Annotated in this window: 53 protein-coding genes and 1 riboswitch; of the genes, 26 read left to right on the top strand and 27 right to left on the bottom strand. The window is 64.4% G+C overall.

All coding sequences use genetic code 11. The features are described from left to right. From JX25_RS15425 to minC, 3 genes are all read right to left on the bottom strand, one after another. Window positions 1-116 (bottom strand): cell division topological specificity factor MinE (locus JX25_RS15425; RefSeq protein WP_241557960.1); only part of this gene is annotated, 116 nt, incomplete at its 3' end. After that, window positions 113-961 (bottom strand): septum site-determining protein MinD, encoded by an 849-nt coding sequence (minD, locus tag JX25_RS12535; RefSeq protein WP_128255431.1) that lies wholly within the window; start codon window positions 959-961, stop codon window positions 113-115. The genes JX25_RS15425 and minD, both read right to left, overlap by 4 nt. Further along, window positions 958-1,704, bottom strand: a complete 747-nt coding sequence (gene minC, locus JX25_RS12540; protein ID WP_128255432.1) for a septum site-determining protein MinC — start codon at window positions 1,702-1,704, stop codon at window positions 958-960. The genes minD and minC overlap by 4 nt, the downstream gene beginning before the upstream one ends. 335 nt (window positions 1,705-2,039) lie before the next feature. On the opposite strand from minC, the gene folE2 reads away from it, so the two are divergent. Both folE2 and JX25_RS12550 read left to right on the top strand, forming a co-directional pair. After that, entirely contained in the window at window positions 2,040-3,107 is a 1,068-nt protein-coding gene (folE2, locus tag JX25_RS12545) for a GTP cyclohydrolase FolE2 (RefSeq protein ID WP_128254468.1), read from the top strand. Between the two features lie 142 nt (window positions 3,108-3,249). After that, window positions 3,250-3,708 carry a putative pterin-binding protein gene (locus JX25_RS12550; protein ID WP_128255433.1) on the top strand — a complete coding sequence of 153 codons (459 nt, stop codon included), beginning with the start codon at window positions 3,250-3,252 and terminating at the stop codon, window positions 3,706-3,708. Between the two features lie 43 nt (window positions 3,709-3,751). Here the strand turns inward: JX25_RS12550 and JX25_RS12555 are convergent, their stop codons facing one another. Next, window positions 3,752-4,966: an IS256 family transposase gene (locus JX25_RS12555; protein ID WP_128255434.1), complete on the bottom strand. Its 1,215-nt coding sequence runs from the start codon at window positions 4,964-4,966 to the stop codon at window positions 3,752-3,754. A gap of 220 nt (window positions 4,967-5,186) precedes the next feature. On the opposite strand from JX25_RS12555, the gene JX25_RS12560 reads away from it, so the two are divergent. Together JX25_RS12560 and JX25_RS12565 are read left to right on the top strand one after the other, a co-directional pair. Continuing rightward, window positions 5,187-7,163 carry a putative bifunctional diguanylate cyclase/phosphodiesterase gene (locus JX25_RS12560; protein WP_128255435.1) on the top strand — a complete coding sequence of 659 codons (1,977 nt, stop codon included), beginning with the start codon at window positions 5,187-5,189 and terminating at the stop codon, window positions 7,161-7,163. A 1-nt stretch (window position 7,164) separates the two neighbouring features. Next, window positions 7,165-7,863 (top strand): FkbM family methyltransferase, encoded by a 699-nt coding sequence (locus JX25_RS12565; protein ID WP_128255436.1) that lies wholly within the window; start codon window positions 7,165-7,167, stop codon window positions 7,861-7,863. A 6-nt stretch (window positions 7,864-7,869) separates the two neighbouring features. Here JX25_RS12565 and JX25_RS12570 read toward each other — a convergent pair whose 3' ends face one another. The 3 genes from JX25_RS12570 to JX25_RS12580 form a co-directional block, all read right to left on the bottom strand. Next, the gene (locus JX25_RS12570; RefSeq protein ID WP_128255437.1) at window positions 7,870-8,697 is read right to left on the bottom strand and encodes an SDR family oxidoreductase; all 828 of its coding nucleotides are present in this window, start codon (window positions 8,695-8,697) and stop codon (window positions 7,870-7,872) included. Between the two features lie 196 nt (window positions 8,698-8,893). Next, entirely contained in the window at window positions 8,894-10,153 is a 1,260-nt protein-coding gene (rhaI, locus tag JX25_RS12575) for an L-rhamnose catabolism isomerase (RefSeq protein ID WP_128255438.1), read from the bottom strand. Then, on the bottom strand, window positions 10,153-12,240 hold the full coding sequence (locus JX25_RS12580; protein ID WP_206611588.1) for a bifunctional rhamnulose-1-phosphate aldolase/short-chain dehydrogenase: 2,088 nt from the start codon (window positions 12,238-12,240) through the stop codon (window positions 10,153-10,155). The genes rhaI and JX25_RS12580 overlap by 1 nt, the downstream gene beginning before the upstream one ends. A 157-nt stretch (window positions 12,241-12,397) precedes the next feature. Here JX25_RS12580 and JX25_RS12585 point away from each other — a divergent pair, with 157 nt between their 5' ends. From JX25_RS12585 to JX25_RS12620, 8 genes are read left to right on the top strand one after another with little or no spacing between them, the layout of a single operon-like run. Continuing rightward, window positions 12,398-13,198, top strand: coding sequence for a DeoR/GlpR family DNA-binding transcription regulator (locus JX25_RS12585; protein WP_128255439.1), 801 nt, complete (start codon window positions 12,398-12,400; stop codon window positions 13,196-13,198). Between the two features lie 38 nt (window positions 13,199-13,236). Further along, window positions 13,237-14,217: a rhamnose ABC transporter substrate-binding protein gene (gene rhaS, locus JX25_RS12590; protein ID WP_128255440.1), complete on the top strand. Its 981-nt coding sequence runs from the start codon at window positions 13,237-13,239 to the stop codon at window positions 14,215-14,217. Between the two features lie 49 nt (window positions 14,218-14,266). Beyond that, a complete protein-coding gene (locus tag JX25_RS12595) occupies window positions 14,267-15,775 on the top strand; it encodes a sugar ABC transporter ATP-binding protein (protein ID WP_128255441.1) in 1,509 nt (502 codons plus the stop codon). Further along, a complete protein-coding gene (locus tag JX25_RS12600; RefSeq protein WP_128255442.1) occupies window positions 15,772-16,740 on the top strand; it encodes an ABC transporter permease in 969 nt (322 codons plus the stop codon). The genes JX25_RS12595 and JX25_RS12600 overlap by 4 nt, the downstream gene beginning before the upstream one ends. Further along, window positions 16,737-17,735 (top strand): ABC transporter permease, encoded by a 999-nt coding sequence (locus tag JX25_RS12605; protein WP_128255443.1) that lies wholly within the window; start codon window positions 16,737-16,739, stop codon window positions 17,733-17,735. Before JX25_RS12600 ends, JX25_RS12605 begins: the two co-directional genes overlap by 4 nt. Beyond that, a complete protein-coding gene (locus tag JX25_RS12610; RefSeq protein WP_128255444.1) occupies window positions 17,723-18,034 on the top strand; it encodes an L-rhamnose mutarotase in 312 nt (103 codons plus the stop codon). Before JX25_RS12605 ends, JX25_RS12610 begins: the two co-directional genes overlap by 13 nt. Then, a complete protein-coding gene (locus JX25_RS12615) occupies window positions 18,031-19,371 on the top strand; it encodes an FGGY-family carbohydrate kinase (protein WP_128255445.1) in 1,341 nt (446 codons plus the stop codon). The genes JX25_RS12610 and JX25_RS12615 overlap by 4 nt, the downstream gene beginning before the upstream one ends. Next, a complete protein-coding gene (locus JX25_RS12620; RefSeq protein WP_128255446.1) occupies window positions 19,362-20,513 on the top strand; it encodes an alpha-hydroxy acid oxidase in 1,152 nt (383 codons plus the stop codon). Before JX25_RS12615 ends, JX25_RS12620 begins: the two co-directional genes overlap by 10 nt. Before the next feature lie 21 nt (window positions 20,514-20,534). On the opposite strand, the gene kduI is transcribed toward JX25_RS12620, so the two are convergent. The 5 genes from kduI to bglB are packed head-to-tail and all read right to left on the bottom strand — an operon-like array spanning window position 20,535 to window position 25,286. Continuing rightward, window positions 20,535-21,359 (bottom strand): 5-dehydro-4-deoxy-D-glucuronate isomerase, encoded by an 825-nt coding sequence (kduI, locus tag JX25_RS12625; protein ID WP_128255447.1) that lies wholly within the window; start codon window positions 21,357-21,359, stop codon window positions 20,535-20,537. 9 nt (window positions 21,360-21,368) lie between these two features. Continuing rightward, window positions 21,369-22,667, bottom strand: coding sequence for a TRAP transporter large permease (locus tag JX25_RS12630; protein WP_128255448.1), 1,299 nt, complete (start codon window positions 22,665-22,667; stop codon window positions 21,369-21,371). A 1-nt stretch (window position 22,668) separates the two neighbouring features. Then, on the bottom strand, window positions 22,669-23,181 hold the full coding sequence (locus JX25_RS12635) for a TRAP transporter small permease (RefSeq protein ID WP_128255449.1): 513 nt from the start codon (window positions 23,179-23,181) through the stop codon (window positions 22,669-22,671). Continuing rightward, on the bottom strand, window positions 23,181-24,146 hold the full coding sequence (locus tag JX25_RS12640; RefSeq protein WP_128255450.1) for a TRAP transporter substrate-binding protein: 966 nt from the start codon (window positions 24,144-24,146) through the stop codon (window positions 23,181-23,183). Before JX25_RS12640 ends, JX25_RS12635 begins: the two co-directional genes overlap by 1 nt. Before the next feature lie 21 nt (window positions 24,147-24,167). Further along, the gene (gene bglB / locus JX25_RS12645; protein WP_128255451.1) at window positions 24,168-25,286 is read right to left on the bottom strand and encodes a beta-galactosidase BglB; all 1,119 of its coding nucleotides are present in this window, start codon (window positions 25,284-25,286) and stop codon (window positions 24,168-24,170) included. 144 nt (window positions 25,287-25,430) lie between these two features. Here bglB and JX25_RS12650 point away from each other — a divergent pair, with 144 nt between their 5' ends. After that, window positions 25,431-26,207 (top strand): IclR family transcriptional regulator domain-containing protein, encoded by a 777-nt coding sequence (locus JX25_RS12650; RefSeq protein WP_128255452.1) that lies wholly within the window; start codon window positions 25,431-25,433, stop codon window positions 26,205-26,207. Here the strand turns inward: JX25_RS12650 and JX25_RS12655 are convergent. From JX25_RS12655 to ald, 3 genes are all read right to left on the bottom strand, one after another. Then, window positions 26,204-27,292 carry a lactonase family protein gene (locus tag JX25_RS12655; RefSeq protein WP_128255453.1) on the bottom strand — a complete coding sequence of 363 codons (1,089 nt, stop codon included), beginning with the start codon at window positions 27,290-27,292 and terminating at the stop codon, window positions 26,204-26,206. The two genes, JX25_RS12650 and JX25_RS12655, sit on opposite strands and share 4 nt — an antisense overlap. 12 nt (window positions 27,293-27,304) lie before the next feature. Further along, entirely contained in the window at window positions 27,305-30,751 is a 3,447-nt protein-coding gene (locus JX25_RS12660; protein ID WP_128255454.1) for a pyruvate carboxylase, read from the bottom strand. An 81-nt stretch (window positions 30,752-30,832) separates the two neighbouring features. Then, window positions 30,833-31,948 carry an alanine dehydrogenase gene (ald, locus tag JX25_RS12665; RefSeq protein ID WP_128255455.1) on the bottom strand — a complete coding sequence of 372 codons (1,116 nt, stop codon included), beginning with the start codon at window positions 31,946-31,948 and terminating at the stop codon, window positions 30,833-30,835. Between the two features lie 216 nt (window positions 31,949-32,164). Between ald and chrA the strand changes: the two genes are divergently transcribed. The 3 genes from chrA (at window position 32,165) to ggpS (ending at window position 35,835) form a co-directional block, all read left to right on the top strand. After that, on the top strand, window positions 32,165-33,331 hold the full coding sequence (chrA, locus tag JX25_RS12670; protein WP_241557956.1) for a chromate efflux transporter: 1,167 nt from the start codon (window positions 32,165-32,167) through the stop codon (window positions 33,329-33,331). 222 nt (window positions 33,332-33,553) lie between these two features. Then, on the top strand, window positions 33,554-34,327 hold the full coding sequence (locus JX25_RS12675; RefSeq protein WP_128255457.1) for an HAD-IIB family hydrolase: 774 nt from the start codon (window positions 33,554-33,556) through the stop codon (window positions 34,325-34,327). Beyond that, window positions 34,324-35,835 (top strand): glucosylglycerol-phosphate synthase, encoded by a 1,512-nt coding sequence (gene ggpS / locus JX25_RS12680; protein WP_128255458.1) that lies wholly within the window; start codon window positions 34,324-34,326, stop codon window positions 35,833-35,835. Before JX25_RS12675 ends, ggpS begins: the two co-directional genes overlap by 4 nt. Before the next feature lie 36 nt (window positions 35,836-35,871). Here the strand turns inward: ggpS and JX25_RS12685 are convergent, their stop codons facing one another. Together JX25_RS12685 and JX25_RS14890 are read right to left on the bottom strand one after the other, a co-directional pair. Continuing rightward, a complete protein-coding gene (locus JX25_RS12685) occupies window positions 35,872-36,699 on the bottom strand; it encodes an aldo/keto reductase (protein WP_128255459.1) in 828 nt (275 codons plus the stop codon). A gap of 69 nt (window positions 36,700-36,768) precedes the next feature. After that, the gene (locus JX25_RS14890) at window positions 36,769-36,933 is read right to left on the bottom strand and encodes a hypothetical protein (RefSeq protein ID WP_164876151.1); all 165 of its coding nucleotides are present in this window, start codon (window positions 36,931-36,933) and stop codon (window positions 36,769-36,771) included. Between the two features lie 96 nt (window positions 36,934-37,029). On the opposite strand from JX25_RS14890, the gene JX25_RS14895 reads away from it, so the two are divergent. From JX25_RS14895 to JX25_RS12720, 7 genes are all read left to right on the top strand, one after another. Beyond that, window positions 37,030-37,272 (top strand): hypothetical protein, encoded by a 243-nt coding sequence (locus tag JX25_RS14895; RefSeq protein WP_164876152.1) that lies wholly within the window; start codon window positions 37,030-37,032, stop codon window positions 37,270-37,272. After that, a riboswitch (TPP riboswitch) is annotated at window positions 37,239-37,345 on the top strand. (Overlaps the previous gene by 34 nt.) Window positions 37,346-37,451: 106 nt before the next feature. Further along, on the top strand, window positions 37,452-38,381 hold the full coding sequence (locus JX25_RS12695; RefSeq protein ID WP_128255461.1) for an ABC transporter substrate-binding protein: 930 nt from the start codon (window positions 37,452-37,454) through the stop codon (window positions 38,379-38,381). After that, window positions 38,378-39,040, top strand: a complete 663-nt coding sequence (locus JX25_RS12700) for a TenA family protein (protein WP_128255462.1) — start codon at window positions 38,378-38,380, stop codon at window positions 39,038-39,040. Before JX25_RS12695 ends, JX25_RS12700 begins: the two co-directional genes overlap by 4 nt. After that, window positions 39,037-39,747, top strand: a complete 711-nt coding sequence (locus tag JX25_RS12705) for an ABC transporter permease (RefSeq protein WP_128255463.1) — start codon at window positions 39,037-39,039, stop codon at window positions 39,745-39,747. Before JX25_RS12700 ends, JX25_RS12705 begins: the two co-directional genes overlap by 4 nt. Before the next feature lie 163 nt (window positions 39,748-39,910). After that, entirely contained in the window at window positions 39,911-40,708 is a 798-nt protein-coding gene (locus JX25_RS12710) for a MetQ/NlpA family ABC transporter substrate-binding protein (RefSeq protein ID WP_128255464.1), read from the top strand. A 71-nt stretch (window positions 40,709-40,779) separates the two neighbouring features. Continuing rightward, entirely contained in the window at window positions 40,780-41,817 is a 1,038-nt protein-coding gene (locus JX25_RS12715; protein ID WP_128255465.1) for a methionine ABC transporter ATP-binding protein, read from the top strand. After that, window positions 41,798-42,451, top strand: a complete 654-nt coding sequence (locus tag JX25_RS12720) for a methionine ABC transporter permease (protein WP_128255466.1) — start codon at window positions 41,798-41,800, stop codon at window positions 42,449-42,451. Before JX25_RS12715 ends, JX25_RS12720 begins: the two co-directional genes overlap by 20 nt. 4 nt (window positions 42,452-42,455) lie before the next feature. Here JX25_RS12720 and JX25_RS12725 read toward each other — a convergent pair whose 3' ends face one another. The 3 genes from JX25_RS12725 to JX25_RS12735 all read right to left on the bottom strand — a co-directional run bounded on the left by JX25_RS12725 (window position 42,456) and on the right by JX25_RS12735 (window position 45,036). Further along, window positions 42,456-43,406: a cation diffusion facilitator family transporter gene (locus tag JX25_RS12725; protein WP_128255467.1), complete on the bottom strand. Its 951-nt coding sequence runs from the start codon at window positions 43,404-43,406 to the stop codon at window positions 42,456-42,458. 70 nt (window positions 43,407-43,476) lie between these two features. Then, a complete protein-coding gene (locus tag JX25_RS12730; RefSeq protein WP_128255468.1) occupies window positions 43,477-43,959 on the bottom strand; it encodes a hypothetical protein in 483 nt (160 codons plus the stop codon). Between the two features lie 48 nt (window positions 43,960-44,007). After that, entirely contained in the window at window positions 44,008-45,036 is a 1,029-nt protein-coding gene (locus JX25_RS12735) for an NADP-dependent oxidoreductase (RefSeq protein ID WP_128255469.1), read from the bottom strand. A 165-nt stretch (window positions 45,037-45,201) separates the two neighbouring features. Here JX25_RS12735 and JX25_RS12740 point away from each other — a divergent pair, with 165 nt between their 5' ends. Both JX25_RS12740 and JX25_RS12745 read left to right on the top strand, forming a co-directional pair. Beyond that, complete coding sequence (locus JX25_RS12740; RefSeq protein WP_128255470.1) at window positions 45,202-46,080, top strand: manganese catalase; 879 nt, start codon at window positions 45,202-45,204, stop codon at window positions 46,078-46,080. Between the two features lie 213 nt (window positions 46,081-46,293). Next, window positions 46,294-47,682, top strand: a complete 1,389-nt coding sequence (locus JX25_RS12745; protein WP_128255471.1) for an L-cystine transporter — start codon at window positions 46,294-46,296, stop codon at window positions 47,680-47,682. Between the two features lie 3 nt (window positions 47,683-47,685). Here the strand turns inward: JX25_RS12745 and JX25_RS12750 are convergent, their stop codons facing one another. From JX25_RS12750 to JX25_RS12765, 4 genes are read right to left on the bottom strand one after another with little or no spacing between them, the layout of a single operon-like run. After that, on the bottom strand, window positions 47,686-48,069 hold the full coding sequence (locus JX25_RS12750; RefSeq protein ID WP_128255472.1) for a ribbon-helix-helix domain-containing protein: 384 nt from the start codon (window positions 48,067-48,069) through the stop codon (window positions 47,686-47,688). A gap of 46 nt (window positions 48,070-48,115) precedes the next feature. Next, window positions 48,116-49,681: a GMC family oxidoreductase gene (locus tag JX25_RS12755; RefSeq protein ID WP_128255473.1), complete on the bottom strand. Its 1,566-nt coding sequence runs from the start codon at window positions 49,679-49,681 to the stop codon at window positions 48,116-48,118. Then, window positions 49,678-50,178, bottom strand: a complete 501-nt coding sequence (locus tag JX25_RS12760) for a hypothetical protein (RefSeq protein ID WP_128255474.1) — start codon at window positions 50,176-50,178, stop codon at window positions 49,678-49,680. The genes JX25_RS12755 and JX25_RS12760 overlap by 4 nt, the downstream gene beginning before the upstream one ends. A gap of 51 nt (window positions 50,179-50,229) precedes the next feature. Then, window positions 50,230-50,625 (bottom strand): VOC family protein, encoded by a 396-nt coding sequence (locus JX25_RS12765; protein ID WP_128255475.1) that lies wholly within the window; start codon window positions 50,623-50,625, stop codon window positions 50,230-50,232. A 129-nt stretch (window positions 50,626-50,754) separates the two neighbouring features. On the opposite strand from JX25_RS12765, the gene dld reads away from it, so the two are divergent. Further along, entirely contained in the window at window positions 50,755-52,479 is a 1,725-nt protein-coding gene (gene dld, locus JX25_RS12770) for a D-lactate dehydrogenase (RefSeq protein ID WP_128255476.1), read from the top strand. Here the strand turns inward: dld and JX25_RS12775 are convergent. The 3 genes from JX25_RS12775 to JX25_RS12785 all read right to left on the bottom strand — a co-directional run. Next, window positions 52,467-53,240: an SDR family NAD(P)-dependent oxidoreductase gene (locus JX25_RS12775; protein ID WP_128255477.1), complete on the bottom strand. Its 774-nt coding sequence runs from the start codon at window positions 53,238-53,240 to the stop codon at window positions 52,467-52,469. The genes dld and JX25_RS12775 overlap by 13 nt on opposite strands. A 61-nt stretch (window positions 53,241-53,301) precedes the next feature. Then, window positions 53,302-53,634 carry a CopM family metallochaperone gene (gene copM / locus JX25_RS12780; RefSeq protein WP_128255493.1) on the bottom strand — a complete coding sequence of 111 codons (333 nt, stop codon included), beginning with the start codon at window positions 53,632-53,634 and terminating at the stop codon, window positions 53,302-53,304. Continuing rightward, window positions 53,634-53,879, bottom strand: a 246-nt coding sequence (locus JX25_RS12785) for a heavy-metal-associated domain-containing protein (protein WP_241557957.1), incomplete at its 5' end; no start/stop codon positions are given. The genes copM and JX25_RS12785, both read right to left, overlap by 1 nt.

Below are 53,879 nucleotides of genomic sequence, written 5' to 3' on the forward strand. Positions count from 1 at the left end.
CGATCTCCGGCACCGCCGCTGCTGCGTTCATGGGCAAGAAGGATCTGCAGCCGATCCTTCGCCAGTTGCGCACTTTTGGGCTGGGGCCGTTTGCGGACAAAGCTGAACAGGTTCATGATGCACGCCCGAACAGCCGCTGGAACAGGCCGGGGCGCGGCTCGCCCACGATGCGCATTTCGACCTGCGTGCCGGTCAGGCGGGACACGGCATCCTCATAGGCCTGGGCGGCGGCGGACGGTCCGTCCAGCACGACGGGCGTGCCCACGTTCGATGCCTTCAGGATCGCCTTGCTTTCCGGGATGACGCCCAGCAGCGGCACCGCGAGGATTTCCAGCACATCCTCCACCGTCATCATCTCGCCGTTGTCGACGCGTGCCTGGTCATAACGGGTCAGCAGGACCTGCGCCTTGATCGGTTCGGCACCCTCGGTTTCGGCACGTTTCGTCTGGCTGCTCAGCAGTCCAAGAACGCGGTCGCTGTCGCGCACGGAGGACACTTCGGGATTGGTCACGACCACCGCCTCATCGGCGAAATACATCGCCATCTGGGCACCACGCTCGATCCCGGCCGGGCTGTCGCAGATGATATAGTCGAACTCTGCCTTCAGCTCTTTCAGGATTTCCTCGACGCCCTCTTTTGTCAGGGCATCCTTGTCGCGCGTCTGAGAGGTGGGCAGGATCGACAGCGTGTCCAGCCGCTTGTCCTTGATCAGCGCCTGCTTCAGCTTGGCATCGCCCTGAATGACGTTGATGAAATCGAAAACGACGCGCCGTTCGCAGCCCATGATCATGTCAAGGTTGCGCAGGCCCACGTCGAAGTCGATCACGACCGTCCTGAAGCCCTGCTTGGCCAGACCCGCCGAGATCGCCGCGGAAGAGGTTGTCTTGCCGACGCCCCCCTTCCCCGAAGTGATCACGATGACCCGCCCGAGGGGCGGCTTTTCAGTGGCTTCCGTCGTCATGCGATCACCTCCATTCGAAGTTTCTCGTCCTCTAGGTAAATATGCGTGCAGCGTTGCCGCGCCGCATCCTCTATCGCCTCATTTGTCTGGTAAAGACCGGCAATGGCAACCAGTTCGGCGTTCAGGCTTTGGCAGAAGATATGCGCGCCCTCGTCGCCATGACATCCGGCCATCGCGCGCCCGCGCAGGGTGCCATAGACATGGATGTTTCCTGCCGCGACCAGTTCGGCCCCCGAGGCGACGGAACCGATCACCGTCAGGTCCCCGTGTTCGGCCACCACCATCTGCCCCGACCGGATGGGAGAGCGGATGACCTTGTTCTTCAGCGGGCGCGGCACCTCGGCCGTGGGGGCGGCGGGTCCGGGGTCGGCCGGCAGCGGGGCGTCGCGGCCCGCGCTCAGCGTGATCAGGCCCAGTGCCTGCAGATCGGCTGCACCGATGCCTGCGGCGTTCTGCACCCCGAAAACCCGCAATTCCCGCTTGCGCAGGCTGTCCACCAGATCGCGGATGCGGCCCGCGTCGCGAAAGCCGCCGGTATTGGCGAAATCCAGCACGATCGGCGCACCGGAAAAAAATTGTGGCGATCTGCCCAACTGTTCGTCAAGCTGCTCAAAGAAAAGATCGTCCGCACGCTCGGCATCGATGCGAAGCGTCAGTGCAGTCAGGAAGCGACCGCGTACCTGAAACGCGGCTACCGTTGCCGGCGCGGGGTCATGCCGGGCCCGGGCGTATCGATCTGACACGTCGAAACTCTGCTCCTGCGTTGTGGCGGATCCACTCCGCTCTTACTTGATATGCACTCTCACGAAACGGCGGTCGCACAAAAGAAGCCGCTCGCGTCTTCAGCAGGAACCCGCCAACTTGTAAAGTCCGATGCACCATATCGAAGCCAGAAATTCCGTTCCAGCCATAGTTCGCGGTCCAAGCCGCCGCACACCCGCGTTGCCGGCAGGAAATCCGGCGAAAGGTTTCTTCTGGGCTGTCGATCAGAACCTATTGTTAACTTTGATTCGGTATGTCTCTTGATGTCGTTTGGAGCCAAGGGACAACGACTCGACCACTCACGAAGGGGTTTACGATGAACATCCGTGCTGACCTTCCGCCGACGCGGGCCGAGGCGGAGGCCGCGCTTGCGGTTTTGCGCCACTATACGGCCAACGCGACGGAGGATGACGTTGCCGCGCTGCAGCTTCCCGCGGTTCTTCGCGCTTATCCGGAGCTGAGCCGCGCTTATCCTGCGGGTTTCACGGCCGATGCGGCCTACCGCGCGACGCTTCCCGATCTGCAGAACGGCCCGTCCAGCCTGATCGTGGGGGCGCAGGCCGTCATCCAGCATGTGGGCATTTCCAACTTCCGCCTGCCGATCCGGTACCGGCTGAAGGATGGCGGGGATGTGGTTCTGGAAACCTCGGTCACCGGCACCGTCAGCCTTGAGGCGGAAAAGAAGGGCATCAACATGAGCCGCATCATGCGGTCCTTTTATGCCCATGCCGAGCGTGACTGCTCGCTTGAAGTGATCGAGCACGCGCTGGAGGATTACAAGCGCGACCTTGGCAGCTTCGATGCGCGCATCCAGATGCGGTTTTCCTTCCCCGCGCGCGTGCACTCGCTGCGGTCGGGGCTGACGGGGTGGCAGTATTACGACATCGCGCTGGAACTGGTGGACGTGGCCGGCCAGCGCAAGAAGATGATGCATCTCGACTATGTTTACTCCTCCACCTGCCCGTGTTCGCTGGAACTGTCCGAACATGCCCGCCAAACGCGGGGGCAGCTTGCCACGCCCCATTCGCAGCGGTCCGTCGCGCGCCTGTCGGTGGAAATGACGGGCGACCGGCTGTGGTTCGAGGATCTGATCGCGCTGGCCCGCACCGCCGTGCCGACCGAAACGCAGGTCATGGTCAAGCGCGAGGATGAACAGGCCTTTGCCGAACTGAACGCCGCCAACCCGATCTTCGTGGAAGACGCCGCCCGGTCCTTCTGCGCCGTGCTGCAGGCCGATCCGCGCGTACGCGATTTCCGCATCATCGCCAGCCATCAGGAATCGCTCCACTCCCACGACGCCGTTTCGGTCCTGACCGAGGGGCAGACCTTCGCACAGCAAAGCATCGACCCGAAGATGCTTGCAACGCTGGTCCACAGTGGCTGAACGGGCGCAAAAACAAACGGGGCTGGTGGGAAGACGCGGTAAATCCGCGTTTTTCCTGACGGGGTCAGATGGCGTTCACCACTCGGAAACGGATCAGTGAATAGGATTGTCGAAACACATTTCGAACAGGAACGTTCCAAAGGTGCCAGACAAGCCGAAGGAAGAACCATCCACGCCGTTCTTATTGCGGCCCTTGAAGGAAAGTGACGCAAGCCAGATGCCAGCCCTCAACGTTCTGCGCCTGATCAGTATCCTTTTCTGCCTTACGGCATTCGGCGCCGTGGCCAATGCCGATGATCTTTCCGTGCCGCATGGCCGGGTGATATTGACCGTGTCCGGTAACATTGCGAAAACCAATGTCGGCAATACCGCTCAGTTCGACCGGAAAATGCTTGAGGATTTGGGCATGGTCGATGTCACCACCGCAACGCCCTGGCATAGCGGCAGGAACACCTTTTCCGGTGTGCCGGTTGCAAAACTTCTTCAGCATGTGCAAGCGCAGGGTGAAACGATCAAGGCGGTTGCGCTGAACGATTATGAGGTGGACATCCCACTTTCGGACGCATGGAAGACGGGCGTCATCCTCGCGGGGAGTGTCTGAAACTCTGTGTATCTGACGGGGCGCATACGGTTTTCAGATACAGTCAGGCGTCGAAGCGCCCGGCGAACATTATGGCCAGCGGATTGCGGGCCGCAACCCATTCACGAACCGCCCGACCGCCCTTCTCGAAGTTGCGGATGGCCAGGTAGATCAGCTTGGTCGCGGCCTCCTCGGTGGGGAATGAGCCCTTGGTCTTCAGCGTCTTCCGCAGCACCCGGTTCAGCGACTCCACGGCGTTGGTGGTGTAGATGATCTTCCGGATCGCTGCGCTGAAGGCAAAGAACGGGATCACCTCGGCCCAGGCCCGGCGCCAGGCCGGGGCAATGGAGGGGTATTTCCCGGCCCATTTCTCCTCGAACCCGTCCAACTGTCGGGCGGCCTCCTCCGCCGTCGGGGCCTGGTAGATCGGGCGCAGATCGGCGGCCACGGCCTTGCGGTCCTTCCAGCTGCAGAAGTTCATCGAATGCCGGATCAGGTGAACGATGCAGGTCTGAACTGTGGTATCCGGGAAGGCCGCTGTGATGGCTTGCGGGAAGCCCTTCAGGCCGTCCACGACCGCGATCAGGATGTCCTGAACCCCCCGGTTGCGCAGTTCGTTCATCACCGACAGCCAGAACTTGGCGCCCTCGTTGTCGGCGATCCAGAGTCCGAGGACCTCGCGCTCCCCATCCCTGGTGACACCCAGGGCGATGTAGACCGCCTTGTTCTTGACCATCCGACTGTCGGCATCGCGGATCTTGACCCTGAGCGCGTCGAAAATGACGATCGGATACATCCGGTCCAGCGCCCGGTGCTGCCACTCGCGCACCTCGTCCAGAACTGCATCGGTCACGCGGCTGATCAGGTCGGGCGAGACCCGCAGGCCATACAGATCCTCAAGATGGGACTGGATGTCGCGCACCGACAAACCGGCGGCATAGAGCCCGATGATCTTGTCATCCACCCCGTCGATCCGGGTCTGACCCTTCTTCACCAGCTCAGGCTCAAAGCTGCCATCCCGGTCGCGCGGAACCGACAGCGGCACCTCGCCATCCGAACCCTTGACCCGCTTGGTTGAAATCCCGTTGCGGCGGTTGGATTGTTCCGGCGGGGCCTCGGCACCGGCCTCATAGCCCAGATGCGCGGTCAGTTCGGCCCCGAGCATCCGTTCCATCAGACGGATCGTCAGCTCCTTCATCAGCCCGGCCTCGCCAAGCAGATCGTCAGGCCGCTTGCAGCCCTTCAGCAGCTCGTCCAGCAATTCGTTCGAAATCGTCATCAGCCGTGCTCCTCTCAGGAAGCATGGACCACATCACGAATACACAGAAGCTCGGACACTCTCTCCTCGCGACAAGGCTGAACGGGAACGAGATGACCGTTCGTGAAAAAGGCCCTGTCTTCGTCATTTATCCCTATGACAGCGCCGCAGCTATGGATACGCAAACCTACTATTCGCGATCTGCGTGGCAGGTCTCGCGTCTTATCATCAGGTAGCATCATTGAGGCGTGCCCTTTACACCCTGATCGCATTGTTTATCGCAGCGACGATCTACCTGTTGAACACCGTCGGCGAACGCCAGGCGGTGCTGCGGCACGTTGCCCATCACAATGATGCATGGGCCGTCAGTCAAACCGTGCAGGAACTGTTGCGCCTTGAAAGCGCGATGTCGCATTACCTGCTTGCCGATGCGCCGAAATCGCGCGCCAACATCCGCCTGCGCCTCGACATCGTGCTGAGCCGCCTGATCTCGTTGCAGGAAGGATCGTTGAAGGCGTTCCTGAACGAAATCCCCACGCGCCAGCAAACGCTTGCAAGCCTGACAGAAGCCGCGACCGACCTAGACGCAACACTTGAAACGATGGCCGATCAGCAGCTGCTTGCGGAAATCGAGCGTTTAAGCATGCTTGTCGGCCCGCTGACGAACCTGTCCTCGCAATCGGTGCAACACAGCTGGGCCGTGGCCGAAGAGAGTCTTGAAAGCCTTGAACGGCTTCACAAGATCTTCGGCGTCGTTGTCGCCTTCCTGATCTTGTGCTGGTGCGGGCTTCTGTTGCTTCTGCTGCGCCACAACCGCCTGCTCAACATCGCGCAAGAGCAGGGTAAAATCCTCAATGACAGCCTGAATGCCGCCGGGAACGAGTTGCGCGACAAGAACCGCAGCCTTGAATATGCGGCGCATCACGACTCGCTGACGGCATTGCCGAACCGCACCCTTTTCTGGAACGAACTGGAAATGGCCCTCAGCGCACCGCTTGCCGGCGACACAACGGTCAGCCTGCTGCTTCTTGACCTTGATGAATTCAAGACCATCAACGACACGATGGGCCACGATTTCGGCGACATGCTGCTGCATCAGGTCAGCGAGCGGATGCGCCGGTTCAGCGTGAAGCCGCACATGTTCTGCCGCCTTGGCGGGGACGAATTCGCCTGCCTTCTGCTTGGCAAAACGGGCGAGGAAAGCGCGGCTTATGCGCGCGATCTGGCGGTGGATATCGCTGCCCCCTACCAGCTGTCCGATCGCCGCGCCCAGATCGGATGCTCCATCGGCATCGCGACCACGGAAGCACCGCATGAAACCACGGCCCAGATGCTTTTCAAGCGGGCCGATATTGCGCTTTACCGGGCAAAGGCCGCCGATCAGGATCGCGTCTGCCTGTTCGAATGCTTCATGCAAAGAGAATACGATGACCGCAAGGTGCTGGAGGACGACCTTCGCACCGCCCTTGCACAGCAGTCGATCCAAGTCGAATACCAGATCCAGGTGGATGTTCAGTCCCGCGAACTTCGCGGGCTGGAGGCACTTGCGCGCTGGAACCACCCGACGCGCGGCCAAATTCCCCCTGCCGTTTTCATTCCCCTTGCCGAAGAAATCGGACTGATCCGGGATCTTGGACAGCTGATCCTGCTGGAGGCGTGCACCGAAGCGGCCAAGTGGCACCAGCCATTGAAGATCGCGGTCAACCTTTCGTCGATGCAGTTGCAGTCACCTGCCTTTCTGGGCGTCGTTCAGGACGTTCTGCGCGCAACGGGGCTGGACCCCAAACGGCTTGAGCTGGAGATCACGGAATCCGTTCTGCTGGACAACCGTGAGGACGTTTTCCAGGCGCTTACCGATCTGAGGCTTCTGGGCGTCACGATCGCCATGGATGATTTCGGAACCGGCTATTCCTCGCTGGCGGTCCTGCGGGATATTCCCTTCGATACGATCAAGCTCGACAAGACCTTCGTTCGCGACATTGCCTGGGATCACGAAGCGCAGGCACTGGTGAAACTTGTCACCGATCTGGCTGGCCTTCTCCGCAAGGAAGTGATCCTTGAGGGGATCGAGACAGAAGACCAGCACGACATCATCCGGCACCTTCGCTGCGATGTCGCGCAGGGCTTCCTTTTTGGCCGCCCCACGACCGCAGCCCAGCTTGACCACCTGCGGCGGAGCCGCGAACCAGAACCGGCAACCAACCATTGTGGAGCATGACATGACAACAGACACCCCCCTGATGCTTCACGGCCTTCGCGTTCCGATCACGGAAGCCGACGTGTCGCCCATCATCTGGCGCGCGATGCAAAGCGGGGAGTATGAGGCGAAGGAAGCGCGAAGCGTGCGCAGCCTTCTGCATGCGGGCGACCGGGTTCTGGAACTCGGCTCCGGGCTCGGGATCATCACGTCGATCATGGCGCAAACGCCGGGTGTGCGGATCTGGTCGTTCGATGCGAACCCGCACCTGATCGCCCTGTCCCGCCGGATCGCCGAGGCGAACGGCATCGAGAATGCGACATTCGAACACGGCCTTCTGTCGGCGGGGGCGCCGGAAAACCATGTCTTCTACATCCGCCGCGACTTCTGGATGTCGTCGATGCTGGAAATGCAGGGCCCCTATGAAACGACGATTTCCGTGCAATCCTCCAACCTCGATGATTTCATCGAGGCGCAGTCGGTCAACGTCCTCGTGATGGATATCGAGGGGGCCGAGCGGGATCTTCTTTCGGCGGCGCGCCTTGATGGGGTGGACTGCGTTTTCCTTGAACTGCACGATCATCTTTACGGATTGGCCGGCGTGCGGTCCATCTTCGCGTCGATGGACCGGCTGGGCTTTTCCTATGATCCGCGCGGATCTTCCGGCCCCTGCGTCCTGTTCCGGCGCGATGACGGGCAGATCCGCCCGTACGAAGGGTAGGCCCGCTTATTCCACGCCCACCACATCCGGCGTTTCCCAAGCCAGGTGCTGGCCCCCGTCCGGGCAGATAAGCTGCCCGGTCACCGCCCGCGCCCCCAGCAGGTAATCAAGGGCGGCGGCGATATCCTCGGGGCCCGCGCCGCGGCCCAGCACGGTGGCGGCGCGCTGACGGCGGAAGTCCTCCTCGGACTGCCGCGCCCCGGCCAGCGTCGGCCCGGGACCAATGGCGTTCACGCGAACATGCGGCGCCAGCGCCTGCGCGGCCGTCCGCGTCAGCGTCCACAAAGCGGCCTTGGCCAGCGTATAGGTCATGAATTGCGGGGTCAGCTTGTGCACCCGCTGGTCGATCATGTTCACCACCAGCCCCTGCGCCAACGGCTCCCCATCGCTTGCAGCCTTGGGAACCTGCGCGGCAAACCCCTGGATCAGCACGAACGGCGCGCGCAGGTTGGAGCCGATATGCCGGTCCCAGCTGCGGCGCGTTGCGGTTTCAAGGCTGTCCTCCTCAAAGATGGAGGCGTTGTTGACAAGCACCGTCAGCGGCCCCACCGCCCCGACCGCCCGGCCGATCAGGCCCTGCGTTGCGTCTTCGTCCAGAAGGTCGGCCTGAATGGCCTCGGCCTGGCGGCCCATTGCGCGGATTTCGGCAACCGTTTCAAAAGCCGCGTCCCGCGATCCCGAATAATGCACCGCGACATCGTAACCACGCCGGGCAAGATGCAGGGCCATCGCCCGACCGATCCTTCGGCCTGCGCCGGTGACTAGTGCTGCCATGCTGATCTTCTCATGATTGTCGTGGCGCCTGCGATGCTTCTGCGCCGAACGTGTTGGCATCGTTGCTGCCGGTGTTTCAGTGCAAGGTCCATGTCGCGGGCTTGATCCGTTTTTCCGATAACATGTTATGGAATGAACATTCCCGAAACCTCAAGAGGGCGGGTTGTTCCGCAAGCACATCGGCAGGCAGGTCCGCCCCGAAATGCAACACGGGGCGCGAAGATCGCGCCCCGCGTGAAGGCCGGCCGCGGCAGGATCAGACGATGCCGCCGCCCCCGCCTGTGGAGACCGGACGCTGCGCCGCAACCCGCGCCCGATAGCCCGAGGCGCGGAACGCGGCGACGGGATCAACCGCCGCCCCCGCCTGAAGCCGCGCCATTTGCAGGATCGGCTCCACATCCGTGCGGAACGCCGCCCGCAGCGTGGCCGAGGCCATCAGCGCGTCGTTGTCCTGCTGATACCCCGCAAGCGCAGCTCGATCCACAAGGGTGGCCTGCACGAAGGCCCGCTGGATCTCCATGGCCGAGATCATCAGGCTTTCGATCGGGTCGGTCACGTTATGCGACTGGTCGATCATGTGCGACAAGCCCGCCGGATCGGCGTCCACCAGCTCGTTGAATACAAGGAACAGGCGGTAGGGCTCGATCGTGCCGGCATCCAGATCGTCGTCACCGTACTTGGAATCGTTGAAGTGGAACCCGCCCAGCTTGCCCGCATGGATCAGGCGCGACACGATCATCTCGATGTTCACGTTGGGGGCGTGGTGGCCCAGATCCACAAGGCACATCGCCTTCTCCCCCAGCTCCTGCGCGGTCAGCAGGCTGGTGCCCCAGTCCTGCACCACGGTGCTGTAGAAGGCAGGCTCATAGATCTTGTGTTCCGAGAAGATGCGCCAGTCATCGGGCAGCGCCTTGTACACCTCTTTCATCGAGGCAAGATACCGCTCGAACTGCCGCGCCATGTTCGTCTGGCCGGGGAAGTTCGATCCGTCGCCGATCCAGACCGTCAGCGCCTTCGATCCGATGGCGCGGCCGATCTCGATGCATTCGATGTTGTGCTCGATCGCCTGCCGGCGCGTTGCCGCATCGGTATGCGAAAGGGACCCGAACTTGTAGGAAAGCGTCCCCGTATCCTGAAAGGTGTTGGAGTTCATGGCGTCAAAGGTCACGCCAACCTCCTCGGCCTTGGCCAGCAGGTCGGCGGGATCGGCCTTGTCCCACGGGATGTGCAGGCTGACGGCAGGTGTCGCCGCCGTCAGTGCATGGATCACGCCGCAATCGTCCAGCTTGTCGAAAATGTTCGCAGGCTCCCCCTGCCCCGGAAAGCGGGCAAAGCGGGTGCCGCCTGTGCCGGTGCCCCAGCTGGGCACGGCCACACCGAAGGCGGCGGCCTTGCGTGTCAGCGCGGCGATGTCCACGCCCCGCCGCGCCAGCTTTTCGCCAAGCGCGTCGTAATCGCGGCGCAGGTCGGCTTCGGCCTTGGCATTTTCGGCCTCGATGATCTGTTTCATGTCCATCACCGCGTGAAAGCCTGCACATTGCCCGCATCGACGTTCAGGATGTTCCCCGTCGACTTGGCCGATTTTTCCGATGCGAAGAAATAGGCGGCCTCTGCAATATCCTCCGGCAGGACCGAACGCTTCAGCATGGAGCGGTTCCGGTACATCTCCTCCAGCCCCTCCTTGTCGGTCTTGTAGGTGGAGGCGCGCTGGTCCAGCCAGTCGCCTTCCCAGATCTTGGACCCGCGCAGCACGGCGTCGGGGTTGACCACGTTGACGCGGATACCAGCCTCTGCCCCTTCCAGCGCAAGGCAGCGGGCAAGGTGGATTTCCGAGGCCTTGGCCGTGCAATAGGCCGAGGCGTTGGGCGAGGCCGCAAGACCGTTCTTGGAAGCCACGAACACCACCGCGCCACCGATCCCCTGCGCGCGCATCAGCTTGAACGCCTCTCGCGAGACAAGGAAATAGCCCGTGGACAGGATCGCCATGTTCTTGTTCCACAGATCCAGCGTCGTTTCCTCCACCGGGGCGGAAGATGCGATGCCGGCATTGGACACGAGGATATCGACGCCGCCGAATTCCACCGCCGCATGGGCATAGGCCGCAGCAACCGCCGCCTCGTCCGTCACGTTCATCTTCACCGTGCGGACCACGTCCTTGCCGTGACGCGACATCAGGTTCTGCGATGTCGTTTCCAGCGCGGCCTCGTCGATATCGGCCAGCATCACGCAGGCACCTTCGGCAAGGTAACGTTCGGCCGTGGCCGATCCGATACCGCCCGCGCCGCCCGTGACCAGCGCCACGCGGCCCGCCAGCGATTTCGGCTTCGGCATGCGCTGCAGCTTCGCTTCCTCCAGCAGCCAGTATTCGATGTCGAAGGCCTCCTGCTCGGGCAGGCCCTGATATTCGGACACGGCAGAAGCGCCGCGCATCACGTTGATCGCGTTCACATAGAACTCGGCCGAGATGCGGGCCGTGGCCTTGTCCTTGGCGAAGGTGATCATCCCCACACCCGGCACCAGATAGACCACCGCGTTCGGATCGCGCAGTGCGGGGCTGTCGGCATGTTTGCAGCGGTCGTAATAAGCGGCATACCCTTCGCGATAGGCCGCCACCTGTTCGGGCAGGTCGCGCAGCGTCGCCTCCACATCGCCGTCATATTCCACCACCAGCGGGCGGATCTTGGTACGCAGGAAGTGGTCGGGGCAAGAGGTGCCAAGCGCCGCCAGATCGCGCATGTTGCGCGCGTTCACGAATTGCAGCACGGCCTCGCTGTCGTCGAAATGGCCGACCATGTGCTGCTGGCCCGACACCATGCCGCGGATCGCGGGCATCAGCCTTGCCGCAACGGCGCGGCGGGCATCGGCGGGAAGCGCCTCGCGCACTGCGCCGCCAAAGGCGGGAACGCCCGCCGTCTTGCCCTCGAACCAGGCGATGGCCTTGTTGATGATCTCCAGCGTCAGCTCGTAGCAGGCCTTCGCGTCGTCATGCCATGTGAACAGCCCGTGCGATTCCAGCACCACGCCCTTGGCGTTCGGGTTCTTCAGGCAGAAATCCTCCAGCCACAGGCCCAGCTCGTATCCCGGCTTCTTCCATGGCAGCCAGCCGATCTCTCCGCCGAAGATCTCCTGCGTCAAGTCCTGCGAGTTCTGGGACGCGGCGATGGCGATGATCGCGTCGGGGTGCATGTGGTCCACGTGCTTGCGCGGAACATAGGCGTGCAGAGGCGTGTCGATGGAGGCCGCGCGCGGGTTCAGGTTGAACGTGCAGAAGGGCAGATAGCCCACCATCTCGTCCTCATGCTCCACGCCCCGGTACTTGCCCTTCAGCGCGCGCAGCTTGTCCATGTAAAGCGTGGCGAAGCCGTCCATCTTGATGGAGCCGACATCCCCGCCCGATCCCTTGACCCACAGCACTTCCACCTGCTCGCCTGTCAGCGGATCGGTTTCCATCGCCTTGGCCGAGGTGTTGCCCCCGCCATAGTTGGTGACGCGCTTGTCCGAACCAAGAAGGTTGGACCGGTACAGCAGCTTTTCGGCTTCGGTCATGCCGGCGGCTTTCGCGTCATCCCAAAGCGAGGGCAGGCGCGAGGATGCGATGGTCATGGTGATCTCCTCCCGATCGATATGGGGCGAAGGGTGCTGCGGACCTCGCGCATTGTCAATCATCTTCGCGCATAATCCGTCATCATGTTCAGTATCTGACGAAATATGATTGACAATGACCGCTTTCCTGCCAGTCTGACCGCAGCAGGAGGACGCGATGCACGAAAAGGAACGCCACAGGATCATCTTGTCAGGGGTGCAGGACCGCCCCGTGGTGACCGTGGCCGATCTGTGCGGGCTGACCGGCGCGTCCGAGGCGACCATCCGCCGCGACATCGCCGCCCTGCATGTGCAAAAGAAGTTGCGCCGCGTGCGTGGCGGGGCCGAGGCGATCAATCCGAACCGCTTTCCCGGCCTTGCCGGCCGCCCGTTCAGCGTGAACGAAACGCTACAGATCGAACAGAAACGCGCCATCGCCCGTGCCGCGGTGGACCTGTGCGAGGATGGCGATTCCGTCATCATCAACGGCGGCACGACCACGTTCCAGATGGTGCATCCGCTGGCGAACCGGCGCTGCCAGGTGTTCACCAATTCGTTCCCGATCGCGGAACATCTGCTGAAGCATTCCAAGAACTCCGTTCTGCTGCCGGGCGGGGTGGTTTATCCCGAACAGAACATCATCCTGTCGCCCTTCGACAATGACGTGACGCGCAACTTCTATGCCCGCCGCATGTTCATGGGCGCGCAGGGCGTCGGCCCCCTTGGCATCATGGAGGCGGACCCACTTCTGATCCAGGCCGAACAGAAACTGATCGGACAGGCGGATGAACTGGTGCTGCTGGTGGATTCCACCAAGTTCGAGGCGCGATCCAGCCTTGTGCTGTGCGCGCTGTCCCGGATCGACGTGCTGATCACGGATGAGGGGATTTCCGATCGCGCAGCCTCCATGCTGGAGGCTGCGGATGTGAAGCTGGTCGTGGCGCGCCCGAACGCCACGAGGGAGGACGCTGCGTCCTAGACGCCTTTCGGGCGGATTGAGACAGGGGAGGAGTTCTCATGACGCTGAAAACACTTTTGGCCACCGCGGCCATTCTTGCCGCCACCGGCGCATCGGCGCAGGACATGCGCATCGCCATCGTTGCCAAATCGCTGGGCAACGGCTTCTTCGAGGCCGCGCATCGCGGCGCGCAGGAAGCGGCGGAAGAACTGGGCGGGGTGGAGATCATCTATACCGGCCCAACCACCACGACCGCCGAAGGGCAGATCGAGGTGATCAACTCGCTCATCGCGCAGCGGGTGGATGCCATCGCCATTTCGGCCAATGATCCCGATGCCGTGGTTCCGGCCCTGAAACGCGCCATGCAGCGCGGCATCGCCGTCATCAGCTGGGATTCGGGCGTGGCGGAAGAAGGGCGGATGATGCACCTTTCCCCGTCTTCGGATGATCTGGTGGGCCAGACGATCATCAAGCTGGCGGCAGACCACCTGCCCGAAGGCGGCCAGGTCGCGCTTTTGTCCGCCACCTCCACCTCCACGAACCAGAACCTCTGGATCGAGGCGATGAAGCAGCATCTGCCCGAATATCCGAACATCGAGCTGGTCGCGACGGTTTACGGCGACGATCTTGCCGACAAGTCCTATCGCGAAACGCAGGGGCTGATGCAGTCCTATCCCGATCTAGACGCAATCATCGCGCCCACCTCGGTCGGGATCGTGGCGGCGGCGCAGGCGGTGGCCGATGCGGGCAAGATCGGACAGGTGAACGTGACGGGCCTTGGCCTGCCATCCGAAATGGCGGGGGCGGTCGCATCCGGCGCCTCCAAAAGCTTCGCCATCTGGAACCCGGTCGATCTGGGATATTCGGCCACGATGATCGCCTATCACCTTGCCAAGGAAGACGTGACCGCCGAACCCGGCGCCACCATCCCGATCGGCCGCATGGGCGAGGTGACGCTGGACGACACCAACTCCGCCCCGATGAGCGAGCCGTTCACCTACGACTCCTCGAACATCGACGAGTTCAAGAGCGTGTTCTGAGAAACACGGCGGGGGCCACCGCGCCCCCGCATCCCCACAGGTGATTTCCATGACCACAGACACAGGCGCTGTTCTGGCGCTCGACGGTGTGACGAAAACTTTTCCGGGCGTGAAGGCGCTGGACGGCGTGCGGCTGGAACTTCATGCCGGCGAGGTGACCGCCCTGATCGGTGAAAACGGTGCGGGCAAATCCACCGTGGTGAAGATCCTGACCGGCATCTATCAGCCCGATGGTGGCAGCATCACCATCGACGGCCGGCCCGTGCGTTTTCCCACCGCGCAGGCGGCGGCGGATGCGGGCGTGACCGCGATCCACCAGGAAACCGTGCTGTTTGACGAACTTTCGGTGGCCGAGAACATCTTCCTTGGCCACGCCCCCCGCGCCCGTTTCGGCCTGATCGACCGGCGCGCGATGATGAACCGCGCCCGCGACATCCTGACCGGCATCGGCGCAAGGATCGATCCGGCAACGCGGCTGAAGGATCTGTCCATCGCCTCGCGCCATCTTGTCGCCATTGCGCGCGCCCTGTCGATCGACGCGCGCGTCGTGATCATGGACGAACCCACCGCAGCCCTGTCCCAGACCGAGATCGAGGAGCTTTACACGCTGGTCGATCAGCTGAAGGCGCAGGGAAAGGCGATCCTGTTCATCAGCCACAAATTCGACGAGATCTTCCGCATCGCCGACCGCTTCACCGTGTTCCGCGACGGCCAGTTCGTCGGCGCGGGCCGGATGGCCGAGATAGACGAGGCCGCCCTGGTGCGCATGATGGTGGGCCGCAGCGTGGACCAGATCTTTCCCAAGCGCGCGGCAAAGGTCGGCGATGAAGTGCTGCGCGTGCAGGGTTATTGCCACCCGACCGAGTTCGACGACATCACCTTCACCCTTCGTCGGGGGGAAATCCTTGGTTTCTACGGTCTTGTCGGCGCGGGCCGGACGGAATTCATGCAATCGCTGATCGGCATCACCCGCCCTTCGAAGGGCGTCACGCGCATCGACGGGACGATCCGCACGATCCGGTCCCCCGCGCAGGCGATCGAGGCGGGCATCGTTTATGTGCCCGAAGATCGCGGCAAGCAGGGCGCGATCCTTGACATGCCGATCTTCCAGAACGTCACGCTGCCTTCGCTTGGGCGCACGTCGCGGGCGGGTTTCACCCGCATGGCCAATGAATTCGCGCTGGCACGGGAATACACCCGCCGGCTGGACCTGCGCGCCGCCGCACTGGATGCCAATGTGGGCACGCTTTCGGGCGGCAACCAGCAAAAGGTGGTCATCGCCAAGTGGCTGGCCGTGAAACCGCGCGTCATCATCCTGGACGAACCGACCAAGGGCATCGACATCGGATCGAAGGCGGCCGTGCATGAATTCATGTCCGAACTTGCGGCCGAAGGGCTGTCGGTCATCATGGTCAGCTCTGAGATTCCTGAAATCCTTGGCATGTCGGACCGCGTGATCGTCATGCGCGAAGGCCGCATCGCGGCCGAACTGGCGGGCGCCGACCTGACACCGGAAACCCTTGTCCGCTACGCCGCCGGCATCGGGAGGGCAGCATGATATCGCGCGAGTCCATTCTTTCCGCCGCGATCATCGCGTTGCTTGCGCTGATCGCCACGCGTTTCGCGGGCTTTGTCGCCCCCGGAAACCTTGCCGCCGTGTTCACCGACACTGCGCCGCTGATCATCCTTGCCCTTGGCCAGATGGTCGTGATCCTGACGCGCTGCATCGATCTTTCAGTGGCCGCCAACCTTGCGCTGACGGGCATGGTCTGCGCCATGCTGAACACCGCGATGCCGGGCCTGCCCGTCGCGCTGACGCTGGCGCTGGCCATCGGAATGGGCGCGGGCCTTGGCGCGATCAACGGGCTGCTGGTGTGGAAGCTGGCCATCCCGTCCATCGTCGTCACCCTTGGCACGATGACGATCTTCCGCGGATCTATCTTCCTGCTTTCGGGCGGCGAATGGGTCAACGCGTTCGAGATGAGCGCAAGCTTCACCGGCTTTCCCCGCACCGTGATCCTTGGCCTGCCGGTTCTGGGCTGGATCGCCATCGTCATCATCGCGGGCCTTGCGCTTATGCTGTCGCGCAGCACGCAGGGCCGCGCCTTCTTTGCCGTGGGGGGAAATCCGCATGCCGCCGTTTATGCAGGCATCGATGTGGGGCGGACGCAGTTCCTGGCCTTCACCCTTTCGGGCGCGCTGGCGGGGCTGACGGGATACCTGTGGGTTGCCCGCTATGCCGTTGCCTATACCGATATCGCCGGCGGGTTCGAACTTGACGTTGTGGCGGCCTGCGTGATCGGCGGCATTTCCATCGCGGGCGGCATCGGCAGCGTGGGCGGCGCGGTTCTGGGCGCGCTGTTCCTTGGCGTGATCAAGAACGCGCTGCCGGTCGTCGGCATCTCTCCGTTCTGGCAGATGGCGATTTCGGGCGCCGCAATCATCGTGGCCGTGGCTGCCAATTCCCGTGCGGGCCGCAGCAAGGGCCGCATCATCCTCAAGCAGGCCGAGGTGCGCCAATGACCGCTTCCCCCACGGGCCGCATCGTTCCCGACCGGCTGGCCAGCCCCACATCGCGCGCCCTGAAAAGCTGGGAATCGCTGCTGGCGCTGGTGGCCATCGCCATCTTCATCGCCAACAGCTTCGCCTCGCCCTATTTCCTTGATCCGTGGAACCTCTCGGACGCCACGTTCAACTTCACCGAAAAGGCGATGATCGCCTTGGCGATGGCGCTGCTGATCATCTCGGGGGAGATTGACCTTTCCGTCGCCTCCATCGTCGCGCTGGCTTCCACTGCGATGGGGCTGATGATGCAGGCGGGCTTCGGCACGCCCGCCATCGTGCTGACGGGGCTTGGCACGGGGCTGATCTGCGGTGCGTTCAACGGGCTGCTGGTCACGCGCCTTGGGCTGCCCTCCATCGTCGTGACCATCGGCACGATGAGCTTGTTTCGCGGCATCAGCTATATCGTGCTGGGCGATACCGCCTTCACGGGATACCCCGCCTCGTTCGGCTGGTTCGGGCAGGGTTACGTGGTCTGGGTCATCACCGTGGAACTGGCGATCTTCGCGCTGCTGGCCGTGATCTATGGCATCGTCCTGCACAAGACGAACTTCGGCCGCGGGGTTTATGCCGCGGGCAACAACCCCACCGCCGCGATGTTTTCGGGCGTGCGCGTGGGGCGGGTGAAGTTCATCCTGTTCCTGCTGACGGGGCTGATGTCCGGCCTCGCCTCGGTCTGCCTGACATCGCGCCTCGGCTCCACCCGCCCCTCCATCGGCGCGGGAATGGAGCTTGAGGTGGTGACGGTGGTCGTTCTGGGCGGTGTCAGCATCCTTGGCGGGTCGGGGTCCATCCCCGGCGTGGTGATCGCGGCGCTGGTCATGGGGCTGGTGACCTTCGGGCTGGGCCTTCTGAACGTGCCCGGCATCGTCATGTCCATCGTGATCGGGGTGCTGCTGATCGGCGTGATCGCGCTGCCCCGCATCTGGCAAAAGGCAAGAGCATGGAAAAAGTAGCGTTCCGCATGACCCTGAACCCCGGCCAGCTTGACGAGTACCGCAAGCGGCATGACGAGATATGGCCCGAGCTTTCGGCCCTGCTGAAGGATGCCGGGGTGCAGGATTATTCCATTCACTATGATCCCGAAACGCGGGCGTTGTTCGCCGTCATGTGGCGGCGGCCTGGCGGCACCGATGCCCTGCCCGATCATCCGGTGATGCAGCGGTGGTGGGCCCACATGGCCGACATCATGCAAACCCATCCCGACAACCGACCGGTGGAGGTTCCCCTGCAAATGGTGTTCCACCTGCCATGACCCCGCGCCACATTGCCGTGATCGACGTGGGCAAGACCAATGCCAAGCTGGCGCTGGTCGATGCCGCCACCCTGACCGAGATCGCCGTCACCACCCGCCCGAACACCGTCCTGCCCGGCCCGCCCTATCCCCATTTCGATCTGGAGGGGCACTGGCAGTTCTTCCTGGACGGCCTTGCCGCCTTTCACCGCGATCACGGCATCGACGCCATTTCCATCACCACCCACGGGGCGGCCGCCGTGCTGCTGTCGGCAGATGGCACGCTGGCCACGCCGATGCTGGATTACGAACACGATATCGGCGCGGATGCCGGATATGATGCGATCCGTCCGGATTTCGCCACCACCGGCAGCCCGCGCCTGCCCTGCGGGCTGAACCTTGGATCGCAGCTTCACTGGCTGCTGGCGGATCCGGACATTGCAGCGCGCACGTCCCATGTGCTGACCTATCCGCAATACTGGGCATGGCGGCTGACGGGGGTGATGGCCAGCGATGTCACCTCGCTTGGCTGCCACACCGATCTGTGGAACCCGTGGGAGGGCAGCTTTTCGCCCCTCGTGGACAGGCTGGGGCTGGACGGGAAGATGGCCCCGGCGCGCAGTTCTTCGGACGTGCTGGGAAAGGTGCGCGGCGGGCTTGGCCTGCCGCCGGTGCCGGTGGTGTGCGGCATCCATGATTCCAACGCCTCGCTTCTGCCATATGTGCTGGGTCGATGGGCGCCGTTTTCGGTTGTGTCCACCGGCACATGGGTGGTGGTGATGGGCGGAACGGCCACCGATCTTGATCCGGCGCGCGATGTGCTGGTGAACGTGAACGCACTTGGCCGCGCCGTTCCCTCGGCCCGCTTCATGGGCGGGCGCGAATACGAGGTGATCCGGCAGGGCGGCGATCCGGCCACCACACCCAAGGACCGCGCCGCCGTTCTTGCCGCTGGCGCGATGATCCTGCCCGCGGTGGAGCCGAAATCGGGCCCCTTCGCAGGCCAAGCGATGCGCTGGATCAACGAGCCTTCCGCGCAGGGCGAACGCATGGTTGCACTTGGCCATTACCTTGCACTTGTCACCAAGACTTGCCTTGATCTGATCGGTTCCCGGGGGCCCGCCATCGTGGAGGGTCCCTTCGCCCGCAATCCCGATTATCTGGACATGCTGGCAGCCATTCATGATGCGGGGGTGGAGGTCGCGGCCTCGGCCACCGGCACAAGCGTCGGGGCGGCGCTTCTGTTTGCCGAAGATGCCACGCCCCCTGCCACGCGCCGCGTTGCGCCCGCCGATGCCGAAGCCCTGCGCGCCCTTGCCGCGCGCTGGCACCAGTTGAAGGACACCCCATGCGACTGAGCCATTGCCACAACTTTCACGACTTCCAGGACCTTGCCCGCCGCCGCCTGCCCGCGCCCATCTACAACTATATCGCCGGCGGCGCGGATGACGAGGTGACGCTGCGGCGCAACGCCGCCAGCTTCGAGGCGGTGGATCTGGTGCCGAACGTGCTGCGCGGCGTGGCGGATGTGGATCTTTCGACCACGATCATGGGCCAGGAGATCGACCTGCCCGTTTATCTTTCCCCCACCGCGCTGCAACGGCTGTTCCACCATCAGGGTGAACGGGCCACAGCGGCGGCGGCGGAACGCTTCGGAACGATGTTCGGGGTTTCCTCCCTCGGCACCGTATCGATGGAGGAGTTGGCGAAGAAACATTCCAACCCGCAGGTTTATCAGTTCTATTTCCACAAGGACCGGGCACTGAATTCGGCCATGATGGCGCGGGCCAAGGAATCCGGCATCAAGGTGATGATGCTGACGGTGGACAGCATCACCGGCGGCAACCGCGAACGCGACCTGCGCACCGGATTTTCCATCCCCTTCCGCCTGACCCCGGCCGCGCTGGCGCAGTTCGTGATGAAGCCTGCATGGGGCATCAACTATGTCACGCACGAGAAGTTCTCGTTGCCGCAGCTGGATGCACATATAGACATGAAGGGCGATACGCTGACCATCGGACGGTATTTCACTGAAATGCTGGACCCGTCGATGACGTGGGACGATGTGGCGGCGATGGTGGCCGAATGGAACGGCCCCTTCTGCCTGAAAGGCGTGATGAGCGTGGAGGACGCCCGCCGCGCCGCCGATATCGGCTGCACCGGCATCGTGCTGTCGAACCATGGCGGGCGGCAGCTTGACGGATCGCGCACAGGCTTCGACCAGCTGGACGAAATCGTTCAGGCCGTGGGCGACCGGATGGACGTGATGATGGACGGTGGCGTCACGCGCGGCACGCATGTGCTGAAGGCGCTGGCCCTTGGGGCGAAGGCGGTCGGCCTTGGCCGTTACTACCTGTTCCCGCTGGCGGCGGCAGGCCAGCCCGGCATCGAACGGGCGCTTGGCCAGATGAAGGCGGAACTGGTGCGCGGGATGCGCCTGATGGGGTGCACCCGGATCGACCAGCTGACGCCTGACATGCTGCGCCTCCGGCAGGGGTGATCCCGCCGGAGGGGCGGGGTCTTACCGCATGTCGGCAGGCTGGATGAACTCCATATCGGTATAGTCGATATTGTCGCCGGCCATCGCCCAGATGAACGTGTACTCCCCGATCCCTGCACCCGAATGGATCGACCACGGCGGCGAAAGCACGCCTTCCTCGTTCGCGATGAACAGGTGGCGCGTTTCCGTTGGCTCTCCCATCAGATGCAGCACGCGGGCTTCGGGGGCCATGCCCCAATACAGATACGCCTCCATTCGGCGGTCATGGATGTGGCTGGGAATGGTGTTCCAGACCGATCCTTCCTCCAGCGAGGTATAGCCGAGGATCAGCTGGCAGCTTTCCATCACCTTGGGGTGGATGAACTGCTTGATCGTGCGCTTGTTGGAACTGGCGGCATCGCCCATCTTCACTTCGATGCAGTCGGCCAGCGTCACCAGCTTCGACGGGAAGGCCTTATGCGCCGGGGCCGAGGTGATGTAGAACCGCCCCTTGCCCGAAAATGTCACCGCGCCCGAACCCATGCCCAGATACAGCACGTCGCCGCGGTTCATGGTATAGGTTTCGCCGCCAGCCTTGACGGTGCCGGTATCGCCGATGTTCACGATGCCCATCTCGCGGCGGTCCAGGAAGGAGGGGGTCTTGGTTTCCTCCACCGCGTCCAGCACCAGATCGAAGGCACCGGGCACCGCGCCCCCCATCACGAAGCGGTCGTAATGGGAATAAACAAGGCGGATCTCCCCATCCGCGAACATGCCCTGCGTCAGGAAGTTCGCGCGAAGGGCGGCGGTGTCCATGCCCTTGGCATGTTCGGGGTGGATCGCGTGGCGGGTTTCGACAGTCAGCATGTTTCCTCCTTAGATGCCAAGCCATTGCGGCAGCGACAGGGTCAGCGCGGGCCAATAGGTGATCAGAAGCAGCAACCCGATCAGCAGCAGATAGAACGGGCCAAGCGCGCGGATGGCGCGTTCGACCCGCACCTTCGCCACGGCCGCGCCCACGAACAGGCCGGTGCCCACGGGCGGGGTGATCGTTCCGATGGCAAGGTTGAACACCATGATCACGCCGAAATGCACCGGATCGACACCGACCTTGGCCGCGATGGGCAGCAGGATCGGCGTGAAGATCAGGATGGCCGGCCCGACATCCATGAAGCAGCCGACAACCAGCAGCAGGATGTTGATGATCAGCATCACCATGATCGGGTTTTCGGAAATGCCCAGAATGGCCGCCGTGATCGCCGCCGGGATGCCGGTGAAGGCCATCGCAAAGCTTAGCGCGGCCGAAGCGGCAAGAAGCAGCATGATGGCGCCCGTGATCTGGGCGGTTTCCACAAGAAAGAACCCAAGGTCGCGCGGCGCGGTGGTGCGATGGATCACGAAGGCCAGCAGCAGGGTATAAACCACCGCGATGCCCGACGCCTCCACCGCGGTGAACACGCCCATGACGATGCCCCCGATGACGATCACGATCAGCAGAAGCGATGGGATCGCCTCGGCCACGATCTTCAGCGCATCGCGCAGGGGCACGCCCGCGGCAACGGGATAACCACGCCGCCGCGCCATCACGACGGTCATCACCATCATGCAAAGGCCCCACAGGATGCCCGCGACCGCGCCCGCCATGAACAGCGCCGCGATGGAGGTGCCACCCGCCACCAGCGAATAGATGATGAACGCCGTGGTCGGCGGGATCAGCATTCCCGTCGGCGCCGAGGCGATGTTGACGGCGGCGGCGAAGTCGCGGTCATACCCCTCTTTCGCCTGCATCGGCACCATCACCCCGCCGATGGAGGTGGAAGCCGCGATGGCCGAACCGGAAATGCAGCCGAACAGCATGTTGCCGGCGATGTTCGTTTGCGCCAGCGAACCGGGAATGCGCCCCGCGATCAGCTGGGCAAAGCGCACCAGCCGGATCGCGATCCCGCCCGAGTTCATGATCACGCCCGACAGGATGAAGAACGGCACCGCCAGCAGCGTGAAGCTGTCAAGGCTGGCCATCATCTTCTGGGCCGAGGTGAACAGCGCCATGTCGGGCGGCGTGATCAGCGAAACGGCCGCCAACGCCGCCGCCACGATGGAAATGGCCAGCGGCAGGCCCAGAAAGGCGGTGACGGCGAAAACCAGAAGCAGGATCAGGCTTGCAGTGACGGCCATGTCATTCCACCGCGCTCAGCGCTTTTTCGAAGCTGTCGGGGCGTCCGCGTGTGCCGCGCAGAAGGTCGATCAGGTTCAGAAGGCTGTAAAGGATCATAAGAACGCCCGAAACGGGCAGGCTGGCATAAACCCAGCCCATCGGAATGCGCAGCACGGGGCTGACCTGCCGCGAGGCAATCTCTACCCCGCGCATCCCGCCGATCACCAGCACCGCCAGCGCGAACAGGATGAAGCCCACCGGCACAAGGATTTCCAGCAACTGCCGCGTGCGGCCGGTGGCAAGGTTGCGGGCAAGGTCGATCGTCATGTGCGTGCCGCGCCCGGTGGCATAGGCCGCCCCCAGAAGCGACAGCCAGATCACGCCGAAGCGCAGGGTTTCCTCGGTCAGGGTGGATGGTGCGTTCAGCGCATAGCGGCTGATCACCTGCCAGCACAAAACCACCACCAGCGCCGCCAGCAGGACGGCGCAGACAGAGCCGACGCAAAGGTCCAGAAGGCGGCGCAGGCGGATCATCACATCCCCTCGCCCTTGGCGCGGATGGCTTCCACGGTCGGGGCGATCGCCTCGGGCATGTCGTCATACATCGGCTTCACCGCGTCCTGGAACGGGGCGATGTCGGGATAGGTGAAGGTCACGCCGAATTCGGTTTCGGCCTCTTCGCGCGCGGCATCGACGGAATCGCCCCAGATGCCCTTGTGAAACTCGGTCGATTCGCGCGCTGCCTCGCGGATCGCCTGCTGCTGATCCTCGGTCAGCCGGTCCAGCGTGGCAGAGGAGATCAGCATCACGTCCGGAATGCGGGTGTGCATGTCATAGGAAAATGCCTTCGCGACTTCCGCATGGCGGGCGACGGTCAGGGCGAATTCGTTGTTTTCAGCCCCGTCCAGAACCCCCTGCTGGATAGAGGTGTAAACCTCGGCCTGGCTCATGGCGATGGGGGATGCGCCCAGCACTTCGACCATGCGGATCAGCGTGGGCGATTGCAGAACGCGGATCTTCAGGCCGGCCAGGTCGGCCGGCTTTTCGATGGCCTTGTCCTCGGTATAGAAAGACCGCGCGCCGGAGTTGTAGTAGGTCAGCCCCACCATCCCCTGATCCGCCGTCGCCTGATACACCGGGTCCATCACGGCCGCATCGTCCAGCGCGGCATAGAAGTGATCTTCGTCATCGAAAAGATAGGGCATGGAGAACGCGCCGTAGATGGGCGAGAAGCTTTCCATCAGCCCGCCCGACACCTTGGTCATGTCCAGAAGGCCGCCCTGAACCAGTTCCACCAGCTCGCGCTCTCCGCCCAGCTGGCCGTCGGGGAAGAACTGGACGGTCACGTCGCCATCCGTCTTCTCCTCCACCAGCCGTGCGAATTCCTTCATCGCCTCCACCGTGGGCGTGGCATTCTCGGCATAGCCGAAGCGCAGCGTTTCGGCCCCGGCGGCACCGGCCAGTGCGATCAGCGCGGCCGTCGTCAAAAGCATCTTCATGTCGTTCCTCCCCAGGCAACGTCAGATGTAAGTGCGTAAAAACTCCGACAGGCAGAACATCGCCATCGCCTGCCCGTAGGGCATCGAGGTCAGCTTGATCTGCCGATAGTAATCCAGATCCGATCCCATGGCGGTGCCGAACGACACGTTCTGCAATTCGCCATTGGCGTCGATATTGTCGATCACGGCCTTGACCGCGCGTTCGGCCACGGGCGCATATTCCGGGCCGATATACCGCTTGCGCACGCCCTTCAGCAGGCCATAGGCAAAGCCCGCCGTGGCCGAAGCCTCCAGATAGCTGGACTTGTCATCCAGCAGCGTGTGCCACAGCCCGCTTTCATGCTGGCACTGCGCCAGCGCCTCGGCCTGCCGGCCCAGAAGGGCGATCAGGTGGCGGCGGACGGGATCGTTCGCGGGCAGGTCCAGAAGTTCGATGAACTCGGGGATCACGATGGTGACCCAGCTGTTGCCCCGTGCCCAAAGGGCATTGGCGAAGTTGTGGTTTCCTTCGAACGTCCAGCCGTGGAACCAAAGGCCCGTGCGCGTGTCCATCAGGTACTGCGCATGGGTCAGGAACTGGTATTTCGCCTCCTCCACATATTCGGGCCGGTTCAGCAGCAGGCCGATCTTGGCCAGCGGCACCACCGACATCATCAGCGTGTCATCCCACATCTGCTGATGATTGACCGAGTTGTAGACGATGTGCTGCAGCCCGCCGTCGCGCACGCGGGGCATTTCGTGCATCACCCATTCGGCCCATGTGTCCAGATACGGAAGCCATGCCGGATCGCGGTCCATCTCGTACAGGTGCGCGGCGGTCAGGAAGGGGGCAACGGTGTTGATGTTCTTGGTCGGCGTGCCTTCGGCCAGCCGGTCGCGGAACCAGCCCTTCACGATGTCCATCGCGCGGGCATTGCCGGTCAGCTGCCAGTATTTCAAAAGGCCGTAAAGGCCGATGCCGTGGGTCCATTCCCAGCCGGCCCAGCCCTTGGTGTCGATGACCCGGCCATCCTCAAGCCGCAGCAGAAACTCCCCCGTCTCGTCGGTGATGTTGACAAGGTTGTCCGTCAGCCGGTCGATCAGGGCGCAAACCTCGGCCCGGGGAAGGATGTGGTCCTTCTGCCGCAAAAGCGGATGCATGTCGTCTCCTCCCAAAGACTGGCGTCTGAATCCGGAACGCCGTTCCAGATGAACCGAACCACAACCGGCATGGGTAAGGCAAGCACGAATTGACTTTCCGGTCCAAAACTTTCAGAATAGTGTTCCAGAAAAAGGGATGATGGCGTGCAGTCAGGCAAAGCGGATAATGTCGCGTCGGTTCTGAAGGTGTTTTCCGTGCTGGAAACACTGGCCGAGGATCGTCAGGCCAGCCTTGGAACCATCGCGCAAAAGGCGATGACCTCCAAAAGCACGACGCACCGCCTGCTGCAAACCATGGTCGATCTGGGATATGTCGAACAGGACATGGAAACAGAGCGTTACGGCCTGACGCTGAAGCTGTTTTCCATCGCCGCCCGCGCCATCGATCCGTCGCAGCTTCTGACGCATGCCGACCGTGCGATGGCCACCCTGTCGCGCGCCACCGGCGAATCGATCAACCTTGGCGTTATCGACGGGCAGGAGGAGAAGGTCGTTTATGTCCACCACATCGAATCTGTCTACGGCCTTTCGATGAAAAGCACGGTGGGCCAGCGCAATCCGCTCAGCTCCACCTCGCTGGGCAAGGCGCTGTTGGCCTGGCGCGAGGCAGAGGAGATCGAGGCCCGGATCGCCCGCATGCCCTTCGATCCCGCCGGCCCCAATGCCATCCGCGATGCCGCCCGCCTGCGCGACGAACTTGCCCGCACCCGCGAACAGGGCTTTGCCGAGGAGATAGAGGAAGCCGAAGCCGGCGTGCGCTGCCTTGCCGCCCCGGTATTCGATCATCTGGGCCGGCCGGTCGCGGCGATTTCGATGGCGTTCCCCTTGTTCCGCTTCGACGAGGCGCGCAAGCCCGACTATGTCGCGCGCCTGCAGGCGGCGGCGCGCGAAACCTCGGCCGCGCTTGGCCACCGGCCCTAGGGCACGGGCACGAATTCCACCCATGTTGGGCCCGTGCCAACACGAACGCGGGCGGTTTGCGCCAGATGCCCGGTTTCGGGATCAATCGCATAAAGCGTCATCCGGTCCGATCGTTCGCCCGCGGCCGCCAAGAAGCGCCCGTCCGGCGACATGCCGATCTTGCGCGGCTGCTTTTCGGTGGCGAAGGTTTCGATCAGGCGCATCCCGCCGCCGGTGTCGATCAGGCTTATGCGGCTGGTGGTGCGTTCGGTGACGTAAAGGAACCGGCCATCGGGGGTGATCAGGATATCGGCCGCCCAGATGCGGGGCACCCCGTCACGCTTCACCAGCGGCGGCAGGCCATTCTGCAGGGCCGTCCCTTCGGGCAGGATCGACACGCGGCCCATCTCGGCCAGGCCGTTCGCAGTGACGTCGAAGCGCACCACCTCCCCCGAAAATTCGGTCACGACGTAAAGGCGGTCCCCTGCGGGCGAGAATACGAGGTGGCGCGGGCCGGACCCTGCCCCTGTTTCCGCCTCATCCAGCGGTGTCAGCATCCCGCTGTCTGCGTCGATGGTGAAGCGGATCACCTCGTCCGTGCCAAGCGCGGTGGAAAAGGCGACACGCCCCGCAGCATCGGTCCGGATCGCATGGGCGTTGCGGCCTGCGGGCTGCACCTGCCGCGGGCCGGCAGTGATCAGCCCGTCCTGCCCCACCGGCAGCGTGACCACCGCACCCCCGGCATACGATGCCCCCAGCAGCGTTCGCCCCGCCGGATCAAGGCTGACATAGGCGAAGTTCTCGAACGTGGGGGCAACCGCCTTCTGCGCCAGCGTGCCGGTCAGCGGATCGATGGCCAGCGTCACGACATGATAGGGCGGCTTGCGAACGGCGGCGTAAAGATGCGCGCGGTCGGGGCTGACGGCCATCGGCCCCACACCTGCGCCGACGCGAGCCGTGGAAACTGGGGAAAGCACCCCTTCCGTATTCATGCGGAAGACGTCGATCACGCCGCCCACTGTGGCGGCAACATAAACATAGGTGTCAGCCAAGGCGGCAACCGGCAAAAGCCATGCCAGAACCGCGGCGCGCAGGATGGCGGACATCTCTGAATCCTCTCATTTCAGTTCCACGAGCAGGTCTTTTGCGTCGATCTGTGCGCCTTGCGTGACGTGGATGGTTTTCACGGTTGCGTCGCGTTCGGCGTGCAGGGCGGTTTCCATTTTCATCGCCTCGATCGTCAGAAGCAGATCTCCGGCCTTGACCTTCTGGCCCGGCTGCACGGCGATGGTGGCGACGACGCCGGGCATGGGCGCGCCGATATGGTCGGGATTGCCGGCCGCGGCACGGGGGCGGGCGGTGCGGGCGGCGGCGGCGCGGTTGGGCACGCGGATCACGCGCGGCTGGCCGTTCAGCTCGAAGAACACGCGCACATCGCCTTCATCGGTGGTTTCGCCCACGGTTTGCAGGCGGATTTCCAGCGTCTTGCCTTCGTCCAGCGCGGCCTCGATCTCTTCTCCCGGGGCCATCCCGTAAAGGAAGGTGCGGGTGGGCAGAACGCGCACGGGGCCATATTGGCGGTGGCGGCGCGCATAATCGGCGAACACCTTGGGATACATCAGATAGCCCTGCAGATCCTCGTCCGTGGGAACGAAGGGCTCCTCCTCGGTGCCGATCTCGGCGGCAAGCCTGGCGCGCATGGCGTTCATGTCCACGGGCGGCAGATGCGCGCCGGGACGGGCGGTGGAGGGCTGCGCCCCCTTCAGCACCTTCTTCATGATCCCTTCGGGCCAGCCCCCGTGCGGCTGGCCAAGATTGCCCTTCAGCATGTCCACCACGCTGTCGGGGAAGCTGACCTCCACGGCGGGATCCTCCACCTGCGCGCGGGTCAGCCCCTGGGCCACCATCATCAGCGCCATGTCCCCCACCACCTTGGAGGACGGCGTGACCTTCACGATATCGCCGAACATGGCGTTCACATCGGCATAGGCCTGCGCCACCTCGTGCCAGCGATCCTCCAGCCCTATGCTGCGCGCCTGCGCCTTGAGGTTGGTGAACTGGCCCCCCGGCATCTCGTGCAGCCACACCTCGGAGGCGGGGGCCTGAAGCCCGCTTTCAAAGGCCGCATATTGCCCGCGCACCTGTTCCCAATAGTTCGAGATCGCACGGATCGCGGCGATATCCAGGCCGGTATCGCGCGGCGTGCCGCGCAGGGCCTCCACGATCGACCCCAGCGGCGGCTGGGACGTCCCGCCCGAGAAGGCGTCCATCGCGGCATCGACCGCATCCACCCCCGCCTCGGCCGCGGCAAGGATCGTGGCCCCGCCAAGCCCGCCGGTGTCATGGGTGTGCAAGTGGATCGGCAGGCCCACCTCCTCTTTCAGGGTGCGGATCAGGATGCGGGCGGCGGCCGGCTTCAGAACGCCCGCCATGTCCTTCACCCCCAGAACATGCGCACCCGCATCGCGCAGATCGCGCGCCAGCGCCACGTAATAGCCCAGGTCATACTTTGCCCGGTCGGGGTTCTGGATATCGCCGGTATAGCAGAGCGTGCCTTCGCAGATCTTGCCGCTTTGAACCACGGCATCCATCGCCACGCGCATGTTCTCCACCCAGTTCAGGCTGTCGAACACGCGGAACACATCCACGCCCGAGGCCGCCGCCTGCGCCACGAAGCCCTGCACCACGTTGTCGGGATAATTGGTGTAACCCACCCCGTTCGCGCTGCGCAGCAGCATCTGCGTCATCACGTTGGGCAAGCGTTCGCGGATGTCGCGCAGGCGCTGCCAGGGATCTTCCTGCAGGAAGCGATAGGCGACATCGAACGTCGCCCCGCCCCAGCATTCCACACTGAAGAGCCCGCCCATGTTCGCAGCATAAGCGGGCGCGGCCCGGATCATGTCCACCGACCGCATGCGCGTGGCCAGCAGCGACTGGTGCCCGTCGCGCATGGTCGTGTCGGTCACCAGCAGCCGGTCCTGCGCCAGCATCCAGTCGGCCACGGCCTTGGGCCCCTTCGCCTCCAGCAGGGTGCGGGTGCCGGGCGGGGGCGGCCCCCCGGGCTGCGGCGGGCGCGGCGCCTTCGCCTCGGCCGGTTTGGGGCGGCCGGCGGTTTCGGGATGCCCGTTCACCGTGATGTCGGCGATATAGGTCAGGATCCTGGTCGCACTGTCCTTGCGCCGGCTGAACCGGAACAACTCAGGCGAGGTGTCGATGAACTTCGTTGTGTATTCGTTCGACAGGAAGGTCTGGTGCTTCAGCAGGTTGATGACAAAGTCGATATTGGTGGAAACGCCCCGGATGCGGAATTCGCGCAAGGCGCGATCCATGCGGGCAATGGCGGCCTCGGGCGTCTGGGCCCATGCCGTCACCTTCACCAGAAGCGAATCGTAAAACCGCGTCACCACCGATCCGGAATAGGCCGTGCCCCCATCCAGCCGGATGCCCATGCCCGTGGCACTGCGATAGGCGGTGATGCGGCCGTAATCGGGGATGAAGTTGTTCTGCGGATCTTCCGTGGTCACGCGGCACTGAACGGCATGGCCCGACAGGTGGATGTCGTCCTGCGAGGCGGCGCCCGTCGCCTCGGCCAGCGTCGCGCCTTCCGCGATGCGGATCTGCGCCTGCACGATGTCGATGCCCGTCACCTCTTCCGTGACGGTGTGTTCAACCTGAACGCGGGGGTTCACCTCGATGAAGAAGAACCGCCCCGTGTCCATGTCCATCAGGAACTCCACCGTTCCTGCGCATTCATAGCCGACATGGGCGCAGATGCGGCGGCCCAGATCGCACACCTCGGCCCGCTGCGCATCGGTCAGATAAGGCGCGGGCGCGCGTTCCACGACCTTCTGGTTGCGCCGCTGCACCGTGCAGTCCCGCTCGAACAGGTGATAGATGTTGCCATGGCTGTCGCCAAGGATCTGCACCTCCACGTGGCGGGCGCGCTGGATCATCTTTTCCAGATACCCCTCGCCATTGCCAAAGGCCGCCTCCGCCTCGCGCCGGCCCTCGCGCACCTTTTCCACCAGCTCCGCCTCGGAATGGATGGGCCGCATCCCGCGACCGCCCCCGCCCCAGCTGGCCTTCAGCATCAGCGGATAGCCGATCTGCGCCGCCTCGGCCCGGATCGCGTCCCAATCCTCGCCCAGGACCCCCGTGGCCGGAATCACGGGCACCCCCGCCTCGATCGCCACCCGGCGCGCGCTGGCCTTGTCGCCCAGGGCACGCATGGTGTCCGCCTTCGGCCCGATAAAGGCGATGCCCGCCGCATCGCACGCCTCCACGAAGTCAGGGTTCTCCGACAAAAGGCCATAACCGGGATGAATCGCATCCGCCCCGCACATCTTCGCCACGCGGATGATCTCGGGGATCGATAGATACGCGCCAACAGGGCTCAGCCCCTCGCCGATCCGATACGCCTCGTCCGCCTTAAAACGGTGAAGGCCAAGCTTGTCCTCCTCGGCGTAAACAGCAACCGTCCGCTTCCCAAGCTCGTTCGCCGCACGCAAAACACGGATCGCAATCTCACCACGGTTCGCTACAAGTAGCTTCTTGAACATACGCATAACAACGACCCCCAATCCCTTGCATGAACGTCGCACCACTGCGGGCCTTGCGTCCAGAGGAATAAGGGGCCGTCTGCCGTTTCAGATCGAAAGCGCCTCCTTTGCGGGCGTGACATCCAGCCCAAGCGCCGCGCCAACGGCCGCATAGGTCAGCCGCCCCGCATGGGTGTTCAGCCCTGCCAGCAGGTGCGGATCATCCCCGCAGGCCTTGCGCCAGCCCTTGTCGGCGATGGCCAGCATGAAGGGCAGCGTGGCATTGCCAAGCGCAAGCGTGGAGGTGCGCGCAACCGCCCCCGGCATGTTGGCCACGCAATAATGCATGATGCCGTCCACCTCATAGATCGGGTCCTGATGCGTGGTCGGCCGCGAGGTTTCGAAGCAGCCGCCCTGATCGATCGCCACATCCACAATGGCCGCGCCGGGCTTCATGCTGCCAAGCTGGCTGCGCGACACCAGCTTGGGCGCGGCGGCGCCGGGCACCAGAACCGCGCCGATGACCATGTCGGCAGCGGCCACCAGTTCCGCCGTGTTCGCTTCGGAGGCATAGATCGCCTTGAAGTCCCGCGCGAACCCTTCGTCCAGCTGCCGCAGGCGGGGAAGCGAACGGTCCAGAACCGTCACATCCGCGCCCATTCCCGCCGCCACCCGCGCGGCATGGGTGCCCACGACGCCGCCGCCGATCACCACAACCTTCGCAGGGGCCACGCCGGGCACGCCACCCATCAGCACGCCGCGCCCGCCATTGGCCTTTTGCAGCGTCCATGCCCCGACCTGCGGGGCAAGGCGGCCCGCAACCTCGGACATGGGGGCCAGAAGCGGCAGCCCGCCCGCGCAGTCCGTCACGGTTTCATAGGCGATGGCCGTCACGCCCGAAGCCAGCAGATCGCGCGTCTGGTCGGGATCGGGCGCAAGGTGAAGATAGGTGAACAAGATCTGCCCTTCGCGCAGCCGCGCGCGTTCGGCCGCCTGCGGCTCTTTCACCTTCACGACCAGTTCGGCCTGCGCGAACACTTCCTCCACGCAAACAAGTTTTGCGCCCGCCGCGGCATAGGCATCATCGGCGAAGCCCGCGCCCACCCCTGCGCCGGCCTCCACCAATACCTCGTGTCCGTGGGAAACGGCTTCCTGCACGGCCGCCGGGGTCAGCCCCACGCGGAATTCCTGCGGCTTGATCTCTTTCGGACATCCGATTTTCATATGAGTCTCCTCCTCATTCCTGGCAGTTTCGGGCAGGTCGTGCAGCGATGCATCCTTCTTTAGTGGCCTGCAGGAAGGTTCCGGCGAAGATATCGCGGCGCCGCACCCGTCCGGCGCAAAAGGCTTCGAAGATTGCTTCGATCTTGCCGATTGTCCGGCGTGGGCGCTTCCGCTTAGGCTGCGCCCGAAATCAGGCGGATGAAGGGCGAGACGAACATGAAAGGCAGCGTGGCAGAGGTGTTCGGCGCATTCCTCAGGCTCGGCCTCACCTCGTTCGGGGGGCCTGTCGCGCATCTTGGCTATTTCCGAGAGGAGCTGGTGATCCGCCGCAAATGGCTGACCGAACCCGCCTATGCCGAAATTGTCGCCCTGTGCCAGTTCCTGCCCGGCCCCGCTTCCAGCCAGGTGGGGTTCGCGCTTGGCCTCGTGCGGGCGGGATGGGGCGGCGCGCTGGCGGCGTTCGTGGCCTTCACCTTGCCTTCGGCCGTGCTGCTGGTGGCGCTGGCCTATGCCTCGTTGCAATCGGCGGGGCCGCTGGCAGGCGGGGCGCTGCACGGGCTGAAGATCGTGGCGGTGGCCATCGTCGCGCAGGCCGTCTGGGGCATGGCGAAGGCGCTTTGTCCCGACGGGCCGCGGGCGGGCATCGCGGTGGCGGCGGTGGCGCTGCTGGCCGTGCTGCCGGGGGCGGCCGGAATGATGGGCGCGATCGGGCTGGGGGCGCTGGCGGGGCTGGCCCTGCGGCGCGGGCAGGCGTCCGGCGCCCCGCCCCTGCCGGTGCCCGTGTCGCGCAAGGCAGGTCTTGCGGCGCTGGTGGTGTTCCTGATCCTTCTGGCCGGCCTGCCGCTTCTGGCGCCGGCCGGCCAGCCCCTTGCCGTGATCGACGGCTTTTACCGCGCAGGTTCGCTTGTGTTCGGCGGCGGGCACGTGGTGCTGCCGCTGCTTCAGGCCGAAACCGCCCCTTGGGTGACCGAAGATGCCTTTCTTGCCGGTTACGGCCTTGCGCAGGCGGTGCCCGGCCCGCTGTTCACCTTCGCCGCTTGGCTGGGCGCCGTCATGGACCCTGCGCCGAACGGGATCGCGGGGGCGATCATCGCGCTGCTGGCGCTGTTCCTGCCCGGCTTTCTGATCCTGATCGCCGCGCTGCCCTTCTGGGGCCGGATACGGCAGCGGCGTGCGGCGCAATCGGCCATGCAGGGGGCGAACGCGGCGGTGGTCGGCATTCTTGGCGCGGCGCTTTACGATCCGGTCTTCACCAGCGCCATTGTGGGGCGCGCGGATCTTGCCCTGGCGCTTGTTTGTTTCGTGGCGCTGACGGTGTGGAGATTGCCGCCCTGGCTGGTTGTCGGGATCGCGGCGGCAGGTGGCATCCTGCTGCACGGCTGATCCGCGCCCGAATGGCGCTGCGTGACAAAAAAGGCACATAATGTTTGATTCCGCCCGGTTTCCCGCTACGTTTGGGCCTCATGCCACTGCTGCACGGGCTGCGCTTTCACCGGCAGGCGATCTTCGGATCGTTGCAACGCGCGCCCGACTGCCCTGCAAAAGCGGGGCCGCAAACACCCGATTGCCGGCCTTCGGGCCGCGCGCAAGAAAGGCTTGTTATTGATGACCGAACGACGTCCCTCCGACTGGAGTTTCGTGCTTGCCACCGATCTGGACGGCACATTCCTGGGCGGATCCGATGAAATGCGCCGCACCCTTTACGACTGGATCGAGGAACGGCGAGAGGATGTCGGGCTGATCTTCGTGACAGGGCGCGACCCCGATTTCATCGCGGATCTTTGCAGCACGGGCCGCGCGCCCTGGCCCGATTTCGTGGTGGGGGATGTGGGCACCACCATCGCCGGCATCAAGAACGGCACCGTCACCCCCCTCGAGGATCTTGAGGCGCATATCCGCAATGCATGGGGCGATCGTTCCGCCTTTGTGCGCGAAACACTGAAAGGGGCGCCGGGGCTGGTGGAACAGGACACGCCCTTCCGCCACCGCATCAGCTATCACTGGGATCCCGAAACCTATGACCCGGCCAGCGTGAAACCGCTGGAAGATGCGGGTTTCGATATCCTCATCTCGCACGGGTGCTTCCTTGACGTGCTGCCGGGGGGCGTCAGCAAGGGCCCGTCGCTGCTGCGCCTGCTGGACCAGCTTGGCATCGACCGCGAACGCGTTCTGGTGGCGGGCGATACGCTGAACGATCTGTCGATGTTCCAGACGGGGCTGCACGGTGCGGTGGTTGGCGAAAGCGAACAGGGGCTGCTGGACGCCACGCGCGATCTGCCCCGCGCGCGCCATTGCACCCTGCCCGGCACCGGCGGCATTGCCGAAACGATCCGCGCCGCCCGCCTGCATCCCACCCCGCCAAAAGAGGTCGCACAATGAGCGATAAGTCCGATCTTGTCGTCGTGTATCACCGCCAGCCTTATGAAGAAGTCGAGCTGGAGGATGGCACGGTCGAGCTGCGCGAGAACAAATCTCCCAACGGGATCGTGCCGACGCTGAAGGGCGTCATGGGCCGCATGGGCAAGGGCGCGTGGGTGGCATGGAAACATGCCGAGGATCCCGCCAACCCCGATTTCGAGCGCGTGATCGAGATCGACGATTCCTATGGCAAATACAAGGTCAGCCGCCTGCCGCTGACGCCGGAACAGGTGAAAAGCTTCTATCACGTCACCTCGAAGGAAGCGTTCTGGCCGATCCTGCACGGGTTCAAGGAACGCTACAATTATGACCCCGTGGACTGGCCGACCTTCCGCGAGGTGAACCTGGCCTTCGCCGAAGCCGCCGCGAACGAGGTGTCGGACAATGGCGTGGTCTGGGTGCACGATTACAACCTTTGGCTGGTTCCCGGCTTTCTGCGCCAGATCAAGCCGGAGGCGAAGATCGCCTTCTTCCACCACACGCCCTTCCCTTCGGCCGACATGTTCAACGTGCTGCCCTGGCGGGAGGAGATCATCCGCAGCCTTCTGGCCTGTGACAGCGTGGGCTTCCACATCCCCCGCTATGCCCAGAACTTCGCATCCGTCGCCCACTCGCTGACGCGCGCGCGCACGGTGTCGGACGAATTCACCGACGAATCGATGACGCCTCGGGGCACCGCGCTGTCCGAACGCTTCACCCCCGTCACGATGGAACATCGCGGCCGCCGCATCCGGATCGAGGTGAACCCCGTCGGCGCCAATTCCGATTACCTTGCCGAGATCGCCGACCAGCCCGAGGTGGACGAAAAGGTTGCCGCCATCCGCGAATGGGTGGGCGATTGCCAGATGGTCCTTTCGGTCAGCCGCACCGATTACACCAAGGGCAATGTCGAACAGCTTGAAACGTTCGAAAGGTTGCTGGCCCGCCGCCCCGAACTGCACGGGAAGGTACGCCTGATGATGGTATCCGTCGGGGCGAACCGCGCCATGACGGCCTATGAGGAAGTGCAGCAGAAGATCGAAGAACTGACGGGCCGCATCAACGGCACCTATGGCAGCTTCGAATGGCAGCCGATCTCGCTTCTGTCCTCGGCGTTGCCGCTGGCGGAACTGGTGGCCTATTACCGCGCGGCGGATGTCGCCTCCATCACGCCGCTGGCGGACGGGCTGAACCTTGTGGCGGCGGAATATGTCATGGCCAAGGGCGACAACGGGATCGGGGCGCTGATCCTTTCGGAATTCGCCGGCTGCGCCGTGCTGCTGAACGGTGCGATTCCGGTGAACCCCTTCTCGCACGCGTCGATGGACAAGGCGCTGGATCAGGCGCTGGCGATGGGCGAGGAGGAGAAGCTGTCGCGCATGGCCGCTCTGCGCCAGTCCACCCGCCGCTGGAACATCACGGCGTGGCGCGATCACACGACGCGCCATTTCAAGGAACTGCGTGCCACACCCGAAGGCACGATCACCTGAACGAAAAGGCCCCCGCCGATGGCGGGGGCTGCATCCTCAGTCCCAGGCGGGGGCAAGGTTCTGCGGGCTGACGATGCGTCCGTCGGGACGCGCCATGCCGTGGATCGCCTGCATCTCCTCCTCCGTCAGTTCGAAATCGAAGATCGCAAGGTTTTCGGCCAGCCGTTCCACCTTTGCCGTCTTGGACAGGGTGATGACGCCGGGCTGCTGCACCTGCCAGCGCAGGGCCACCTGTGCCGCCGTCTTGCCGTGGCGTGCGCCGATTTCGGCCAGCGTGGGATCGGTGGCGGATTTGCCATCGGCCATCGCGTAATAGGCCGTCAATGACATCCCGAGTTCCCGCGCCGCATCCAGCACAGCCTTTTGCGACAGCCACGGATGGTATTCCACCTGGTTGGTCGCGATGGGCGCCGCGCTGAGACGGGCCGCTTCGCGCATTTGCGCACTGGAATAGTTGGAGATGCCGATATGCCGCGTCATCCCGGCATCGCGCGCCTTGTTCAGCTGTTCGATCTGAACCTCGCGCGGGGTGTCGCTGCCACCGGGCCAGTGCAGAAGCAGCAGGTCCACATGGTCGGTCCCCAGTTTCTTCAGGCTTTCCTCTACCGAGGGAAGGAAGGCATCGGCGGCGAACTTGTCCACCCAAACCTTGGTGGTCAGGAACACCTCGTTCCGGGCAACGCCGGAGTCCTTGATGGCCTGCCCGACGGCCGCCTCGTTGCCATAGATCTGCGCGGTGTCCACGTGGCGGAAGCCAAGGCGCAGGGCCTCGGGCAGGACGGCTGCCACCTCCCCCTCGTCCATGCGGAAGGTGCCGAAGCCAAGGGCGGGAATGGACGCGCCGTTTGCAGTAACGTCATGCATGATCGTTCTCCTTTCACGCGGTAAGTGTGGGTTGCGCAAGGCCGCGGTCCAGTGCCGCGCTGCGCAGCGTCAGAAGAACTGCGCCCACTGCCAGGATTCCGGCCACCCAAGGCGCCGCCTCCAAACCCCCTGAACCAGCAGCAACCGCCCGCTGGTCAGCAGGCGAAGCTGCGCGCGGGGGGCGGCTGCCGGACGGTCGATTTCGCGCGGCAACAGCAGGGCACTGCCCGCCATCGCCACCGCGCCCAGCCAGAAGGTCGCGCGCCAGCCGAAGCTTTGGCAGACCAGAGTGACAAGCGGACGCCGGTTACGATGGCGAGGGTCAGCCCCATGAACATCAGTGCGCTGGCTGGCGACGTGGTCGTTGCCGCCGGCCGGCTGGTGGAGGTTCTGGCAGAACCCGCCCCTCCCGTGCCCGAAGCCCTTGAAGCGGTGTTCGCGGGCCACCCGCACATGGTCAGCAGCATCCCCGCCTTGTCGCTTTTCTGGAAGCGAACCTGCTGGACGGGCGCGCCGGCCACCGCTAGGCTGCGCGCGAACACTATCCGTTGGGGTGTCCCGTCGCGGGGCTGAGAGGTGCAATGCGCGCCGACCCATCGAACCTGATCCGGGTCATGCCGGCGTAGGGAACGGATAGGCACATGGCGGCACCATGGTGCCTTCCGTCTGCCGTCTGACCCCTGCCTGTCATCCCGCCAAGACGCGAGGGGGCCGCCCGGTCCCGTTCGCCCGCATACTGAACGGAGACAGACATGAGACTGCTTGCAATGGCCTTCGCGCTGGCCGCCTCGCCCGCCTTCGCGGCGGACCGGATGACACTGATGCTGGACTGGTTCGTGAACCCCGACCACGCCCCCATCATCATCGCCGACGAAATGGGCTTTTTCGCCGATGAAGGGCTGGAGGTGGAGATCGTCGCCCCTGCCGATCCGTCCGATCCGCCGAAGATGGTCGCTTCGGGGCAGGTGGATCTGGCGGTGGGATACCAGCCGCAACTGCACCTTCAGGTGCATGAAGGCCTGCCGCTGCGCCGCGTGGCCACGCTGGTCGCCACGCCCCTGAACTGCCTGACCGTGGTGGCTGACGGGCCCGTGCAATCGGTGGCCGACCTGAAGGGCCGCAAGGTTGGATATTCCGTGCCGGGCATGGAAACCGCGCTGATGGGGGCGATGCTGGAACATGCCGGCCTTGCCGCCGGCGATGTGGAACTTGTCAACGTGAACTGGTCGCTGACGCCCGCACTGATCACGGGGCAGGTGGATGCGACCCTTGGCGGATACCGCAATTTCGAACTGACGCAGATGCGGATCGAAGGCGTGGAAGGCCGCTGCCTTTTCGTGGAGGAGAACGGCATCCCCGCCTATGACGAACTGGTGGTTCTGGCCAACCCGGACAGCATGGACGCCGATGCCACCCGCCGCTTCGTGCGCGCGATGGAACGGGGGGCGCATTACGTGCTGAACCACCCGGACGAGGCATGGGCCGCCTTCATCGCCGCCCATCCCGATCTGGATGACCAGCTGAACCGCGAGGCCTGGACCGCCACCGTTCCGCGCTTTTCCCAAAGCCCCGGCGCCGTCGACCATGGGCGGTACAAGCGGTTCGAGGAGTTCATGAAGGAAACCGGCATGATCGACAGCATCCGGCCCGTCAGCGATTTCGCGGTGGATCCCGCAGCATGACCTATGGCACCACGTTCCCGCTTTGGCGCGCCGCCGCCCCCGACTGGGACGCCTATACCCGGGCGCCGTTCGTGCAGGCGCTGGCCGACGGCTCTCTGCCCCGCGCGTCGTTCCTGACCTATCTGGCGCAGGATTACGTGTTCCTGATCCATTTTTCACGCGCATGGGCCCTGGCCACTGCCAAGGCGGGCACGATCGGGGAAATGCGCGCCTGCGCGGCCACCGTTCACGCCCTGCTGCAAACCGAAACGCGCCTGCATGTCGGCATCTGCGCCGAAGCCGGCATTTCCGAGGAAGCGCTGCTGGCCACGGTCGAGGCGCCGCAGAACCTTGCCTACACGCGTTACGTGCTGGAGGCAGGATACAGCGGCGATTTCCTTGACCTGCTGGCCGCGCTGATGCCCTGCGTGCTTGGCTATGGCGAAATCGGCGCGCGGCTGATGCGCGAAGGGCACGATCCGGCCTATGCCGCGTGGATCGAGGCCTATGGCGGCAGCGATTACCAGGCGTTGTGCCACGATGCGGCGGCCCTTCTGGACGGCGCGATCGCACGGCGGCTGGGGCCAGGCGCGCCCTCGATCCCCCGCTGGACGGAACTTGCCGGCCGCTTCGCCACCGCCACGCGGCTGGAGGCCGCTTTCTGGACGCTGGCCGCATGATCCGGATCGCCCTTTGCCTGCTGGCGTTGTGGCAGGGGGCGGTCCTTCTGCTGGATCTTCCGCGCTTTCTGTTGCCGGGGCCGGTGGCCGTGGCCCGCGCAGCTTGGGCCGAACAGGCCGTTCTGGCCCATGCCGCCACCATCACCCTGACCGAAATCGGGGCCGGCTTCGCCATCGGCGCGGGGCTTGGCACGGTGCTGGCCCCGCTTCTGGCGCTGCTGCCGCCGCTGCGGCGGATCACCGAACCTGTGCTGACACTCAGCCAGACGATCCCGATCTTCGCCTTTGCCCCGCTGCTGACGCTGTGGCTGGGATACGGGATGGCGCCCAAGATCGCGATCGTGGCGCTGATCGTGTTCTTTCCCGTCGCCTCGGCCTTTCTGGACGGGCTGACACGCACGCCGAAAGTGCTGGTCGAACTGGGCGAAAGCATGGGCGCAACGCCCCTGTGCGCCATGCGGATCATCCGCATCCCCGCCGCGCTGCCCGATCTGGCCAGCGGGCTGCGCATCGCGTCAGTCTATGCCCCCGCCGGGGCGGTGATCGGGGAATGGGTGGGCGGATCGAAGGGCCTTGGCGCACTGATGATCCATGCCAACGGGCGGATGAAAACCGACCAGATGTTCGCCGCGCTGGCGGCCACGGTTCTGGCGGCGCTGGCCTTCCGCTTTGTCATCGGGCTGATCGCGGCACGGCTGGAGCGATAGCGATTCGCACCGCTTGCACGAATGTTCCGCCGCCATGGGGGTGATGCAGGCGCCTTTTCCGTGCCCGTCCGCGCATTCGGGCAAATATTTGCGGCACAAATCTTGTGTTGTGGGCGCTTTTCATACGATATGCTCGGCCAGAACCGCAGAGGGAGCCCCTGCCATGACTTTCCTTCCGACCCGCCGCCGCCTTCTTGCCATGACCGCGGCCGCCGCCATGCTGACCACGCCCGCCTTCGCGCAGGACACCACCGTTCGCGTCGGCATCATGGGCGGCGAGGACGAGGTTGTCTGGGACGCCGTTGCCGCCGAAGGCAAGAAGCGCGGGCTGGACATCCAGATCTCTCTTTTCAACGATTACACCCAGCCGAACGAAGCGCTTTCGAACGGTGATATCGATGCCAACGCCTTCCAGCACCAGCCCTATCTGGACGCCCAGATCGAGGCGATGGGATATGAGATCACCAACGTCGCCGACACGGTGATCCAGCCGATCGGGGTTTATTCGGCCAAGCACGATGCGATCGAAGATCTGCCCGATGGCGCCGTGATCGGCGTGCCGAACGATCCGTCCAATGGCGGGCGGGCGCTGAAGGTTCTGGAACAGCTTGGCCTGATCAAGCTGGACGAAGATGCAGGCATCCTTGCCACCACGCTGGACGTTACCGAAAACCCGCATGATTTCGATCTGCGCGAACTGGATGCGGGCGTCGTGGGCCGCGCGATCACCGATCTGGACGCGGCGGTCGTGAACACCGACTGGGCGCTGAAGGCGGGCCTGCAGGACCACCGGATCGCGCAGGAATCGGGCGAAAACAACCCCTACATGAACCTGATCGCCGTACGCACCGAAGACAAGGACGCGCCATGGGTGTCCACCCTGATCGAGGCGTTCCACACCGACAGCGTGAAGGAAGCCTATGCCACCGCCTACAAGGGTGCTGCCGTCACCTCCTGGTAAGGCCGCCTTTTTTCGGGCTTGTCAGGGCGCGGGTTTCCCCCGCGCCCTTCATTCTTTTCAACGGAACGCCAATGACACAGCATCCGGTCGTCGTTCTTGACCACGTGACGCGCCGATTTTCCGCCGCGCCCGCGCTGGACGACATCACCCTTTCCATCGATCGGGGGGAAATCGTCGGGCTGATCGGGCGCAGCGGCGCGGGCAAGTCCACGCTGATCCGCTGCCTGAACGGGCTGGACAAGCCGCAGGCGGGCCGCGTGCTGATCGACGGGCAGGACATCACCCCGCTGGGCGAAAACGCGCTGCAACCCGTGCGCCGCCGCATCGGCATGATCTTCCAGCACTTCAACCTTCTGTCGGCCAAGACGGTGGCGGACAACGTGGCCCTGCCGATGAAGATCGCGGGCCGCCCCGCCGCAAAGCGCCGCAAGCGGGTGCTGGAACTGCTGGATATGGTCGGGCTGGCCGACAAGGCCGACGTCTGGCCCTCGCAGCTTTCGGGCGGGCAGAAGCAGCGCGTGGGCATCGCGCGGGCGCTGGCCTCGGACCCGCTGCTGCTGCTGTCGGACGAAGCGACATCCGCGCTGGATCCCGAAACCACGCAGTCGATCCTTGATCTTCTGGCCAAGGTGAACCGCGATCTGGGCCTGACCGTTCTGATGATCACCCACGAGATCGAGGTGGTGCGCCAGATCGCCAGCCGCGTGATCGTTCTGGATCGCGGACGGGTGGTGGAGGAAGGTCCCGTCGCACGGGTCATGGCCTCGCCGCAGGCCGATACCACGCGCAGCCTGCTGCGCGGGCTGTCCCCCACCCTGCCCCGCGATCTGGCCGCGCTGCTGGCCCCCGCGGGCGATCAGGCGCTGGTGCGGCTGGACGTGCATGGGCCCGATGCCCGCCGCCCGCTGCTGGACATGATCGCGCAGGCCACCGGCCACCCCGCGCGGCTGCTGCATGGCGGGCTGAACGATGTTCAGGGCATCCCCTATGGCCGGCTGTTCATCGCGCTTGGCACGGCCAATCCGCAAAAGGTGCAGGCCGCCCTCGCCGCACTTACCCCCCACACCACAGCGATCGAGGTTCTGGGCCATGTCCCCCGCGATGTTTGACCTGCTTTTGCGCGGCCTGAAGGAAACGCTGATCATGACCGGCGTTTCGGGGCTGCTGTCCTTCCTGATCGGCCTGCCGCTGGCGCTGGTCCTTGTGACCACCGACCGTGGCGGCATCTTCGAGGCGGTGACCCTGAACCGTGTTCTGGGGCTGGTGGTGAACGGGCTGCGGTCGGTTCCCTTCATCATCCTGCTGGTGGCGGTGATCCCGCTGACGCGGCTGATCGTGGGGTCGGCCATCGGCATCGCGGCGGCCATCGTGCCGCTGACCATTGCCGCTGCCCCCTATTTCGCCCGCGTCGCCGAGGTGAGCCTGCGCGAGGTGGAACGCCCGCTGATCGACGCCGCCCGCGCGATGGGCGCCACGCGCTGGACCATCGTGCGCGAGGTGCTGATCCCCGAAGCGCTGCCCGGCATCGTGTCGGGCTTCACCGTCACGCTTGTCACGCTGGTCGGGGCTTCGGCCATGGCGGGCGCTGTGGGCGCGGGCGGGCTGGGCGATATCGCCATCCGCTATGGCTATCAACGGTTCGAAACCGAGGTGATGGTGGCCGTGGTTGCCATCCTTGTCGTGCTGGTCTGCGGGATGCAATGGCTGGGCGACCGGCTGGCGCGGGCGCTCGATCACCACTGATCGGTCATTCGGCCCAGATGATGTCGCTGGTGAAGGTGATCGTCAGCCAGCGATCCGGCCCCTTGCCGCCAATCGCCTCGCCCAGCTCCTCGCGCAGGGCGTCCCATTCGGCAAGGGGCTTTGTTGCCTCCGCCTCGGGCACGATGACGTAAACGGTGATGTTGCGCGACCGGCCCACCTTGGAGACATAGGACCGGAAACCGTCAAAGCCGTGCCGTTCCACGAAGTCGGCCGACACGGCCGCCACGTGGTCGCGCAGGTCGGCGGGGGTGACCAGCAGGATTTCCGACAGCGCATCGCGCACGGTTTTCAGCGGCAGCGGGATCAGCACGATGCACACCACCCCAAGGATGATCGGGTCGATATAGGGGACCATCCAGTTCCACTGCGTCCCCTCGATCATCCAGGCGATGGAAAAGGCCGCAAGAAGCGCGCCGGTGATGCCCGAGGCCATGATCCAGCCCTGGATGTCCAGCGACACAAGCGCCGATCCGACGCGGCGGTTTGCCACCACCTCCACCACCGCCATCGCCACGCAGATCACCAGCGTGACCGCGGCATATCCGATGGCCGCGCCCAGATGCAGATCCGTGCCCCCGTCCAGCGCGCTGCTGATCGCGTTGATCAGCGCATAGGTGGCCACGCTGATCAGCAGGATGCCGTTCACCCCCAGCACGATGGGTTCAAGGTGCCAGAACCCCATCGAAAACCGCTGCCGCAGCTTTTCGGGCAGGTTGCCGGCATTGGTATCGGCGATGATCAGCTTTGCCACCATCAGGGACATCAGGCTCATCACCACGTCCAGCAGCGAATAGATCCCGTCGAACATGATGGAGAAGGAGCCCGACAGAACCCCCAGCAGGATGCCCAGCGTGGCGACCAGAATCGTCATCGATATGGAAAAGCGCAGCAGCCCCCGCTCGTCCCCGAGGTCGTAGAACCTTCCGATGGCCATTCCCGTCTCCGCTTTTTGCCGCTTTGTTGTGCAGGTTCCTATATCAGGCGGGGGCGGATGGCCAATGGCGTCACCTTTCGAAGGTGCCGTTCAGGTTCTCCACCTCCCATCGCAGGGTTTCAGGCGGGTTTTCCACCAATGCGCTGGTATCGGTGCCGCGAATGGCCTGCGGCAGGGGGCGGCACTCTTGCCAGTCGCGGCCCGGGGGCAGAATGCGGGCGGCGACATAGCCGCGGGTGCGGTAAAGCGGGATGCTGTGCCCCGCGCGATAGGCAGAGATGTCGAACCGGGCCAGCCGAAGCGTTCGGTCGGCGGTGTTGTGCAGCGCCATGCGGATGGGCCGGCCTTCGGCGCAGGTCGGATCAAAGGCGACGCGGGCGACCAGCGCGGCATCCAGCCGCGCTGCCTGCCGCTGGCGCTGCGCGTCATAGGCCAGATAGATGCCGACGCTGACAAAGAACAGCGCCACCAGCACCGCCATGACAACGATTGTCCGACGGGTAAACCCGATGACAAGCAGCACGATGATCGCGGCGGCGACGATGAAGCCCATGGTCTTTCCTTCCTGTTCCCCCTGCGCCGGCCCGCAAGGGGCAGGTCATCAAAGATCGGCCAGCTTCACGATCAGCTTGCCGAAGTTCATTCCTTCCAGCATCCCGATGAACGCTTCGGGGGCATTTTCCAACCCTTCCACCATATCCTCGCGCCAGTGGATGCGGCCATCGGCAATCCAGCCGGCGGTGTCCTTCAGGAAATCCTCCATCTGATCGTGCATGAATTCGGACATGATGAAACCGCGCACCGTCAGGCTTTTCTTCAGCACGGTTCCCATCATCGCCGGCAGGCGGTCGGGGCCAGAGGCGTCGCCGCGATCGTTGTAATGCGCCACCAGCCCGCAAACCGGAACGCGGGCAAAGGTGTTCAGCAGCGGCTGCACCGCATCCCAGACGGGGCCGCCCACATTCTCGAAATAGACGTCGATGCCGTCCGGGCAGGCTTGCGCCAGCTTTTCCGCGAAATCGGGGGCGCGGTGATCGACAACGGCGTCAAAGCCCAGCTCGTCCGTCACGAAGGCGCATTTGTCCGGCCCGCCCGCAATGCCCACCGCCCGCGCGCCCTTGATGCGCGCGATCTGCCCGACCATTGATCCCACGGGCCCGCTCGCCGCCGCCACGACCACGGTTTCGCCCGCCTTCGGCTTGCCGATGGTCAGCAGCCCGGCATAGGCGGTGAAGCCCGTCATCCCCAGCACATGCAGCGCGGTTGATGGCGGGGCCGCATCGGCGTCCAGACGCCGCAGCCCCTTGCCGTCCGAAATCACGTGTGTCTGCCAGCCCGCCCCCGACAGGACAAGATCGCCTTCCGTCCAGTCGGGATGGCGCGAACGTGCCACGCGCGACACGGTGCCGCCCACCATCACATCGCCCAGTTCCACCGGATCGGCATAGGACGGGCCGGCATCCATCCGCCCGCGCATATATGGATCAAGCGACAGGTAAAGCGTTTCCAGAAGCACCTGCCCTTCGGCAGGTTCGTCCAGCATCACCTCCTCGGTGCGGAAATCGGACGGTTGGGGCCGCCCCTCGGGGCGGTTGGCCAGAACGATGCGGGTGTTGCGAATGCCAGTCATGAGCGGTTCCTTTCCTGTTCGGACCTGTAACGCACAAGGCGGCGCGTGGTTCGCCACATCGGGCGGAACAACACTGCGGCCTTCATGTTGCACACTGGCTGGCCGTGCAACCGCCGCCCCAGCCTCGCGCCCTGCGCCGCGATCTTTTTTTCACAGGAGCAAAGCATGTTCTTCAGAACCAACAAGTTCCAGTACAACGCCCGCCCCGAAAAGCCGGATCCCATCTTCGCCAAGCAGCTTCAGGAAGTGCTGGGCGGCCAGTGGGGCGAGATGAGCGTCATGATCTCCTATCTTTTCCAGGGCTGGAATTGCCGTGGCCCGCAGAAGTACAAGGACATGATCATGGACATCGGCACCGAAGAGATCAGCCATGTCGAGATGCTGGCAACCATGATCGCGCGCCTTCTTGAAAGCTCCCCCGTCGAAGCGCAGGAGGATGCGGCCAAGGATTCCTTCGTGGGCGCGATCATGGGCGGCACCCAGATCGAGGACGTGATCCTTGGCGGCATGAACCCCCAGCACGCCATCGTCACCGGCCTTGGCGCCGCCCCGACCGACAGCAACGGGTATCCCTGGAACTCGCGCTATACCATCGCAAGCGGCAACCTGATGGCCGATTTCCGCTTCAACGTCACGGCCGAAAGCCAGGGGCGCCTGCAGGTCTGCCGCCTTTACAACCTGACCGAGGACAAGGGCGTTCGCGACATGCTGGGCTTCATGATCGCCCGCGACACGATGCACCAGAACCAGTGGCTGGCCGCCATCCGCGAGCTGGAGGAGGACGGCCTTGAAGAAACGCCCGTCCCGTCGAACTTCCCCGAGGCGCTGGAAAACCAGGCGGTGCGCAGCCAGTTCTGGAACTGTTCGCAAGGAACGGAAAGCGCCGAAGGGGGCTGGGCCAGCGGCCCGACGCCGGACGGCAAGGGCCAGTTCGAATACCTCGCCGATCCCCTGCCGATGAGCGATGACGAAGGACAGCTCGGCACAGTCGATCCACGGGTTTATGGCACGCCGAAGATGCCGGTTCCCAAAAGCGCATCGTGACGATCCGGCGCCCGGCATCCCGCCGCCGGGCGCTTTTTCCGACGGGGCTGCCTGCCACGGGAAGGCCACGGTTCCGCCACCTGCAGCTTGCGCGGGACGATGTTGGCCGAACCGGCGGCCTTGCGCGCTGATTTCCCTTTCGCTGCCGGGCTTCTTAAACCTGCCTGCCAGAACAGATAGATCCACGGCAGCATATTACATCGGAGAAGCGCCATGGCGCCTGTCATCATCAACCTTCTTATCTTTGCGGCGCTGTTATACGGGCTGTACAGCCTGGGCCGCGGAAAGCTGTCGCTTTCGGTCCGCGTGTTCATCGCGCTGGTGGCAGGCACGATCTTCGGGATCGTCCTGCAGCTGGCATGGGGCCACGGCACCGACACCGTGCAATCCACGATCGAGTGGATCAACGTCATCGGCACCGGCTATGTCCGCCTGCTGCAGATGATCGTGATGCCGCTGGTCTTCGTGGCCATCCTGAACGCGGTGTCCAAGCTGCATGACGCATCGGCCCTTGGCCGCATTTCGGCCCTGACGCTGGGCACGCTGCTGGGAACCACGGCCATTGCCGCCGTTGTGGGCATCCTGATGTCGCTGGCCTTTGGGCTGACGGCGCAGGGCCTTGTGCAGGGCACGGCGGAAACCGCCCGCCTTTCGACGCTGCAGAACAACTATGCTCCGCAGGTGTCCGACCTGACGGTGCCAGAGCTGATCCTGTCCTTCATCCCGCGCAACCCCTTTGCCGAACTGACGGGCGCCAACCCCACGTCGATCATCGCGGTGGTGGTGTTCGCGGCCTTTCTGGGCGTGGCCGCCATCCGGCTGATGCGGCGCGATGCGGAAAAAGGCGCAAGCCTTCTGTCGCTGATCGACCTGCTGCAATCGTGGATCGGCCAGCTTGTCCGCCTGATCATGGCGCTGACACCCTTCGGCGTTCTGGCGCTGATGACGCGCATGGCCGCCACCTCTAACGCGGGTGATATCCTCAACCTCGGCAAGTTCGTGATCGCCTCGTATATCGGGCTGGGGATCATGTTCGGCGTGCATGCGACGCTTCTGGTTCTGACCGGCGTCAGCCCGCTGGCATTTTTCCGCAAGATCCTGCCCGCGCTCAGCTTCGCGTTCTCCAGCCGCTCCAGCGCGGCGACGATCCCGCTGAACGTGGAAATCCAGACCCGCCGCTTGGGCGTGCCGGCCACCATCGCGTCGTTCTCGGCCTCGTTCGGGGCGACGATCGGGCAGAACGGATGCGCAGGGCTTTATCCGGCGATGCTGGCGGTGATGGTTGCGCCCACTGTCGGGATCAACCCGCTTGATCCGGGCTGGATCGCGACGCTGATCGCCATCGTCACGCTATCCTCGGCCGGGGTTGCCGGCGTGGGCGGCGGGGCCACGATGGCCGCGCTGATCGTGCTGCCCGCGATGGGCCTGCCGGTGACGCTGGTCGCACTTCTGATCTCGGTGGAGCCGCTGATCGACATGGGCCGCACCGCGCTGAACGTGTCCGGCTCCATGACGGCGGGCACCGTCACCTCGCAACTGCTGGGGCAGACGGATCGCAGGATCCTGTCGCGCCGCGAGGACGAGGATCTGGCCGGCGCCTGATCGTTAATGCTGGCGGCCCGCAGCGGCGGGCCGCTTCCGCCGCGCAAGATGCGCCTCTGCCTCCAGCCGCAGGATGTCGTCGGTCTGCAGGGGCGCCGCGACGGTTTCCGCCTGCACCAGCCCCTTCAGCCGCAGGTCGATGAAACGCAGGCAGCACACCCGCAGGAACGAGGTGAAGTTGCCCAGATCATGCCCCTCATCGATGGATTCGTTGTAAAGCTGGTGTAAAAGCTGCGGCACGTTCATCTCGTCCCGCGCGGCGATGTCTTCCAGCACCATCCAGAACATGTTTTCCAGCCGCACGCTGGTGACCATCCCGTCCATGCGGATGGAACGCGTCTGGCTTTCCCACAAATGGGGGTCGGCGCCGATGAACAGCCTGCACATGTGGTTCTCCTTATGAAAAGGCGGGCCTGCGCGGCCCGCCGCGCCGTCACAGATTGCCGCGCTTCAATTCCGCGGCGATGTATTCGGCCTGACGGATCGCCAGCGCCACGATGGTCAGCGTGGGGTTCGCCGCCGCCCCAGTTGTCATCACCGAACCGTCCGAGACGAACAGGTTCGGCACGTCATGGGCCCGTCCCCAGCGATCCACCACGCCATCCTCGGGCCGCTCGCTCATCCGGCAGGTGCCAAGGTTGTGGGTTGATGGATAGGGGGGCGTGCGGTGGCATCCCGTCGCGCCAACAGCCTCATACAGCTTTTCCGCCTTGCCATAGGCATAGTTGCGCATCGCGACATCATTGGCGTGATCGTCGAAATGCACGTTGGCCACCGGCAGGTCCCACTGGTCGCGCATCGTTTGCGAAAGGGTGACGCGGTTCGTGGCCTGGGGCATATCCTCGCCCACGATCCACATGCCGGCAGTATTGGCATATGCTTCCATGATGCGCGTGAAGTCGGGGCCCCACGCCCCCGGCTCCACGAAGGCGGCAAGAAAGGCCGGCCCAAGCGAGATGGTTTCCATGTAATACCCGCCCACGAACCCGCGCGAAGGGTCGTGCTGCGCCTCGTCGGCGATGATGCCGGCCATTGTTTCGCCCCGGTACATCCGCACGGGCTTATCGAAGCGGGCATAAACCGATCCCGTCAGGTGCCGCATGTAGTTGCGCCCCACCTGGTCCGAGCTGTTGGCAAGCCCCTTGGGGAACATTGCGCTGTCGCTCAGCAGCAGCAGCCGCGCCGTTTCGATGGAGTTTCCGGCAACGCAGACGATCTTCGCCTCCTGGCGGTGCAGCTGCCCGTCCTTGTCGGCATAGATCACGCCATCCGCCCTGCCCGACGGATCATGCGTGATGCGCACCACGTGGCTGTCGGGGCGCAGGTCCAGCAGGCCGGTTTCCAGCGCGCGGGGAATCTCGCGCACCATGATCGACCATTTCGCGCCGCTTTTGTCCCCCTGGAAGTTGAACCCGTCCTGGATGGAGGCGGGCCGCCCGTCATAGGGTTCGGCATTGGTGGCATAAGGGCCGGTGGCATAAAGCTTGTAGCCCACCCGCTCTGCTCCGTTGGCAAAAACCTTGTAGTTGTTGTTGGCCGGCAGCGCGGGGCGGCCGTGGCGGTGGGTCGATCCCATCGCGATCTCGGCCCGGTCATAGTAAGGCTCCATCTCCTCCAGCGTGATGGGCCAGTCCAGCAGGCTTGCGCCCTCCACCTCGCCATAGGTGCTGCGGGCCTTGAATTCGTAATCCTTGAAGCGCGGCGTGGCGCCGGACCAGTGGGTCGTGGTGCCACCCACCGCCTTCACGATCCATGCCGGAAGGGCGGGAAAATCCCGGGCGATCCGCCATGATCCCGACGTGGTGCGCGGATCCAGCCATGCCATCTGGTGGAAGGCCTTCCACTCGTCATTCTCGTAATCTTCGTTCTTCAGGTAAGGGCCGGCTTCCAGCACCACGCATTCGATGCCCGCCTTTGTCAGCTCATAGGCCAGCGTGCCGCCGCCCGCGCCCGATCCGATGATGACAACCGCCGCTTCGTCGAGGGGGATGGATTTCATTGCTCGCCTCCGTATTCCTCGATCCGCGGATCGGGCAGCCAGTCCAGATCGTTGAAGCCGCGGTCGATGTAACCGCCCTTGTCGAAGCTTTCCCCTTCATATCCCAGAAGGGACCACACCTCGGGATCGTCGTAGAACGCCAGAAGGGCGCGGCCCTGCACCTGCTTGAAGAAATCGGTCTGCGCGATTCCCTTGAGGTGTTCCAGCGCGGCATCGTCGTCCAGCGTTTCGAACGACATGTTCATCAGTTCCTGGATCGCGGCGGCGAAGGCCACCTGCCGGCCCGGCTTTTCGCAGGCCAGCGCCAGAACCGCCTCGGCGGCGCGTTCATAGGGCGCATCGCCAAAGTTCTTGTGCGGGAACATCACGCGCAGCATCCGCTTCAGCATCTTGCGCGAACCCGATCCGCGTTCCAGCCCCAGCGGGATGCGGCGATAGCCGTCCTCGGCAACCGTCGACACCGCGACGGAGGACGCACTGCCTTTCGTCAACTCCATTATCCTCTCCTCCCTTCCAAGGCGGCGGCCCCTCCCAAGGCCGCCGGTCAGTCAGCGAAAGCGCCCGCCTTTTCCGATTACCTCGATCTCGTATCCATCCGGATCCCGAACGAAGAAGAACCGCGCCAGCGTCTTGCCGTCATGCTGGAAATCCACCAGCTTGCGCGGGGCGAAGCCTTCGCGTTCGAACCGTGCATGTTCGGCATCGACATCATCCACCACGAAGGCGGCATGGCCATAGCCCTTGCCAAGGTCATAGGGCTCGCTCGTGCCCTTGTTCACCGTCAGCTCCAGCTCGAAGCTGTTTTCGGGGTTGGACAGGTAAACCAGCGTGAAACCGTCGAAATCCAGCCGTTCCGCAACCTTCAGGCCGAAAGCGCGGTCATAGAAATCGACCGATCTCGCCTCGTCCACCACGCGGATCATGCTGTGTACGAATTTTGCCAAGGGGTTTCTCCTTCATTTCCGTATCGATCAGGTTAAGCGCGAAGATCGCATGAAAGGTATTATGTCGCTACTACCCGCAAGGCGAAGGTGGAAATATGCTGGCACGGGGGAAAAGCGGGAGGAGACATCATGCACAGCGACACGCTGATCGCCGCGCTGCGCGACATCGTCGGCGCACGCCACTGCCTGACGGGCGAAAAACAGACCGAGCGTTTCCGCAAGGGCTTCCGTTCGGGCGAGGGGGAGGCCATCGCCGTCGTGATCCCCGGCACGCTGGTGCAGATGTGGCGCGTGCTTCAGGCGGCGGTGGCGGCCGATTGCATCGTGATCATGCAGGCGGCCAATACCGGCCTGACGGAAGGGTCCACCCCCAAGGGACGATACGACCGGCGCGTGATCGTCATTTCCACCCTGCGGCTGGACGGGCTGCACCTGCTGGAGGGCGGCCGGCAGGTGATCAGCCTTCCGGGCGGCACGCTGTTCAGCCTTGAAAAGCTGCTGGCGCGGCACGGGCGGCAGGCCCATTCGGTAATCGGATCGTCCTGCCTTGGCGCATCCATCGTGGGCGGGGTTTGCAACAATTCGGGCGGCGCGCTGGTGCGGCGGGGGCCGGTTTTCACCGAACTGTCGCTGTTCGCGCGGGTGCAGGAAGATGGGCAGCTGGTGCTGGTGAACCATCTTGGCATCGACCTTGGCACCACCCCGGAAGAGATCCTTGGCCGGCTGGACCGGGGAGAGATCGACCCCGCCGCCGTGCGCCACGATGCGGGCCGCGCTTCGGATCACGGATATGCCGAACGGGTGCGCGATGTGGATGCGCCCACGCCCGCCCGCTTCAACGCCGATCCGCGGGGGTTGCACGAAGCCTCCGGCTCGGCCGGGAAGGTGGCGGTTTTCGCCGTGCGGCTGGACACCTTCCCCGCCGAGACGGGGGAGCAGGTGTTCTATGCCGGCAGCAACGACACCGCCGCCTTCAGCGCCCTGCGGCGCCGCCTGCTGACCGAATTGCCGGAACTTCCCGTCAGCGGCGAATACCTGCACCGCGATTGTTTCGACATCGCGCACCGCTATGGCAAGGATACGCTGCTGATGATCCACTGGCTGGGCACGGACCGGCTGCCGGCCTTCTTTGCGCTGAAGGGCGCGATCGATGCGCGGCTGAACAAGCTGCCCTTCCTGCCGCGCAACCTGACCGACCGCGTCCTGCAGGCCCTTTCGCGGCTGGCGCCCGAAGCGCTGCCCCGCCGCATGCTGGATTTCCGCGCCCGCTTCGACCACCACCTGATCCTGAAGGTTTCGGGCGCAACCGCCGCGCAAACGCAGGCGATCCTGACCGACACGGTGGGCGATGGCTGGTTCGCCTGCACGAAGGCAGAGGCGGGAAAGGCCATGCTGCACCGCTTTGCCGCCGCCGGGGCCGCCGTCCGTTACGGCGCGGTGCATCCTGCGCAAACCGAAGCCATCCTCGCGCTGGACATCGCGCTGCGCCGCAACGATCCCGACTGGCTGGAGGAGCTGCCACCCGAGCTTGACGGCCAGATCGCGCGCAAGCTGTATTACGGGCACTTCATGTGCCACGTGCTGCATCAGGATTACGTGGTGAAGAAGGGCTGCGACGCCAACGCGCTGAAGGCCGCGATGCTGGCGCATCTGGATGCGCGCGGGGCCGAATATCCGGCCGAACACAATGTCGGCCATCTTTACGCCGCCAAGCCCGCCCTGCGCGCCCATTACGAAACGCTGGATCCCACCAACAGCTTCAATCCCGGCATCGGCAAGACATCGCGCGAACGCTGCCACGGGCGGCCCTGCGGCTTCGATGCGCCGCAGGGCAAAGGGGATCAGCTGAACTGAATGCCCCCGTCGATCATGATCGACTGGCCCGTCATGTAATCGCTGTCGGGCGAGGCGAGGTAGGATACCAGCTTGGCCACATCCTCGGGCACCGAAACGCGGCCAAGGGCGATGCTTTCGGAATATTTCTTCAGCGCCTCGCCGCGCTGAAGGCCTTCCTCGCGCGCCAGCTTTTCATCGATCAGGTCCCACATGTCGGTGCCGACGATGCCGGGGCAATAGGCGTTAACCGTGATGCCGTGCTTGGCCCATTCCATCGCCGCGCCCTGCGTCAGCCCCCGCACACCCAACTTGGAGGCCGAATAGTGCGACAACAGCGCGAACGGCCGATACGCCACGATAGAGGCCGCGCCGATGATCTTGCCGCCGCCGCCCTGCGCGATCATCTGTTTCGCCGCCTCGCGGTAACACAAGAACACGCCGCGCATGTTCACGGCCATCACCTGATCCCATTCATCGGCCTCCATCTCCAGCAACGAGGTGACGCGGGCGATGCCGGCATTGGCGACCATGATGTTCAGCGCGCCCTGATCGGCCACGACCTTGCGGACCATCTCGGTCACTTCATCGGGCTTGGACACATCGGCCAGCGCGGTCGAAACCTTGCGGCCCGTGGCGCGCAGTTCCTCGGCCGTTTGTTCCAGCATGTCGGAATTGGCGGCGATGTCGTTGATGGCGATATCGTGGCCATCTTCGGCCAGGCGCCTTGCGATGGCCTTGCCGATGCCGCGCCCCGCGCCGGTGATCAGTGCAGTGGTCATGTCGTCATGCTCCTCCGTGTGAAACCCGGCCACGCGGGGCCGGGTCATCCGGCGATGAAGATCAGTGGCCGCGTTCCGCCAGCCATTCCTTCATGAAGGCGATTTCCCGCTCCTGCGCTGCGATCACCTCTTCGGCCAGCGCGCGCACTTCGGGGTCGCGCCCGTGGTCCAGCACGACGCGGGCCATGTCGATCGCGCCCTGATGATGGGGGATCATGCCGCGCATGAAATCGACATCGGCATCGCCCGTCGGCTCCACCTCCATCGCGGAATGCATCCGGTGGTTCACCTCGCGGAACGCGTCCTCCGCGGAAGCCGCACCGTGATGCGCGTGATCCTGCGCCTGCGCCGCGCCCGCCATCCCAAGCGTGGCAACCAGAACCAGCGCCCGCATCATGCGGCCTGCGCCGGATAACCGGCCTTGGCCAGCGCCGCCTGAATCTCGGCCTGCGAGGCGGTGCTGCGCACCTCGATGTTGCGGGCGGGCATGTCGGCTTCCACCGTGGCGGCGGGATCAAGGCCCCTGATCGTTTCGGTGATCGTGCCAAGGCATCCGCCGCAGGCCATCTTCGCGATATGCAAGTGCATCGTCATCTCCTTCAGGATGGTCGTGCCATGCAATGTGGGGCTTCCCACCAT

The sequence above is a fragment of the Falsirhodobacter deserti genome, from assembly GCF_004015795.1.
Taxonomy (GTDB): domain Bacteria; phylum Pseudomonadota; class Alphaproteobacteria; order Rhodobacterales; family Rhodobacteraceae; genus Falsirhodobacter; species Falsirhodobacter deserti.

What these genes read in the sequence shown, in the direction of transcription:
- rhaS (WP_128255440.1), top strand. Translation starts at nt 13,237, where the DNA reads ATGACGCTGAAAACACTTTTGGCCACCGCGGCCATTCTTGCCGCCACC.
- JX25_RS12710 (WP_128255464.1), top strand. Translation starts at nt 39,911, where the DNA reads ATGACTTTCCTTCCGACCCGCCGCCGCCTTCTTGCCATGACCGCGGCC.
- JX25_RS12570 (WP_128255437.1), bottom strand. Translation starts at nt 8,697, where the DNA reads ATGCCAACACGTTCGGCGCAGAAGCATCGCAGGCGCCACGACAATCAT.
- ggpS (WP_128255458.1), top strand. Translation starts at nt 34,324, where the DNA reads ATGAGCGATAAGTCCGATCTTGTCGTCGTGTATCACCGCCAGCCTTAT.
- JX25_RS12685 (WP_128255459.1), bottom strand. Translation starts at nt 36,699, where the DNA reads ATGCATGACGTTACTGCAAACGGCGCGTCCATTCCCGCCCTTGGCTTC.
- JX25_RS12555 (WP_128255434.1), bottom strand. Translation starts at nt 4,966, where the DNA reads ATGACGATTTCGAACGAATTGCTGGACGAGCTGCTGAAGGGCTGCAAG.
- JX25_RS12630 (WP_128255448.1), bottom strand. Translation starts at nt 22,667, where the DNA reads ATGGCCGTCACTGCAAGCCTGATCCTGCTTCTGGTTTTCGCCGTCACC.
- JX25_RS12565 (WP_128255436.1), top strand. Translation starts at nt 7,165, where the DNA reads ATGACAACAGACACCCCCCTGATGCTTCACGGCCTTCGCGTTCCGATC.
- JX25_RS12760 (WP_128255474.1), bottom strand. Translation starts at nt 50,178, where the DNA reads ATGGAGTTGACGAAAGGCAGTGCGTCCTCCGTCGCGGTGTCGACGGTT.
- bglB (WP_128255451.1), bottom strand. Translation starts at nt 25,286, where the DNA reads ATGCATCCGCTTTTGCGGCAGAAGGACCACATCCTTCCCCGGGCCGAG.
- JX25_RS12635 (WP_128255449.1), bottom strand. Translation starts at nt 23,181, where the DNA reads ATGATCCGCCTGCGCCGCCTTCTGGACCTTTGCGTCGGCTCTGTCTGC.
- ald (WP_128255455.1), bottom strand. Translation starts at nt 31,948, where the DNA reads ATGAAAATCGGATGTCCGAAAGAGATCAAGCCGCAGGAATTCCGCGTG.
- JX25_RS12740 (WP_128255470.1), top strand. Translation starts at nt 45,202, where the DNA reads ATGTTCTTCAGAACCAACAAGTTCCAGTACAACGCCCGCCCCGAAAAG.
- JX25_RS12725 (WP_128255467.1), bottom strand. Translation starts at nt 43,406, where the DNA reads ATGGCCATCGGAAGGTTCTACGACCTCGGGGACGAGCGGGGGCTGCTG.
- JX25_RS12750 (WP_128255472.1), bottom strand. Translation starts at nt 48,069, where the DNA reads ATGTGCAGGCTGTTCATCGGCGCCGACCCCCATTTGTGGGAAAGCCAG.
- kduI (WP_128255447.1), bottom strand. Translation starts at nt 21,359, where the DNA reads ATGCTGACTGTCGAAACCCGCCACGCGATCCACCCCGAACATGCCAAG.
- JX25_RS12730 (WP_128255468.1), bottom strand. Translation starts at nt 43,959, where the DNA reads ATGGGCTTCATCGTCGCCGCCGCGATCATCGTGCTGCTTGTCATCGGG.
- minD (WP_128255431.1), bottom strand. Translation starts at nt 961, where the DNA reads ATGACGACGGAAGCCACTGAAAAGCCGCCCCTCGGGCGGGTCATCGTG.
- JX25_RS12715 (WP_128255465.1), top strand. Translation starts at nt 40,780, where the DNA reads ATGACACAGCATCCGGTCGTCGTTCTTGACCACGTGACGCGCCGATTT.
- JX25_RS12610 (WP_128255444.1), top strand. Translation starts at nt 17,723, where the DNA reads ATGGAAAAAGTAGCGTTCCGCATGACCCTGAACCCCGGCCAGCTTGAC.
- JX25_RS14895 (WP_164876152.1), top strand. Translation starts at nt 37,030, where the DNA reads ATGAACATCAGTGCGCTGGCTGGCGACGTGGTCGTTGCCGCCGGCCGG.
- JX25_RS12700 (WP_128255462.1), top strand. Translation starts at nt 38,378, where the DNA reads ATGACCTATGGCACCACGTTCCCGCTTTGGCGCGCCGCCGCCCCCGAC.
- JX25_RS12585 (WP_128255439.1), top strand. Translation starts at nt 12,398, where the DNA reads ATGCACGAAAAGGAACGCCACAGGATCATCTTGTCAGGGGTGCAGGAC.
- folE2 (WP_128254468.1), top strand. Translation starts at nt 2,040, where the DNA reads ATGAACATCCGTGCTGACCTTCCGCCGACGCGGGCCGAGGCGGAGGCC.
- JX25_RS12595 (WP_128255441.1), top strand. Translation starts at nt 14,267, where the DNA reads ATGACCACAGACACAGGCGCTGTTCTGGCGCTCGACGGTGTGACGAAA.
- JX25_RS12775 (WP_128255477.1), bottom strand. Translation starts at nt 53,240, where the DNA reads ATGACCACTGCACTGATCACCGGCGCGGGGCGCGGCATCGGCAAGGCC.
- JX25_RS12675 (WP_128255457.1), top strand. Translation starts at nt 33,554, where the DNA reads ATGACCGAACGACGTCCCTCCGACTGGAGTTTCGTGCTTGCCACCGAT.
- JX25_RS12605 (WP_128255443.1), top strand. Translation starts at nt 16,737, where the DNA reads ATGACCGCTTCCCCCACGGGCCGCATCGTTCCCGACCGGCTGGCCAGC.
- JX25_RS12705 (WP_128255463.1), top strand. Translation starts at nt 39,037, where the DNA reads ATGATCCGGATCGCCCTTTGCCTGCTGGCGTTGTGGCAGGGGGCGGTC.
- JX25_RS12580 (WP_206611588.1), bottom strand. Translation starts at nt 12,240, where the DNA reads ATGACCATCGCATCCTCGCGCCTGCCCTCGCTTTGGGATGACGCGAAA.
- rhaI (WP_128255438.1), bottom strand. Translation starts at nt 10,153, where the DNA reads ATGGACATGAAACAGATCATCGAGGCCGAAAATGCCAAGGCCGAAGCC.
- chrA (WP_241557956.1), top strand. Translation starts at nt 32,165, where the DNA reads ATGAAAGGCAGCGTGGCAGAGGTGTTCGGCGCATTCCTCAGGCTCGGC.
- JX25_RS12745 (WP_128255471.1), top strand. Translation starts at nt 46,294, where the DNA reads ATGGCGCCTGTCATCATCAACCTTCTTATCTTTGCGGCGCTGTTATAC.
- JX25_RS12660 (WP_128255454.1), bottom strand. Translation starts at nt 30,751, where the DNA reads ATGCGTATGTTCAAGAAGCTACTTGTAGCGAACCGTGGTGAGATTGCG.
- copM (WP_128255493.1), bottom strand. Translation starts at nt 53,634, where the DNA reads ATGCGGGCGCTGGTTCTGGTTGCCACGCTTGGGATGGCGGGCGCGGCG.
- JX25_RS12695 (WP_128255461.1), top strand. Translation starts at nt 37,452, where the DNA reads ATGAGACTGCTTGCAATGGCCTTCGCGCTGGCCGCCTCGCCCGCCTTC.
- JX25_RS12620 (WP_128255446.1), top strand. Translation starts at nt 19,362, where the DNA reads ATGCGACTGAGCCATTGCCACAACTTTCACGACTTCCAGGACCTTGCC.
- JX25_RS12720 (WP_128255466.1), top strand. Translation starts at nt 41,798, where the DNA reads ATGTCCCCCGCGATGTTTGACCTGCTTTTGCGCGGCCTGAAGGAAACG.
- JX25_RS12640 (WP_128255450.1), bottom strand. Translation starts at nt 24,146, where the DNA reads ATGAAGATGCTTTTGACGACGGCCGCGCTGATCGCACTGGCCGGTGCC.
- JX25_RS12755 (WP_128255473.1), bottom strand. Translation starts at nt 49,681, where the DNA reads ATGAAATCCATCCCCCTCGACGAAGCGGCGGTTGTCATCATCGGATCG.
- JX25_RS12600 (WP_128255442.1), top strand. Translation starts at nt 15,772, where the DNA reads ATGATATCGCGCGAGTCCATTCTTTCCGCCGCGATCATCGCGTTGCTT.
- dld (WP_128255476.1), top strand. Translation starts at nt 50,755, where the DNA reads ATGCACAGCGACACGCTGATCGCCGCGCTGCGCGACATCGTCGGCGCA.
- JX25_RS12655 (WP_128255453.1), bottom strand. Translation starts at nt 27,292, where the DNA reads ATGTCCGCCATCCTGCGCGCCGCGGTTCTGGCATGGCTTTTGCCGGTT.
- JX25_RS12735 (WP_128255469.1), bottom strand. Translation starts at nt 45,036, where the DNA reads ATGACTGGCATTCGCAACACCCGCATCGTTCTGGCCAACCGCCCCGAG.
- JX25_RS14890 (WP_164876151.1), bottom strand. Translation starts at nt 36,933, where the DNA reads ATGGCGGGCAGTGCCCTGCTGTTGCCGCGCGAAATCGACCGTCCGGCA.
- JX25_RS12615 (WP_128255445.1), top strand. Translation starts at nt 18,031, where the DNA reads ATGACCCCGCGCCACATTGCCGTGATCGACGTGGGCAAGACCAATGCC.